This window comes from Gordonia amarae NBRC 15530, assembly GCF_000241345.1.
In the GTDB taxonomy this organism is placed as follows: domain Bacteria; phylum Actinomycetota; class Actinomycetes; order Mycobacteriales; family Mycobacteriaceae; genus Gordonia; species Gordonia amarae.
In genome coordinates this window covers 1-56,180 of the sequence record NZ_BAED01000015.1, presented here as the reverse complement: position 1 = coordinate 56,180, position 56,180 = coordinate 1, and the positions used below count along the sequence as shown (strand labels likewise).

General features: G+C 67.8%; 52 protein-coding genes. 25 read left to right on the top strand and 27 right to left on the bottom strand.

Going from position 1 to position 56,180, the window contains the following annotated elements:
* Positions 1-525: 525 nt before the first annotated feature.
* From dnaB to GOAMR_RS25460, 4 genes are all read right to left on the bottom strand, one after another.
* Entirely contained in the window at positions 526-3,369 is a 2,844-nt protein-coding gene (dnaB, locus tag GOAMR_RS04160) for a replicative DNA helicase (RefSeq protein ID WP_040514332.1), read from the bottom strand.
* Positions 3,370-3,828: 459 nt separating this feature from the next.
* On the bottom strand, positions 3,829-4,452 hold the full coding sequence (locus GOAMR_RS04155) for a GNAT family N-acetyltransferase (RefSeq protein ID WP_005183054.1): 624 nt from the start codon (positions 4,450-4,452) through the stop codon (positions 3,829-3,831).
* A 41-nt stretch (positions 4,453-4,493) separates the two neighbouring features.
* On the bottom strand, positions 4,494-4,964 hold the full coding sequence (locus GOAMR_RS04150; protein WP_005183052.1) for a hypothetical protein: 471 nt from the start codon (positions 4,962-4,964) through the stop codon (positions 4,494-4,496).
* A gap of 68 nt (positions 4,965-5,032) precedes the next feature.
* Positions 5,033-6,700 carry a glycosyltransferase family protein gene (locus GOAMR_RS25460; protein ID WP_005183050.1) on the bottom strand — a complete coding sequence of 556 codons (1,668 nt, stop codon included), beginning with the start codon at positions 6,698-6,700 and terminating at the stop codon, positions 5,033-5,035.
* A 180-nt stretch (positions 6,701-6,880) separates the two neighbouring features.
* Here GOAMR_RS25460 and GOAMR_RS04140 point away from each other — a divergent pair, with 180 nt between their 5' ends.
* From GOAMR_RS04140 to rplI, 5 genes are all read left to right on the top strand, one after another.
* Entirely contained in the window at positions 6,881-7,387 is a 507-nt protein-coding gene (locus tag GOAMR_RS04140) for an SRPBCC family protein (protein WP_040514329.1), read from the top strand.
* A gap of 138 nt (positions 7,388-7,525) precedes the next feature.
* Positions 7,526-7,807, top strand: coding sequence for a 30S ribosomal protein S6 (gene rpsF / locus GOAMR_RS04135; protein ID WP_005183047.1), 282 nt, complete (start codon positions 7,526-7,528; stop codon positions 7,805-7,807).
* A gap of 138 nt (positions 7,808-7,945) precedes the next feature.
* Complete coding sequence (locus tag GOAMR_RS04130; protein WP_005183046.1) at positions 7,946-8,455, top strand: single-stranded DNA-binding protein; 510 nt, start codon at positions 7,946-7,948, stop codon at positions 8,453-8,455.
* A 59-nt stretch (positions 8,456-8,514) separates the two neighbouring features.
* Complete coding sequence (gene rpsR / locus GOAMR_RS04125) at positions 8,515-8,769, top strand: 30S ribosomal protein S18 (RefSeq protein ID WP_005183045.1); 255 nt, start codon at positions 8,515-8,517, stop codon at positions 8,767-8,769.
* 14 nt (positions 8,770-8,783) lie between these two features.
* On the top strand, positions 8,784-9,236 hold the full coding sequence (rplI, locus tag GOAMR_RS04120) for a 50S ribosomal protein L9 (protein WP_005183037.1): 453 nt from the start codon (positions 8,784-8,786) through the stop codon (positions 9,234-9,236).
* Between the two features lie 72 nt (positions 9,237-9,308).
* On the opposite strand, the gene GOAMR_RS04115 is transcribed toward rplI, so the two are convergent.
* The 5 genes from GOAMR_RS04115 to GOAMR_RS04095 all read right to left on the bottom strand — a co-directional run bounded on the left by GOAMR_RS04115 (position 9,309) and on the right by GOAMR_RS04095 (position 15,833).
* Entirely contained in the window at positions 9,309-10,052 is a 744-nt protein-coding gene (locus GOAMR_RS04115; RefSeq protein ID WP_138943586.1) for a hypothetical protein, read from the bottom strand.
* Between the two features lie 121 nt (positions 10,053-10,173).
* Entirely contained in the window at positions 10,174-11,037 is an 864-nt protein-coding gene (locus GOAMR_RS04110; protein WP_005183032.1) for a hypothetical protein, read from the bottom strand.
* Between the two features lie 43 nt (positions 11,038-11,080).
* The gene (locus GOAMR_RS04105; protein ID WP_138943588.1) at positions 11,081-12,802 is read right to left on the bottom strand and encodes a glycosyltransferase family 87 protein; all 1,722 of its coding nucleotides are present in this window, start codon (positions 12,800-12,802) and stop codon (positions 11,081-11,083) included.
* A gap of 182 nt (positions 12,803-12,984) precedes the next feature.
* Positions 12,985-15,288, bottom strand: coding sequence for a transglycosylase domain-containing protein (locus GOAMR_RS04100; protein ID WP_040514325.1), 2,304 nt, complete (start codon positions 15,286-15,288; stop codon positions 12,985-12,987).
* A 155-nt stretch (positions 15,289-15,443) separates the two neighbouring features.
* Positions 15,444-15,833, bottom strand: a complete 390-nt coding sequence (locus GOAMR_RS04095; protein ID WP_005183028.1) for a DUF5318 family protein — start codon at positions 15,831-15,833, stop codon at positions 15,444-15,446.
* Positions 15,834-16,092: 259 nt separating this feature from the next.
* Between GOAMR_RS04095 and GOAMR_RS04090 the strand changes: the two genes are divergently transcribed.
* From GOAMR_RS04090 to GOAMR_RS04080, 3 genes are all read left to right on the top strand, one after another.
* The gene (locus GOAMR_RS04090; RefSeq protein WP_005183027.1) at positions 16,093-16,839 is read left to right on the top strand and encodes a PadR family transcriptional regulator; all 747 of its coding nucleotides are present in this window, start codon (positions 16,093-16,095) and stop codon (positions 16,837-16,839) included.
* A complete protein-coding gene (locus GOAMR_RS04085) occupies positions 16,832-17,926 on the top strand; it encodes an inositol-3-phosphate synthase (RefSeq protein ID WP_040514324.1) in 1,095 nt (364 codons plus the stop codon). Before GOAMR_RS04090 ends, GOAMR_RS04085 begins: the two co-directional genes overlap by 8 nt.
* 229 nt (positions 17,927-18,155) lie before the next feature.
* Positions 18,156-18,713: a Uma2 family endonuclease gene (locus GOAMR_RS04080; protein WP_005183019.1), complete on the top strand. Its 558-nt coding sequence runs from the start codon at positions 18,156-18,158 to the stop codon at positions 18,711-18,713.
* A 1-nt stretch (position 18,714) separates the two neighbouring features.
* On the opposite strand, the gene GOAMR_RS04075 is transcribed toward GOAMR_RS04080, so the two are convergent.
* Positions 18,715-19,554, bottom strand: coding sequence for a hypothetical protein (locus tag GOAMR_RS04075; RefSeq protein WP_005183016.1), 840 nt, complete (start codon positions 19,552-19,554; stop codon positions 18,715-18,717).
* Between the two features lie 81 nt (positions 19,555-19,635).
* Between GOAMR_RS04075 and GOAMR_RS04070 the strand changes: the two genes are divergently transcribed.
* Positions 19,636-20,565, top strand: a complete 930-nt coding sequence (locus GOAMR_RS04070) for an NADP-dependent oxidoreductase (protein ID WP_005183014.1) — start codon at positions 19,636-19,638, stop codon at positions 20,563-20,565.
* 23 nt (positions 20,566-20,588) lie between these two features.
* Here the strand turns inward: GOAMR_RS04070 and GOAMR_RS04065 are convergent, their stop codons facing one another.
* The gene (locus tag GOAMR_RS04065; RefSeq protein WP_005183012.1) at positions 20,589-21,200 is read right to left on the bottom strand and encodes a helix-turn-helix transcriptional regulator; all 612 of its coding nucleotides are present in this window, start codon (positions 21,198-21,200) and stop codon (positions 20,589-20,591) included.
* 182 nt (positions 21,201-21,382) lie between these two features.
* On the opposite strand from GOAMR_RS04065, the gene GOAMR_RS04060 reads away from it, so the two are divergent.
* A complete protein-coding gene (locus GOAMR_RS04060) occupies positions 21,383-22,126 on the top strand; it encodes an MSMEG_1198 family transcriptional regulator (protein WP_005183011.1) in 744 nt (247 codons plus the stop codon).
* A 28-nt stretch (positions 22,127-22,154) separates the two neighbouring features.
* A complete protein-coding gene (locus GOAMR_RS04055) occupies positions 22,155-23,546 on the top strand; it encodes an acyl-CoA synthetase (protein ID WP_005183009.1) in 1,392 nt (463 codons plus the stop codon).
* A 226-nt stretch (positions 23,547-23,772) separates the two neighbouring features.
* Here GOAMR_RS04055 and GOAMR_RS04050 read toward each other — a convergent pair whose 3' ends face one another.
* The 3 genes from GOAMR_RS04050 to GOAMR_RS04040 form a co-directional block, all read right to left on the bottom strand.
* Entirely contained in the window at positions 23,773-25,071 is a 1,299-nt protein-coding gene (locus GOAMR_RS04050) for a TrpB-like pyridoxal phosphate-dependent enzyme (RefSeq protein WP_005183007.1), read from the bottom strand.
* Positions 25,072-25,257: 186 nt separating this feature from the next.
* Entirely contained in the window at positions 25,258-26,469 is a 1,212-nt protein-coding gene (dinB, locus tag GOAMR_RS04045) for a DNA polymerase IV (RefSeq protein WP_005183005.1), read from the bottom strand.
* Between the two features lie 75 nt (positions 26,470-26,544).
* Positions 26,545-27,702 (bottom strand): MalY/PatB family protein, encoded by a 1,158-nt coding sequence (locus tag GOAMR_RS04040; RefSeq protein WP_005183003.1) that lies wholly within the window; start codon positions 27,700-27,702, stop codon positions 26,545-26,547.
* A gap of 240 nt (positions 27,703-27,942) precedes the next feature.
* Here GOAMR_RS04040 and GOAMR_RS04035 point away from each other — a divergent pair, with 240 nt between their 5' ends.
* Both GOAMR_RS04035 and GOAMR_RS04030 read left to right on the top strand, forming a co-directional pair.
* Complete coding sequence (locus GOAMR_RS04035) at positions 27,943-28,740, top strand: LLM class F420-dependent oxidoreductase (protein WP_005183001.1); 798 nt, start codon at positions 27,943-27,945, stop codon at positions 28,738-28,740.
* 60 nt (positions 28,741-28,800) lie between these two features.
* Entirely contained in the window at positions 28,801-30,819 is a 2,019-nt protein-coding gene (locus tag GOAMR_RS04030) for a TPM domain-containing protein (protein WP_005183000.1), read from the top strand.
* Positions 30,820-30,843: 24 nt separating this feature from the next.
* Here GOAMR_RS04030 and ggh read toward each other — a convergent pair whose 3' ends face one another.
* On the bottom strand, positions 30,844-32,187 hold the full coding sequence (gene ggh, locus GOAMR_RS04025) for a glucosylglycerate hydrolase (protein ID WP_005182998.1): 1,344 nt from the start codon (positions 32,185-32,187) through the stop codon (positions 30,844-30,846).
* A gap of 262 nt (positions 32,188-32,449) precedes the next feature.
* Complete coding sequence (locus GOAMR_RS04020; RefSeq protein ID WP_005182997.1) at positions 32,450-32,854, bottom strand: nuclear transport factor 2 family protein; 405 nt, start codon at positions 32,852-32,854, stop codon at positions 32,450-32,452.
* A 184-nt stretch (positions 32,855-33,038) separates the two neighbouring features.
* On the opposite strand from GOAMR_RS04020, the gene GOAMR_RS04015 reads away from it, so the two are divergent.
* From GOAMR_RS04015 to GOAMR_RS03995, 5 genes are read left to right on the top strand one after another with little or no spacing between them, the layout of a single operon-like run.
* Positions 33,039-34,412: a glycerophosphoryl diester phosphodiesterase membrane domain-containing protein gene (locus GOAMR_RS04015; protein WP_138943585.1), complete on the top strand. Its 1,374-nt coding sequence runs from the start codon at positions 33,039-33,041 to the stop codon at positions 34,410-34,412.
* Positions 34,409-35,074, top strand: a complete 666-nt coding sequence (locus tag GOAMR_RS04010; RefSeq protein WP_005182995.1) for a DUF4129 domain-containing protein — start codon at positions 34,409-34,411, stop codon at positions 35,072-35,074. The genes GOAMR_RS04015 and GOAMR_RS04010 overlap by 4 nt, the downstream gene beginning before the upstream one ends.
* Entirely contained in the window at positions 35,071-36,267 is a 1,197-nt protein-coding gene (locus tag GOAMR_RS04005) for a DUF4350 domain-containing protein (protein ID WP_005182994.1), read from the top strand. The genes GOAMR_RS04010 and GOAMR_RS04005 overlap by 4 nt, the downstream gene beginning before the upstream one ends.
* On the top strand, positions 36,264-37,241 hold the full coding sequence (locus GOAMR_RS04000; RefSeq protein ID WP_005182993.1) for an AAA family ATPase: 978 nt from the start codon (positions 36,264-36,266) through the stop codon (positions 37,239-37,241). The genes GOAMR_RS04005 and GOAMR_RS04000 overlap by 4 nt, the downstream gene beginning before the upstream one ends.
* On the top strand, positions 37,241-38,533 hold the full coding sequence (locus GOAMR_RS03995) for a DUF58 domain-containing protein (protein ID WP_005182992.1): 1,293 nt from the start codon (positions 37,241-37,243) through the stop codon (positions 38,531-38,533). The genes GOAMR_RS04000 and GOAMR_RS03995 overlap by 1 nt, the downstream gene beginning before the upstream one ends.
* Positions 38,534-38,581: 48 nt before the next feature.
* On the opposite strand, the gene GOAMR_RS03990 is transcribed toward GOAMR_RS03995, so the two are convergent.
* Both GOAMR_RS03990 and GOAMR_RS03985 read right to left on the bottom strand, forming a co-directional pair.
* A complete protein-coding gene (locus GOAMR_RS03990; protein WP_005182991.1) occupies positions 38,582-39,346 on the bottom strand; it encodes a LamB/YcsF family protein in 765 nt (254 codons plus the stop codon).
* Between the two features lie 29 nt (positions 39,347-39,375).
* Complete coding sequence (locus tag GOAMR_RS03985; RefSeq protein WP_005182989.1) at positions 39,376-40,368, bottom strand: stage II sporulation protein M; 993 nt, start codon at positions 40,366-40,368, stop codon at positions 39,376-39,378.
* Positions 40,369-40,447: 79 nt separating this feature from the next.
* On the opposite strand from GOAMR_RS03985, the gene GOAMR_RS03980 reads away from it, so the two are divergent.
* Both GOAMR_RS03980 and GOAMR_RS03975 read left to right on the top strand, forming a co-directional pair.
* Positions 40,448-41,278, top strand: coding sequence for an RDD family protein (locus tag GOAMR_RS03980; protein ID WP_005182982.1), 831 nt, complete (start codon positions 40,448-40,450; stop codon positions 41,276-41,278).
* A 118-nt stretch (positions 41,279-41,396) separates the two neighbouring features.
* Positions 41,397-42,452, top strand: coding sequence for an isopenicillin N synthase family dioxygenase (locus tag GOAMR_RS03975; RefSeq protein WP_005182981.1), 1,056 nt, complete (start codon positions 41,397-41,399; stop codon positions 42,450-42,452).
* A 139-nt stretch (positions 42,453-42,591) separates the two neighbouring features.
* Here GOAMR_RS03975 and GOAMR_RS03970 read toward each other — a convergent pair whose 3' ends face one another.
* Positions 42,592-43,779, bottom strand: a complete 1,188-nt coding sequence (locus tag GOAMR_RS03970) for an acyl-CoA dehydrogenase family protein (protein ID WP_005182980.1) — start codon at positions 43,777-43,779, stop codon at positions 42,592-42,594.
* 24 nt (positions 43,780-43,803) lie between these two features.
* Positions 43,804-44,883: a PQQ-dependent sugar dehydrogenase gene (locus tag GOAMR_RS03965; protein ID WP_373278762.1), complete on the bottom strand. Its 1,080-nt coding sequence runs from the start codon at positions 44,881-44,883 to the stop codon at positions 43,804-43,806.
* Positions 44,884-44,947: 64 nt separating this feature from the next.
* Between GOAMR_RS03965 and GOAMR_RS03960 the strand changes: the two genes are divergently transcribed.
* Both GOAMR_RS03960 and GOAMR_RS03955 read left to right on the top strand, forming a co-directional pair.
* Entirely contained in the window at positions 44,948-45,280 is a 333-nt protein-coding gene (locus tag GOAMR_RS03960; protein ID WP_040514318.1) for a TfoX/Sxy family protein, read from the top strand.
* 104 nt (positions 45,281-45,384) lie between these two features.
* Complete coding sequence (locus GOAMR_RS03955; protein WP_005182977.1) at positions 45,385-45,786, top strand: VOC family protein; 402 nt, start codon at positions 45,385-45,387, stop codon at positions 45,784-45,786.
* Positions 45,787-45,792: 6 nt separating this feature from the next.
* On the opposite strand, the gene GOAMR_RS03950 is transcribed toward GOAMR_RS03955, so the two are convergent.
* Both GOAMR_RS03950 and leuS read right to left on the bottom strand, forming a co-directional pair.
* A complete protein-coding gene (locus GOAMR_RS03950) occupies positions 45,793-46,218 on the bottom strand; it encodes an HIT family protein (RefSeq protein WP_005182976.1) in 426 nt (141 codons plus the stop codon).
* 14 nt (positions 46,219-46,232) lie between these two features.
* Positions 46,233-49,106 (bottom strand): leucine--tRNA ligase, encoded by a 2,874-nt coding sequence (gene leuS, locus GOAMR_RS03945; protein ID WP_040514316.1) that lies wholly within the window; start codon positions 49,104-49,106, stop codon positions 46,233-46,235.
* 101 nt (positions 49,107-49,207) lie between these two features.
* Here leuS and GOAMR_RS03940 point away from each other — a divergent pair, with 101 nt between their 5' ends.
* Entirely contained in the window at positions 49,208-49,726 is a 519-nt protein-coding gene (locus GOAMR_RS03940) for an SdpI family protein (protein ID WP_005182973.1), read from the top strand.
* Between the two features lie 68 nt (positions 49,727-49,794).
* Here the strand turns inward: GOAMR_RS03940 and GOAMR_RS03935 are convergent, their stop codons facing one another.
* Positions 49,795-50,433 carry a YqgE/AlgH family protein gene (locus GOAMR_RS03935; protein ID WP_005182971.1) on the bottom strand — a complete coding sequence of 213 codons (639 nt, stop codon included), beginning with the start codon at positions 50,431-50,433 and terminating at the stop codon, positions 49,795-49,797.
* 49 nt (positions 50,434-50,482) lie between these two features.
* Between GOAMR_RS03935 and GOAMR_RS03930 the strand changes: the two genes are divergently transcribed.
* Entirely contained in the window at positions 50,483-51,799 is a 1,317-nt protein-coding gene (locus tag GOAMR_RS03930; protein WP_083836837.1) for an MFS transporter, read from the top strand.
* A gap of 6 nt (positions 51,800-51,805) precedes the next feature.
* Here the strand turns inward: GOAMR_RS03930 and GOAMR_RS03925 are convergent, their stop codons facing one another.
* A complete protein-coding gene (locus GOAMR_RS03925; RefSeq protein WP_040514315.1) occupies positions 51,806-52,456 on the bottom strand; it encodes a hypothetical protein in 651 nt (216 codons plus the stop codon).
* Positions 52,457-52,579: 123 nt separating this feature from the next.
* On the opposite strand from GOAMR_RS03925, the gene GOAMR_RS03920 reads away from it, so the two are divergent.
* On the top strand, positions 52,580-53,671 hold the full coding sequence (locus GOAMR_RS03920; RefSeq protein WP_005182961.1) for an aminotransferase class V-fold PLP-dependent enzyme: 1,092 nt from the start codon (positions 52,580-52,582) through the stop codon (positions 53,669-53,671).
* A 326-nt stretch (positions 53,672-53,997) separates the two neighbouring features.
* Here the strand turns inward: GOAMR_RS03920 and GOAMR_RS03915 are convergent, their stop codons facing one another.
* From GOAMR_RS03915 to GOAMR_RS03905, 3 genes are all read right to left on the bottom strand, one after another.
* Positions 53,998-54,936: a DUF6924 domain-containing protein gene (locus tag GOAMR_RS03915; RefSeq protein WP_373278761.1), complete on the bottom strand. Its 939-nt coding sequence runs from the start codon at positions 54,934-54,936 to the stop codon at positions 53,998-54,000.
* 9 nt (positions 54,937-54,945) lie between these two features.
* On the bottom strand, positions 54,946-55,356 hold the full coding sequence (locus GOAMR_RS03910) for a GtrA family protein (protein WP_005182959.1): 411 nt from the start codon (positions 55,354-55,356) through the stop codon (positions 54,946-54,948).
* Between the two features lie 11 nt (positions 55,357-55,367).
* Positions 55,368-56,180 (bottom strand): glycerol-3-phosphate dehydrogenase C-terminal domain-containing protein (locus GOAMR_RS03905; protein ID WP_005182957.1); only part of this gene is annotated, 813 nt, incomplete at its 5' end.

Genomic DNA, 56,180 nt, shown 5'->3' with positions numbered 1-56,180 from the left:
CCCCCGGGGCGGTTCAAACCGTGAGTAAGTCCGGCACGTTCCGTACTCTCGCCGCACCTTCCCCTACAAGCACACAGGGCTGGGGCACGAGCGCTTGAATATGCGGAAGCCGATCAAGACGACGAAGAAGATCGTGCTCCAGACCAGACTCGAGCTCAAGATGATCACCCATCGTCACCGAGTAGGCGGTTACAGGGATGTGCTTTTGCCTTGCCGAGGAGCGTGGCCGTCGTACAGGAAAGATGAGTCCAAGGTCTGGTGGACCATCCTTCTGCCAACTCCAGACACGAATCCTCTCGGATCCGGCGAGCCGAAACTTCCAGGTCGCCTCAGGATCGCTGTCCTCAGTCATATGGCTACCACCACTCCATGCGGAATTAGCAGCAAATCTAGCAGGAATCCGTCCCTGAAGACACGAGAACAGAACAATACGTAGTGGTCAGCCCAGTTTTTCCCCGGTCGGGAGCTTGTTAAACAAGCAGGGCACTCTTGCTAATCTTCGCTGCATCTCGACAGCAGCAGCAGCTAGCCGCGGGCCATGTCGACGAAGCGGCTCAGGTGGAGTTGGTGGGCGACGGTGATGGTGGCGGTGGGGCCGTTGCGGTGTTTGCCGACGATGATGTCGGCTTCGCCTGCGCGGGGGTCGTCGCGTTCGATGGAGTCGGGGCGGTGGAGCAGGATGACCATGTCGGCGTCCTGCTCCAGGGAGTTGTGGACGGCTACGCCGTTAGCGATGAAGTTGTGTGTGCCGGGGACGGTGCCGTCGTAAACATCTTGTACACCAAGGGATTCGAGCGACACGATCTCATCCCAGTGGACGTTGTTGCTGATGTCGAGGTCGATGTCGATGCCGTCTAGGAGGTGCGCGGCCTGGGCGAGGACCGAGCGTGCGCGCTGCGCACGGGACTCGGCAGCGGCGTCGAGGCCGGCCGGGATGAGTTCGGGTGCTTCCAGGAGCGCATGAAGCTCGCGGGAGACGGTGCGGGCGTCGGCGCCTTCCACCTTCGCGGGTGAAGTGCCTGCCGGTCGCGGTGATCGGTCCTCGGTGTGAGGTACGCCGATACGCTCGCCGATCCCGATCTCGGCCAACGGAATCCAGCCGTCGACAGTCAGGAATGGATGGTTGCCGGTCGCCTCCACGGTGCGACCCGAAGCGGTGCGGACTCGCAGCACTTCCTTTCGGCCGCTGGGGAATACCTTGACCATCGGCCGGGTGACCAGACGCAGGCGTTCGTCCAACGACCAGACGAGCGGCTGCTCCCCCGTTTCCAGAAGCTCGCCGAGAGTGACCTCGGTTCCGGTGTCGGCGCGCCAGATACGTGCCGACGCCGGGAGACAACCCGATTCGCGCAGGTCAGAGACCTGGGGGCGTTTGTCGGTGCGCTGTTCGGGACCACGGTTGAGCTGGGAGATGGCGACGACCGGGACCTCGAGTTCCTTGGCGAGAAGCTTGAGGGAGCGGGAGAACTCGGAGACCTCCTGCTGGCGGGATTCGACCTTCTTGCCCGAGGTCATCAGCTGCATGTAGTCCACGACAACGAGTTTCAGGTCATGGCGCTGTTTGAGGCGGCGGGCCTTGGCGCGGATCTCCATCATCGTCAGGTTGGGTGAGTCGTCGATGAACAGCGGGGCCTCGGAGATCTCACCCATGCGGCGGGCCAGGCGGCTCCAGTCATCGTCGCTCATCGAACCCGAACGCATGTCGGCGAGTTTGATTTTCGCCTCCGCCGACAGCAGGCGCATCACGATCTCGATCTTCGACATCTCCAGCGAGAACATCGCCGACGTCAGGTGATGGCCGATCGACGCCGAACGCAGGAAATCCATTGCGAGCGTGGAGTTGTGGGTGGGGACCATCGCCTCACCGGCGAGATACATCGCGTCGTCGTTGTCGACCTGCACGCAGCGCACCGGCACGCTCGGCACCGGACGCACCGACACGACGCGCCGCACACCAGCCTTGCGGCGCAGCTCCTTGTGACGGATCGCCTTGTGGTGCAACGTGAACACATCATCGTCGGCGTCGACGCGGAGCCAGCCGGTGGCCGAACGCTTGTAGTTGTACCCCAGTCCCGCAACGAGGTCGGCGACCACCGCGGTCATGTGGCGGGTGGCGGCGGGCACGATGATCCAGCCGTCCTCGTCGACGGTGGCGCGGGCGTCGAGCAGACCGGCGAGGAGAGCGCGGCGCTGGGCGATCGAACCGCGCAGGTACTCCAGCGGGATCAGGCCACCGAGATCGGCCATCAGTGTCATCACGTCGACCGGGCCCTCTGCGTCGATACGCATGGCGATCTCGGGATCATCGAACGCCATACCGGCAAGGGCGGCAACTGTATACGGGCCGTACGCGACATGCTTGCGAGGCAGTTCGAGCGGTTTGGTGTTGCGGACGATGGCGCAACCGACGTGCCCACGCAGCGCCTCGGTGGTCATGGTGACGCGTTCACCGTCGACCTCGGCGACCCACTGGTGCTGTTCGTCGGCGACGAGCACCGCACCGTCGTTGAACTCGACCTCGAAGCAGGGCCGGTCGGTCATCACGTCGGTGGCGGCGACCACGCGGGTGGGGCGGCCGTCGGCGTCGAGCAGGTAATCCCCCACCGCGACCCGGCCCATCGTCGTCCAGCCATTGGGGGTGGGCAGCGGGGTGTCGAGAGCCAGCGCCTTACCCACACCCGGCCGGGCGGCGACGATGATCATCTGGCCCGGATGCAGGCCGTTGGTGAGCTTGTCGAGGTCGGCGAAACCGGTGGGCACGCCGAGTGACAATCCTCCGCGGGAGGCGATCGAGTCGATCTCGTCCATCGTCGGCTGGAGCAGCTCTTCGAGCGGCACATAGTCCTCGGCGGTGCGCCGCTCGGTGACCTCGTACACCTCGGCCTGCGCCCGGTCGACGACCTCGGCGACGTCCTGGCCGTCGGCGCCGGCGTAGCCGTACTGGACGATCCTGGTGCCGGCCTCGACGAGCCTGCGCAGGATCGCCTTCTCGGCGACGATCTCGGCGTAGTAACCGGCGTTGGCGGCGGTGGGGACCGTCGAGATCAGGGTATGCAGGTACGGGGCGCCGCCGATCTTGCGCAACTCGCCACGGCGCTCGAGCTCGGCCGACACGGTGACCGCGTCCGCGGGCTCGCCCTTGCCGTAGAGCTCCATGATGGCCTCGTACACGGACTGGTGGGCGGGGCGGTAGAAATCGCCCGAACGCACCCGCTCGATGACATCGGCGATGGCGTCCTTGGACAGCATCATGCCGCCGAGCACCGACTGTTCGGCAGTCAGATCCTGCGGGGGCTGCCTACCGAAGTCCTGCTCCGGTGGTCCCTCGTCGGACCCGGGTGCCGCCCCGCGATCATCGACAACTGCCACGTGTCAACCCCTCAGTACTGCCTGCCGAACTCGCATCCGACCTGTCCCGACCGTACCGGCATGCACCGGAAGGTTCGTGTCGCGACGTACCGCGCGGCTCTCCCGATCCTCCCCTGATCGATCGCACCCCGGTCCGCCGAAACACTGCGGGAGACATTAGGCCCTATGGCGCAGCGCTCTCAACCGGGCCTGTGGACAGAGTTGTTGACTGCTTGTGGAGTTTCTGTGTAGACGACCGGGATCGTTGTGCACACAATGGGGAAAGCCTGGGGAATTTGGCGGTGGATACCGCTGTAACAGCAGGTCAGAGCACTGGCAAGTTTCCACAACAGAAAATTCTCGATCGTGCGGCGTGTCGGGATAGTCACGTCGGGCGTGTCATCCACCGGTCTGGACAACCACACGAGAGCGACCGGCAGGTGAACATACGACGGAGACCATGCACAGGTGCCCGGACGGCTACGACGAACCGTTGATCCGGCCCAGCAGCACCGCACGGGCCGCCGGCCAGTCGTCGTCGGTCATCGCGTACTGGGCAGTCGTCCGCCAGCCCGTCGTGGCCCCCGTCGCTGCGCTCGCCCCTGCCCCGGTTCCGTGTCTTCTGTGCTTGCGCAGCAGCCCCTCGAACGTCGCACCGAGTTTGGCGATCGCCGCCCGCGACTGCGCGTTCGACTCGTGGGTGTGCCACACCACGCGCACCGCACCGCACTCCTCGAACGCGTGCCTGAGAAGGAGATATTTGGCGGTCGGGTTGACCGTCGTACCCTGCGCGTCGGTGGCGTAGTAGGTGTAGCCGATCGACGTCGACAGGTTGGCCTGGTCGATCTCGTAGAAACTGGTGGTGCCGAGGAGCCGGCCGGTGGCGTTGTCGACGACCGCATACGCGACCCGGCGTTCCGGATCGGCGAGCGCCTTCTCGATCCACTGCCGGGCCGATTCGACGTCGGCGGGGACGCCGCTGGTCCAGCGGTAGGGCTCCGGGTCGTCGACGACATCGGCGAGTTGCCGGGTGTCATCCAATCGCAGTGGGCGCAAGGTTATTTGCCCCGCTGTCAGATCCACGACACCCAACCAACTGCTCATCGACGTCCTTCCGGCCCACCGCCCACTTCGTTCTCTGTTGGTTACACGACCTTACAGGTCTGATAAGCGATACCCTGCGTGAGGTTCTTCTTCAGAACAGCGATACCGGCCGCTTGCAGTGCGGGAGAGATATCGTTGCACCGGAACTTCTTTCCCGATCCGGACACCCACCCGGATTTGGCACTGACCTTCCACGATTTCGAAGTACCACCGCATCCGACGTGGACCTGGTAATTACCGCCCTTGTTGAGGGTGTAACTGAAATTCGCCTTCGAATGGCCCCCGAGCACGATCGGGACACTCCACTTCGCCCAACCTGATGTGCTCGACGCCCCTTGCACCCAGACACCGGTCACGGTGCTGTTGATACAGCCGACCTCTCCCGTGATGGACTCGGCCGCTGCAGCCTCACCGGCCCCGATCACCATTCCACCGGCCAGGGCGATCGTCGATACAGCAACCGCACCATATGCACGCCAATGGGATGTCCGCAATTTCCGATATTCAGTCATGCGTGCGAATCTATCAACGCCGCATACATTTCGGGATCGCCCCTTTGGGCGACAACGAATCGGGCCGGTCAGCCCGGAACTCCCGACCGGCCCTGCGACAGCACGCCGACGGAGCTGTCAGCAGATTTCGGAGTGAGCATTGAGCGTAGGGGTTCGCGGGGCGGGGATTTGACGAAAGCAAAGATCAGGTACGAGAGCACCACCGCGTGCACCCACACACCGAAGTTGACGCCGCCGACCACCCACCACTTCATATCCGAACCCGACGTGTAGATGCCGAACAGCCGGAAGATGGTGGTATCCAAGACGAAGTCGGCGACCAGATACGCGACGATGACAGGCCACCGGATCTGCAATAGCACGAAGAATGGCAGGATCCACAGCGTGTACTGCGGTGAATGCACCTTGTGGAACAGCATGAAACCGGCCAGCATCGACGCCGCGACACCGATCCAGGGGAAGGTTCCGAGGCGCTCGTAATAGCGGCGGCCCAGGTGGATCGAGAGGGCGAACGCGGCCAGGATCAGCAGCGGTGACAGGACGCCGACCAGGCTGTTGTAGGTGCTGTTCTGGCCGTCCGTGAAATGCCGCAGACCCCAGTACCAGATCGAGTTGGTGTCGACGTCGGCCTTGCGTTGGCCCTGAAACGACAGGGCGGCCTTCCAGCCGTCGAAGCCCAGGATCATGAACGGAAGTTGGACGACGATCACCGTGATGCCCGCGGCGGCGGCGACCCAGGCGGCACCGAACCAGTCCAGCGGATCGGTGTTCGGGGTGGCCTGGTTCGATGTCGTCTCACCGGGTTTCGAGGCTCGTCGCTTGCGCTCCTCGCACCTCAACCGGCGAGGGGTGACACCCTCGCCCGAAGACGCCGCGCGAGGGGTGACACCCTCAACCGAAGAAGCCGCGCGAGGTTCGGCACCCTCGCCGGTGGAAGCGGCACGGGGTGGGACACCGTCGACAGTGGGAGTGTCGCGGAGGTGGGCGTCGTCGGCTTCGGCCTCGCCACGGGTGAGGACGTAGAGGGCGAGCGGGAGGACGAACAGGCCGGGGTAGATCTTGAGGCAGAAGCCGAGGGCCAACAGGATCGAGGCGAGGATTGCGCTGGTGCGCAACGACAATCGTCGTCGCCCGGTTTTCGGGCTGACGCCGGCGCCCCAGGCCATCACGGCGACTGCCGCGACAGCCGTTGCGGTGACCGGCAATTCCCAGTTGTGGAACGAGTACAGCACCAAAGGCGGTGTGGCGGCCCAGAACAGGACCCACCAGCGGACCAGGAGGGCCAGGAGCACGGTGATGGCGAAACTGAACGGGATCAGCAGCCACACCGAATGCTGGAAGAATTCGGTGTCGGTGTGGGCGCCGATCGCGCCGAGCCACATCATCATCCCCGACAGCACCGGATACTCGACGACACCGCCGAACAGCTTGCCGTCGGCGTTGATGCCGCCGTGGATGTACGGGAAGATGTGCTCATCGATCCCGCGTCCCTTCCACAGGAACATCAGGTCCGAGTAGCACGGGATGACGGCGTCGGGGTCGCCGACCGGCCAGTGCGAACTGCGGCCGCCCTCCAGGAACGGCGGACCGCCGCATTTGATCTTGACCAGGTACGACCAATACATCAGCAGCGAGGTCAGCAGCAGCGACACCACCACGATGACGGCGGTGTCGCCGCGACGCGACAACGAAGTGCGCCCGACTCGCAGAACAGGTTGGAAGCTCACGTCGAGCATGCGCTACAGGGTAAGTGGTGGCCCGCCGGCGCGGGCAGTCCGCCCACGCTGTGGTGGCGGCGACGCGCCGTGGCGCGGGGCGTCGACACGGCCCGGACCTGCGGGTATGTCCGAGAGCGACGCGCCACCCGCGCTCCGGAATCAGCTCCGAATCCCCCGTACCGGGCTAGGGTGTCGGATATGGCTCAACCCTTGGTCCTGAGCAGTTCCCGCGCGGTACCCGTCGACATCGTGACCGCGTTTCAGCACACACTGCCCGCACCGCAGCCGTCGATCTTCCGCCGCTGGTACGGGCCCATCGCCCCGGTGAAATCCACCTCCAACACGGAACCCTGGGGACATATCGGGCAGACCCGGACCATCACCCAGGTGGGCGGCGGCACAATGCGCGAGGAACTCGTCGACGTCGACGCGCCGTACTCCTTCTCGTATCAGCTCACCGACATCACCGGGCCGCTGTCGGCGCTGATCTCCCACATCGGCGGGCGGTGGTCGTTCAAGAGCGTCGGCACCGGTACCGAGATCACCTGGCAGTGGCGGCTCCATCCCCGCTCCAAGGCGGCGGCGTACGCGTTCCCGATGGTCGCCCGGTTCTGGCACGGCTATGCGCGACAGGCACTCGAGGAACTGTCGGCGGTGTTGCTGGCCGACCCGGGATACGGGGAACCGGTCCCCCACGACGACTAGCTCTGTCGCAGGTCAGGGATCGCATGATTTCGCCGGTCAGGGGGCGAACGTGTATCTTGGAGCGGTTGCCGACGCAGGCGACCCTCCTGCCACGGACAGTCCGTGGCCGACCTAGCCCATAGGAGGTGATGTGGTCATATGCGTCACTACGAATTGATGGTCATCCTCGATCCCAGTCTGGACGAGCGCACCGTCGCCCCTTCACTCGATACCTTCCTCAACGTTGTTCGCAACGACGGCGGAAAGGTTGACAACGTCGACATCTGGGGCAAGCGCCGTCTTGCCTACGAGATCGCCAAGCACAGCGAGGGCATCTACGCCGTCATCGATCTCAACGCCGAACCCGCCACCGTCAACGAGCTCGATCGTCAGCTCAAGCTGAACGACTCGGTGCTGCGGACCAAGGTTCTGCGCAAGTAATCCGGCTCGGGCGGTTGTGGACAACCGCCCGATAAAACCCGGATTGTCGTCACCCGGCTCTAGGGTGGAGAGCAACTTCACACAGAACCAGGTGCGGCTCGACCTTCGAGTGCACACTCACGACACGAGGGGACTCCCATGGCAGGCGACACGGTCATCACCGTCATCGGCAACCTGACCGCCGACCCGGAACTGCGGTTCACACCGTCCGGCGCGGCAGTTGCCAACTTCACGGTGGCATCCACACCGCGCACCTTCGACCGTCAGACGAACGAGTGGAAGGACGGCGAAGCGCTGTTCCTCCGCTGCAACATCTGGCGCGAGGCGGCGGAGAACGTCACCGAAAGCCTGGTCAAGGGCACCCGAGTCATCGTGCAGGGACGGCTCAAGCAGCGCTCCTACGAAACCCGCGAGGGTGAGAAGCGCACAGTCGTCGAACTCGAGGTCGATGAGATCGGTCCCTCGTTGCGGTACGCCACCGCGAAGGTCAACAGGGCCTCGCGCGGCAGCGGCGGCGGCGGTGGTTTCGGATCCCCGTCCGGCGGAAGCCGCGGCGGATCCAGCCAGCCGGTGGCCGACGATCCGTGGGGCTCGGCCCCTGCGAGCGGATCGTCGTTCGGCGGCGGGGACGACGAACCCCCCTTCTGATATTCGGCGGGCGCCGGCGCACTGCCCGGCTCACCCGCAATGCATAACTGGAGCATCCATTGGCTAAGCAAAAAGGCCGGAAGGTCCGCGTCGAAAAGGTCACCAAGACCAAGGCGTGCACCTTCTGCAAGGACAAGAAGACTGCCATCGACTACAAGGACACCGCGCTGCTGCGTCGTTTCCTGTCCGACCGCGGCAAGATCCGTTCGCGGCGGGTGACCGGCAACTGCGTGCAGCACCAGCGCGACGTCGCCGTGGCAGTGAAGAACTCGCGTGAGGTGGCCCTGCTGCCCTTCACCTCGACCAGCCGATAAGCGGGAGGACTGACATGAAACTCATCCTCACCGCCGCCGTGGAGAACCTCGGCGAAGCAGGCGACACCGTTGAGGTCAAGGACGGCTACGGCCGCAACTACCTGCTGCCCCGCGGCCTGGCCATCAAGGCCACCCGTGGCGCCCAGAAGCAGGTCGACGACATCCGTCGCGTCCAGTCCGCCCGCGAGGTCCGCGGCGTGGAGCACGCCAACGAGATCAAGCAGGCCCTCGAAGGCCTCGAGAACGTCTCGCTGACCGTGAAGACCCACGACTCGGGCAAGCTGTTCGGCTCGGTCACCGCGGCCGACGTCGCCGGCGCCATCAAGTCGGCCGGCGGCCCCGCCGTCGACAAGCGCAACCTGGAGCTTCCGAAGGCCCACATCAAGGCCACCGGAAACTACCCGATCGCCGTCAAGCTGCACCCGACCGTCACCGCGAAGGTTCAGCTCACCGTCGTCGCTGCCTGAGACAGGCGGTATCTGACACACAACTCCGCCGGTCGCCCTTTCCGAGGGTGACCGGCGGAGTTGTTTTGTCCCTCAGTTCGGGGGAAGCGGGATCGGTGCCTTCTCGTTACGGTCGTTCTTGGCGATGCACAGTGGGTTGCCCTGGCGCACCCACGCCGTGCCGGTGACCGGCATCGTCCCGTCCACAAAGCCGGTGGTCTTGACCTGCATCGAATAGGTCACGGGGACAAGGCCTTCCACGATTCCCGCGGTGTTCGCCTCGAAGGTCGGTGTGCCCACCACCTCCGCGGTGATCCCGCCGTTGGGGATCGCGGTGATCCCGATCTCGGCGAACGACTTGCTGGGCGAATCGGAGCAGTGGGTGGCCACGGCCGTGCGGTACGGCCCCATGTTCTCGGGGGTGTACGTCCACAGGTTGTGCAGGAACTTCGAGACGAACGCCGCGTAGTCGACCTCGTCCGACCCACCCTGATCCGACGACCCCGATGACGAGCCTGTGGTGGAACCGGCGGCGACAGTGGTGCCCGGTCCCTCGTCGTCATCGCCGACGAAGAACACGACCACCGCGACCGCCACCATGACCGCCGCCACCGCCACGGCGCCGATCGTCAGCCACAGCATCGTCCGGTTCTTGCCGTCCGGGGCGTTCGGTGGCCCGCCCGGTCCCCCGAACTGCTGCCCGCCCGGGTTCGGGTATTGCGGATGCGGTTGACCCCACTGTTGAGGCTGCGGCGGAAGCTGCCCACCCCCGAACTGGTGGTTTCCCGGATTGCTCTGGGATCCAGGATTGCCAGGTGGCCACGAGCCATCGGTCACGATGTTCTCCACTCTTCACCGGGACCGGGCGCGGCAGCTACGTCGAGGCCGCCCCCGAGCGACTTGGGATTGTCACCTACTCAAGCACACTCGGAAGTTCGTTTTGCGTACTTCCGCTGCCTCAGAACGTCTGCGTCGGGCCGGACCCGGACTCGTCCTCGACGACCTCGATCACGCACCTGTCGGCGCCGGGCCGCACATAGACCGTGCCGGTGAGCGTTCCCGACTTCGAGTTGGTGGTCACGTTCACCGAGTACTCGACGGGGATCCGATCGCTGGTCGCCTCCGCGGACTTGACCTCCACCGACGGTGTGCCGACGGTCTGCGACGACACCCGCCCCTGCTCGAGAGCCGTGATCCCCTTCTCGGCGTTGGCCTTGTCGGGCGAATCGTCGCAGTAGGAGTCGACCGCCTGCTGGTATCGGGTCATGTTGCCAGGCGAGAACGTGGTGCTGTTGACCACGAACTCCTGGACGAACGCCTCTTGGTAGCTGGCGTCATCCTTCTGGGCCGCACTGTCCTGGGCCGCACTGTCCTGGGCTGTGCTGTTCTGGGCCGTGCTGTCCTGGGCTGTGCCGTCCTGGGCTGCGGTCCGCTGCGGCGGTGACGAATCGTCGTCACCGCCGACGAAGACGAGCACAAGCGTCACGGCCATCACGATCAGACCCGCGCCGATGCCCAAGGCCACCCAGAGCCCGCCGCGACCGCGCTTCGGGGGTGGTCCGGGAGGATACTGCCCGGGGCCGGAGCCGTAGGGCACCTGCTGAGCCGGGCCGAAGGGCTGCGCCGCACCGTACGGCCGGGGCGCACCCGGGTAAGGCTGCTGCCCGGGTCCGGGTTGCTGGGGTGGTCCGTAGGCGCCCGGCGATCGATACTGCCCGGGTGCACCGCTCTGCTGGGGGCCACCCACGTAGGGCCCATATCCGGGCCTGGGCCGACCGGGCGGTCCGCCGCCGTATGGTCCCGGTCCGGAGAAGCCAGTCATAGAGACCACCCTAACCCCGCCGAACCGGCGAGACGGGCCGTGACTACTCCGGTTGAATGGTTCCTGTCGACCGCGACGACGCACCGCCAGACAGTTCCTCAACCGACAGTTCGTCAACCGACAGCGCCTCAACCGACAACGCTGGGGCCGGAGACAACGACCACGGGTACACCACCGGAGCCTTACGCCGCTTGGTCCACCTGCCCAGCCGGTCCGGCGCACCGTCGAGAACTCCGCCCGCCGGATCGTCGTATCGCACCCGACCGTCGCTGTGCGAACCCGGCCCGCTCGCCACACGCCCGGCGCCGGTTCTCACCAGGTCCTCGGCCGGATGCCAGATCTGCCAGAGGACCACCACGCACAGCGCGACGACCATCAGCGCCCGGACCATCACCGTCGCGGTGAACCATTCGTCGGGAAGCCAGCGACGCTCAGCGTCGAGAAACAGCGACATCCGGGGAATCCAGACGAGAGCGTCGATGATCATCCACGCGAACAGCAACCGGGTGTGCGGGATCGCCAGCACCGCCAGCGGGACCAGCCACAGCGAGTATTGCGGACTCCACACCTTGTTGATCAGCAGGAAACCCGCGACCGCGAGGAAGAGGACCTGGGCGACGCGCGGTCGTAGCGGTGCCCGCAGGACGACGACGGCCAGCGCGATCGCCAGCGCGACCATCCCCAGCAACGACACCGCGTTGAGGAGGTCGATGTTCCACGTGAAACCAATCGAATCCGACAGGATGCGATAGACCGAATCGGGGTCGGCCCCCCGGTCGGAGTTGAAGCGGAAGAACTCCAGCCAGCCCGACGGGTAGAGGATCGCGATCGGCAGGTTCACGACGACCCACGTGGCCACCGCCGCCGCGGCGGTCCGGGAGAACTCCCGCACCGCACCCGCACGCCAGCACAGCAGCAGCAAGGCCACCAGCAGGAGCAGCGGATACAGTTTGGCGGCCGTCCCCAGACCGATAAAGACACCCGCGAGCCACGGCCGCCGCCGGGACCAGGACAGCAGCGCGAGCGCGAGGAAGCCGGTCGCGATGGCGTCGAAATTGGTGAACGCGTGCACCAGGACGAGCGGTGACAGCGCCGCGATCCACGCCGCCCAGATCCGGGCGCGGGCGGTGAGCGCGGTGGCCCAGATGGTGATCAGCCAGAACGCGAGCAGGCCCAGCGCGGCGATGTCGAAGTAGCCGACGGACACGTACGGCGCCGGGATCCCCCAGTTCTCGTGTGCGGCGTCCCACCACTGGGCGAGCTTGGCGGCGCCGTACATGTACAGCCCGGTGAGCACCGGATACTCCATGTACCGCTTGACCTGCTCCCCCTCACCGGGCTTGGCTGCGGGGTCGGCATTCTCGTGCCAGAACGTCTTGTACGGGAAGGTGTTGCCCCGGTTCAGCTTCTCGGCCCGGTAGAGGGCGAGGACGTCGGAGTAACAGAGGTTGGTGAACTGACGCTGGTTGTCGTTGGTGAGCCGCGTCTCGGTGCCGGCGGGTGTGGTCGTGGTCGTGGTCTGCAGGCACGCCGCTTTGCCGAACCAGCTCAGGGCGGTCACGCACAGCGCCAGGGCCAGGAGCACCCGCAGCGGGGTCACCCAGCGGCTGCGTCCGACCGCCGCGTGCCGTCCGAGCCCGCCGCCGATCGGCGTGGCTGCGCCGGCCGCCACGTCGTCGTTCCAGCTCGGCACCACCCTGTCGACGAGTGTCCTGTCGTCGACGGCGTAGCGCCGCGGCGACACATAGCCGCCGCCCGCGTCCACCTCGGCGAAACCCGCACCGACCGTGCCCGTTGAGTCGGAGCCCGATGTGTCCGTGCCTGATGTGTCCGTGCCTGATGTGTCCGGGCCTGCTGTGTGCGGACCACCGTCCACCGCCGGGGCGGTGGTGCCACCGTGATCGGCCGCGTCCGTCACCACGCGACTGTCCGTGCCATCACCATCGATCAGCCGAAGGGCGGATTGTTGGCTTCGCCACCGTCGTCGCCACCGGTGTTGTTGCCTCCGGTGCCAGAGTCGTCGCCACCCGTATTACCCGTGTTGTTGTCGGCGCCGGTGCCGGAATCATCCCCACCAGCGCCTCCCCCGTTTCCCGAATCACCGGCCCCGGGAACTGTCAGGGTCACGCCCGGTGCGAGGGTGATGCCGCCGTCCTCATCGATCGTCGGGATCTGCGGTCTGTTGCGGGTCGGCCCGCGTGGACTGGTCGTCCGCGGCGAGTTGTCGTTGCCGGTGTCGGCCGGCGGTGTGTACGTGGTCGGCGGCGGCTCGTACGGGACACCCGCCTGGCCACCGACCGCGTCGGGTTCGGGGAAGTCCTCTAGCGGCTCTCCGTCGAGAGCCGCGTCCATCGCGGCCTTCCAGATCTGGGCCGGCAGACCGCTGCCGTAGACATTGGCGCCGCCGTAATTCAGCAGCGCGGTGCCCTTGTCGGTGCCCACCCAGACCGCGGTCGAGAGCTGCGGCGTGTAGCCGACCATCCAGGCGTCCTTGTTGTTGCCGGTGTCGCCGAGTTGCGCGGTGCCGGTCTTGGCCGCGGACTTGCGCGCACCGAGGTTCGGATCGTAGAGCGAGTTGCCGTTGGAGTAGCCGGCGATCGGCTCCAGTGCGGCCGTCACGTTGTCGGCGACCTTGGCCGGGAACACCCGCTTGCCCTTGTCCTGCTTGTGCTCGTACAGCACCACACCGTCGGAGGTCTCGACCTTCTGCACGAAATACGGCTCGTGGTAGACACCGGACGCGGCGAGCGTGGCGTACGCCGAGGCCATGTCGATGACCCGCGACGGGTACTGGCCGAGGACCACACCGCCCTCGGGCTTGCCGTTCTTCTCCTGCAGGGTGTGCTCGATGGTGCCGAAGCTCTCGACGACGCCGGCCTTGTGAGCGGCGTCGGCCACGTCCTCGGCGCCGTTCTTGAGGTCCATCATCAGCCGGTAGTAGACGGTGTTGAGCGACATCTTCATGGCCGTGGCCAGGTTGCAGGTGCCGCAGCTCTCGCCATCGGAGTTGTTGACGGTGAGTCCGCCGGGCGCGTTATAGGGCGACGAGTCGTAGGTCTGCGACAACGGGATGCCCTGTTCGAGGGCGGCGACGAGCGCGAACACCTTGAACGACGATCCGGTCTGCAGTCCGGCCTGCGAGTAGTCCCAGCCCTGGCCGTCGTTGCCGCCGAAGTAGCCGCGCACCGCGCCGGTCTTGGGGTCGATGGAGACCGCGGCGTCGCGCAGGTTCTTGGGCTCACCCTCGAGCTTGCCGTTGGCGGCCTTGACCAAGGCGGTCTGCACCTGCGGGTCGATGGTGGTGGTGATCTTGAGGCCCTCGGTGCGGAGGTCGTCTTCGGTGACGACGCCGAGCCGTGTCAGCTCATCCATCACCTGCCGTTTGACCAGGCCGCTGGGGCCGGAGGTGGTGTCGCCGTTGTTCTTGGGCTGCGTCTTGGTCTTGGGGAATTTCTGCGCCGCACGGTCCGACGGCGACATCGCGCCGTTGCTGACCATGCCGTCGAGCACGTAGTTCCAGCGGATCTTCGCCGACTCCTCGTTGACGGCCGGGTCAAGGAGGGACGGTGACCGGATGATGCCGGCGATCAGCGCACCCTCCGACGGGGTCAGTTTCTGGACGGGCTTGCGGAAGTACGCCTGCGAGGCGGCGGAGATGCCGTAGGCGCCGCGGCCGAAGTAGATGGTGTTCAGGTAGGCGGCCAGGATGTCGTCCTTGGACCACTCATTCGACATCTTGGTCGCGATCGCGATCTCTTTGAACTTGCGCTTGTACGAGACCTCGTCGCCGACGAGCGCATTCTTGACGTACTGCTGGGTGATGGTCGAGCCACCACCGGCCGAGTCGTTGTTGGTCAGCTTGCCCCGGACCGCACGGGTCAGACCGCGGATGGAGAAGCCCGAGTTGGTGCGGAACTCCCGGTCCTCGGCGGCGATCACGGCATCCTGCACCCAGACGGGGACGTCCGAGATCTTGACGTCGGTGCGGTTGCCCTCCTCGGGCACGATCCGCGCGATGGTCCGGCCCTTGCTGTTGACGATCGTCGACACCTGTGCCTGCTTGATGTCGCCCGGGGCCGGGACGTCGGTGCCGACGTACACGCCGAGGAACGCCACCACGCCGATGATCAGGGCGACGGGGATCATCGCGCCAACGAGCCCCACGCCCCACGCCAGGTATCGGTAACCCGCCCGACGGCTGTCGCCGCCACCGGAAGCCGATGGACGCAAGGGACCATTCGTGCTGCTCATGTCAACCTTCCCGACCGGCCGGCATCTGCGCCGTGACCATCTTTCACCGTAGCCGTCTATCGCCCGGCCACCACCGATCAGTTACCACTGTGACGCACTTGACCGGCACAGGGCAAAGCCCTGTGGACCCGGTCACGGCCGGGACCGCTATTTGACTATTTGGCGACCCGTCGCCTGCGGGTCGAACGCGGCGGCAAACCCGCAACGTACGACTGCACCAGATGGTTCCAGCTACAGGTACGGCAGACCTCGACGACGTGAACGGAGAACTCCTCGGCGGAGGTGGCCAGGCGGGTGATCTCCTCGGAGCTGCGGGCCGAGCCGGACACCTGGCCGAGCTTATCGCCGAACACCCAGGACACCAGCGTGACCTGCTCTTTCCGGCAGATCGGGCACAGCGTCGGCGACGGGCGCCCGTGGAATTTCGCGGCACGCAGCAGATAGGGACTCGCGTCGCAGACGTCGGCGACGGCGCGCCGGCCCGAGTGGACCTCCGCGAGCCGGGCCTTGCGCTGCAGGGCGTAGTCGATGATCTGGCGTTGCACGTGTTTCAGCGTACGTGGTCGGCCGGTGCGACGCCCCTGTACGGGCCTGGTCGCCGGGTCCGCCCCGATGCCGTTGTCTCGGTCACATCGGCCCGGCGGGCGCCTAGTGCGACACAACCGATCGCACCGATGTGGACGCCGAACATATCGGTGCGATACATTAGCGATCACATCGGCGCGAGGTGTTGTGCCGAGCTGTTTGACCGACGTGTTCCGTCTACCTGTTCTGACTGACGAACGTGACGAGAGGGGTGAGGAAGTGCTCGAACTCGCCATTCTCGGGTTGCTCATCGAATCCCCGATGCATGGTTACGAGCTGCGCAAGCGGCTGACCGGCCTGCTCGGCGCCTTCCGCGCCTTCTCGTACGGATCGCTGTACCCCACGCTCAAACGGATGCAGGCCGACGGAATCATCGACGAGGCCACGGGCCCCCTCGGGCCCAAGGTCCGCCGCGCACGCCGCGTCTACCAGCTCACCGACGCAGGCCGCGAACGCTTCGCCGAACTCGTCGCCGATACGGGTCCGCAGAACTACACCGACGACGGTTTCGGCGTCCACCTGGCGTTTTTCAGCCGGACGCCGGCCGTGGCCCGGATGCGGATCCTTGAGGGCAGGCGACGTCAGGTCGAGGAACGCCGTGAAGGGCTCCGCGAGCTCATCGGACGTTCCAACCGATCCGGCGACCGCTATACCCGCCAGTTGCACGAACTGAGTCTCGAGTCGAGCGAACGCGAAGTGCGCTGGCTCAACGAGCTCATCGCGGCAGAGGCATCGGACATGAACAATGCCGACGCCCAGCACACCGCGACGCAAGACCGGAGGCCTGCCGACCTTCCCGAGGGACGCCCCCCAGGCGTCGACCCGGGACTGGTCACCGCGGACCTCCACGAAACGGACTCACAGGAGAGCCGTGTCCGGGGCATAAGCGCCCCACCCCAGAAGGAGCCGGTTCCGCAGCAGTCCGCTGTGGCGCCGCGAGAAGAAGGAGAACCCGACCGTGGGTGAGCCCAATAAGGTGCGCGTAGCCATTGTGGGCGTAGGAAACTGCGCTTCATCCTTGGTTCAGGGCGTGCAGTACTACAAGGATGCCGACGAGAACTCGACCGTTCCCGGTCTGATGCACGTCAAGTTCGGCCAGTACCACGTGCGCGACGTCGAGTTCGTCGCCGCGTTCGACGTCGACGCCAAGAAGGTCGGCTTCGACCTGTCCGACGCGATCTTCGCCAGCGAGAACAACACCATCAAGATCGCCGACGTGCCGCCGACCGGCGTCACCGTCTCGCGCGGCCACACCCTCGACGGCCTGGGCAAGTACTACCGCCAGACCATCACCGAGGCCGACGGCGAAGGTGTCGACGTGGTGCAGGCGCTCAAGGACGCGCAGGTCGACGTCCTGGTCAGCTACCTGCCGGTCGGCTCGGATCAGGCCGACAAGTTCTACGCACAGTGTTGCATCGACGCGAACGTCGCGTTCGTCAACGCGCTGCCCGTCTTCATCGCCTCCGACCCGGAGTGGGCGCAGAAGTTCATCGACGCCGGTGTGCCGATCGTCGGCGACGACATCAAGAGCCAGGTGGGCGCCACCATCACCCACCGCGTGATGGCGAAGCTGTTCGAGGACCGCGGCGTGGCCCTCGACCGCACGTACCAGCTGAACGTCGGCGGCAACATGGACTTCAAGAACATGCTCGAGCGTGAGCGTCTGGAGTCCAAGAAGGTCTCCAAGACCCAGGCCGTCACCTCCAACCTGACCGGTTCGCTCGCGGGCAAGGTGCACGACAAGAACGTGCACATCGGCCCGTCGGACCACGTCGAGTGGCTCGATGACCGCAAGTGGGCCTACGTCCGCCTCGAAGGCCGCGCCTTCGGTGACGCCCCGCTGAACCTGGAGTACAAGCTCGAGGTGTGGGACTCCCCCAACTCGGCCGGCATCATCATCGACGCCGTCCGCGCCGCCAAGATCGCCAAGGACCGCGGCCTCGGTGGCCCGATCCTCCCGGCCTCGGCCTACCTGATGAAGAGCCCGCCGGAGCAGATCGCCGACGACGTCGCGCGTGCGCAGCTCGAAGCGTTCATCATCGGCGCCGAGTAAGTCACTCGCCGAGTAGATCTCCGCTGACGACAGCCGCGTGAGTGCCCTTCGGGGCCTCGCGCGGCTGTTGTCGTCTGCGCATGTCGCCATCTGGCACGGACAGGGGCGTGCGGCAAGTTCACCATCCACAGGTGACGCCGGGTGCGGAAGTTGTCCACATTCTTCGTTCGGCGGATCATCAAGGCTCTGACGTGCGGTTACATGGTCCAGGTGGGAGGGAGAAACTACGATGACGGTCATGACCACGTTCAGCCTGCCGCACCGGCGCGCGTTGACCCGCGCCGATCTCGCGGTGGTGCCCGATGACGGTCACCGGTACGAGCTCATCGACGGGTCACTGATCGTGAGTCCCGCACCGCAGATCCGTCATCAGGACGCCGTGATGCGGCTCGGTGTGCTGCTGTTCGAGGCGTGTCCACCGGAGTTGAAGGTGCTGTCGGCACCGGTCGACGTGGTGCTGGCCGACGACTCCGTGATTCAGCCCGATCTGCTGGTGGCCCGCCGCGATCAATTCACCGACAACGACCTGCCCGGACCGCCGCTGCTGGCCATCGAGGTGCTGTCGCCGTCGACGCGGGGTATCGATCTGTTGCTCAAGAAGGACCGGTTGGAGCGGGCCGGTTGCCCGCACTACTGGGTTGTCGATCCGGAGGGCCCGACGATCAGCGCGTGGACGCTGCGGGACGGCCGTCTCGTCAACATCCAGACAGCGACCGAGGATGAATTGTTCTCTGTCACGGAACCTTTCATCGTCAGCTTCGCGCCGTCGTCGCTGTTCGACCGGTAGTTCAGCGAATCTCGGGGATGCACCAGCCGCCCTGTTGGCGGCCGACGAGGAAGGACCGCTGCCGGCCGTCGACGGTGCCGGTGACGCGAATGAGTTCTGAGCCCTCGCGGAAGAACGTGAAGCCCGACGCGTCGAAGCTGCCGACCTTGCCGAGGGTCTGCGCCACTGACGCGACCACCGGGTGGCCCATCTGGGTTTCCCAGTTGCGGTTGACCTGCGGCAGGCAGGTCAGCGGGTAGACGGCCTCGGTGTCGGCGGGGTTGACCGGGTTGCCCTGGGCACGCCGCAGGGCGCGTTGCACGATCCAGCCCGCCTGCGGGACCTTCTCCTCGAAGCCTTCGGCGACGTCGGCGACCGGGCACGGGTAGTCCGATTTCAGTTCGTTGTACGCAAAGCTGAGCTGCCCGGCACCGGATTTCCACGACATCCCGAACTGGGTTTGGCTGCCAGGGGTTTCCAGGATGTTCTTGATAGCGGTGACCTGCGAATACTCAGTGGCAACGACCTTCGGGCTGATGGTCCAGCATTTGCGTGTGAGGACATCGATGCGACCGGCGGCCACGTCGTCGGCCCACTTCTGGACGCGTTCGGCGCCGTTGGCCGGGCGGTCACCGACGTTCACGCGGATCGTCACCGGCGAGCCCGACGAGTCAGGCGAGTCAGGCGGGCCGGCTGCCGACGGCGGCAGGCTGTTCTCCCCGGTCAGGGTGCCCGCGGCGTCGTCGCCGATCGTGGCCTCGGCGGTCGGGGGTGCCGACGACGATGTGCCGCCGTCATCGCAGGCCACCACCGACAGCAGGGTGGCCACGACCAGGATCGTGCCGCTCGCGAACCGTTTCATAACCCTCCACACTCCGCCCGTCCGCACATCGTGACAAGGGAACGTCGTTCGGGGAACGTACCCTCCGGTTACGGTAGGAGGGTGGGCGACAAACGCTGGACAGCCACCGGACCTGCCGGGCTCACCGACTTCGCGTTCGTCGATGTCGACGTGCCGGCCCCGGGACCGGGTGAGGTCACCATCGAGGTGCGTGCGGCCGGGGTGAATCCGGCCGACCTCAAGCATGTTTCGCGGGCCACCGAGTTCCCGCTGCCCATTGGATACGAGGTGTCGGGCGTGCTCTCGGCGATCGGCCCGGGCACCGAGATCGCCTCCGGCGGTGGTGCGGTGGGCGACGAGGTGCTGGCCTTCCGCGTCAGCGGCGGCTACGCGACGGCGCTGACCGTGCCCGCCGAGAAGGTGTTCGCCAAACCCCCGGCGCTCGGATTCGCCGAAGCGGCAAACCTGCTGCTCGCCGGGGCGACCGCCGCCGACCTGCTCCGGGTCGCGCGGGTCACCAACGGCGACACGATCCTGCTGCACGCGGCGTCGGGAGCGGTGGGGGTGGCGGTGCTGCAGTTGGCGCGCAGGGTCGGTGCGACGGTCATCGGGACCGCCGGGCCCACCGGCCTCGCACGCGTCGAACGCTTCGGCGGCGTCGCGGTCCCCTACGGCGAAGGACTGCTCGGCCGCATCGAAGATGCTGCACCGCAAGGTATTTCCGTCGCCCTCGACGCCGCCGGCACCGACGAGGCAATCGACGCATCGCTGTCCCTGGTCTTCGACCGGTCCCGCATCGTCACCATCGCCGCGCAACACCGGGCCACGGCCGACGGGTTGGTCGCGATCGGCGGCAATCAGCCCGAGTCCCTGGCCTTCCGCGACGAGATCCGTGGCGAACTCGTCCAGCTTGCCGCACGCGGCGAACTGGCAGTGCCTGTCGCACAGACCTTTCCACTCAGCGACGCCGTCAACGCGCTGGCGCTGGTCGCTTCGGGCAGGGCCGGCGGCAAGGTCGCGCTGCTCACCTGAGTGCCGGGGCTCGGAGCTCTGGGTCAGCGGGCGATGCGCTCGTCGTCGAGCCAGCCGTCGGCGATCAGTTCCATGAGGAGCTGGGACTTGTTGTTCACCGGACGGCCCTCGTTTGTGTAGCGGCTGACCACGCGGCGGAAGTGCGAACGGACCGTGCTCTCGGAGATGAAGTGGTGTTTGGCGGTCTCGTACACGGTGGAGCCCAGCACATAGGTGCCCAGAACCTCGCGTTCGCGTGGCGTCAGATGCACCCGGTTCGGGTTGTGCCGTACGCGGGCGGCGAGACCCGTGTCGAGCAGAGCACGCAGTCTCGGCGCGGAGTCGGCGGTGTCAGGCAGGACGACCATGTCGGGGGCACCCGTGACACCGATTCCGACAAGCAACGCGGAAGGTGCCCACTTCCGGGCGCGTTCGGTCGCCGCCGGACTGCGCACGATCACCGCCTTGACCGTCGGCGCCGCGGGCGCGATTCCCGGGTCGTCGAGGTCGACGATCGCGCACCGCAACCGGAAACTCTCGATCAACGCGACCAGACCCGCGTCCGCGAGACCCTGGCCGGCGACCACCGCCACGTCGGTACCCACCGGCAGCGGGTGAACCGGAATCCCGAGTTCACCATTGATGTCCGCGGTCATCGTCACTCTCCTTCATCGCCGGCCTGACACGACCAGATTCATCGGATTGGGCGACGAATTCAGCCATCTATCCGACAGATTTCCGACGACTCGGCATGTAGAGTTCGCGAGCCCGCCGCAAATCCACCCGATCACGCACACTTCCCGGGGTGTCAGGCATGATTACGCATGTGCCAACGGACATGCGGATCCTCATCGCCTCACCCCTCGGGGACGTCATCGCGGCCCCCATGAACGCGGCATTCCCGGACGCGACCATCACCGTCGCCCGGGACGAGACCGAGTTCCGCAGCAGCATCGCCGCGCGGGTGCGGTTCGACGTGGTGACCGCAGACCTCGTGTTCAACCGTCCCGACCTCGAATGGAAGTTCGATGGGCTCGACGTGATCGACGGCCTCAATCAGGCCGACCGGCGCGCCCCCGTGCTGATCGCGACGCAGGGGCATTCGATGGAGAATGATCACCTCGCCGAGGCCCGCCTGCGGCCCGATGTGTCGGGGGTGATCGCCAAGGCGGTCGGATTCGCCGCACTCGCCGACGCCATGGGCAAACTCGCACTCGGCCAGACCCTGCCGATGCACCCGCCGGTCAGCAACAAGCCGTCGCTGTTCGAACTGTTCGACGGTCGTCGCGGCATCACGGCAGGGCGCCTGGCGGGCGCCATCGCATCCGGCAATGCCGCCGACAACGCAACCCTCGCGGCAGCGGCCAAGGTGTCACCGAACACTGCCAACAAGGTGGCCACCAACTATCTCGGCCCGATCATCAGGGCCCGCGGCGAACACGACGACCGCCTGCCACTGACCCAGCCGTCGGTGTACCGCTGGTGCGGACTGCACGCCCGGTACATCGTGAGCTGGTGCCGGCGCAACGGGCACTCCGACGTGCTCGCGGCGCAAAGTGCGACGCGCCCGGACGACCTCTAGCGGTGTGCACCGTGGCAGCATGAAAGCCATGCTGCTGCCGTATCTCAACCCGTCCGCTCCCGACGCCCCCGACGCCCTGCGCATCGGCGACGACAAGCTGTCGCGGGAGGACCTGGCCGGGGTGGCGACGGCAGTCGCCGAACGGATCGCCGGGGCGCGGGTGGTGGCCGTACTGGCCCGGCCGACCACCGAGACCGTGCTCGCCGTGCTCGGCGGGCTGATCGCCGGGGTCACCGTGGTGCCGGTGCCGCCGGATTCGGGGCCGCGGGAGATCGCGCACATCCTCGGCGACTCGGGGGCACAGGGCTGGCTCGGTGCCGCCCCCGACGACCCGACGCTGCCGGTGGTGCCGGTGCGCCGGTACGCCAAGTCGTGGCACCGGCATCCCGAGCCGCCCGCCGACTCGGTCGCGATGATCCTGTACACCTCGGGCACAACGGGATTGCCGAAGGGTGTACCCATCACCCGCCGCGCCATCGCCGCCGGTCTCGACGCCCTCGCCGACGCCTGGCAGTGGACCGGCGATGACGTTCTGGCGCACGGTCTTCCGCTGTTCCACGTGCACGGGCTGATCCTCGGGATCCTGGGTCCGCTGCGCCGGGGCGGTTCGGTGATCCACACCGGGTCGCCCACACCGTCGCTGTACGCAGCCGCCGCCGAGGCGGGGGCGTCGATCTTCTTCGGGGTGCCGACGGTGTGGTCGCGGGTGGCCGGGGATACCGCTGCGGCACAGGCATTATCATCGGCGCGTCTGTTGATCTCCGGCAGTGCTCCGCTGCCGGTACCCACGTTCGACGCCATCCGGTCGCTGACCGGGCACGAGATCGTCGAGCGCTACGGGATGACCGAAACCCTCATCACCGTCAGCACCCGCGCCGACGGCGAACGCCGTCCCGGCTGGGTGGGGTTGCCGCTCGCCGGTGTCGAGACCCGTTTGCGCGAAGGCGATTCCGAGCTTCCGCACGACGGTGAGTCCGTCGGCGATCTACTCGTCCGGGGGCCGATGGTGGGCACCGAGTACCTGAACCGGCCCGAGGCCACCGCCGAATCGTGGATCGGGGACGGCTGGTTCGTCACCGGCGACGTCGCCGTCATCGACCCGTCCGGGATGCACCGGATCGTCGGACGCCGGTCCACCGACCTCATCAAGTCCGGCGGTTTCCGCATCGGGGCCGGGGAGATCGAAACCGTTCTCCTGGGCCATGATTCGGTGCGGGAGGTCGCGGTGATCGGGGTTCCCGACGACGACCTCGGCCAGCGGATCGTCGCGTACGTCGTCGGGGAGCCGGTCGAGGAGGCCGTTCTCATCGACCTGGTCGCGTCGCAGCTGTCACATCATAAGCGGCCCAGGGAGATCCGGTACATCGACGCGCTCCCCCGCAACGCGATGGGCAAGGTCCAGAAGAAGCTGCTGGAGTAGCCCCGTCGCCGGTGTCACCCCCATCGCCGGTTGAGGTGCGAGGTCGCCCAGCGACCGAGCCTCGAAACCTCGTGAGATGACAATGTCGTGTCGTCGTGCGAGGTTTCGAGGCTCGTCGCTTGCGCTCCTCACACCTCAACCAGCAAGAGGTGCACCAGGTTTCGAGGCTCCTCGCATCTCAACCGGCGAAAGGTTTCGAGGCTCGACCGGCGGAAGGGGGCGGCGGTCAGAACTTGCCGTCGAGGAACTCGGCGTAGGCGGGCAGGTCGAGCTGGCCGTGGCCCGACAGGCCGATCACCACGACCTGCTCCTTGTCGCTGTTGGCGACGTGCTTGGCGCAGGCGGCGATGGCGTGCGTCGACTCGGGGGCCGGGACGATGCCCTGGGTGCGGGCGAACTGCACACCGGCGCTGAACGCGTCGTGCTGGCTGATGGCCACACCCTGCACCAGACCGAGTTCGACCGTGTGGCTGAGCGCCGGCGCCATGCCGTGGTAGCGCAGGCCGCCCGCGTGGATCGGGTCGGGCACGAAATCCATTCCGAGCGTGTGCATCTTGAGCAGCGGCGTGAGTCCTGCGACGTCGCCGTGGTCGTAACGGTACTCGCCCTCGGTGATCGACGGGCAGGCGGCGGGTTCGGCGGCCACGATCTTCGCGTTGCCGCGGCCGTGGAGCTTCTCCCGCAGGAACGGGAACGACAACCCGGCCAGGTTGGAACCACCACCGGCACAACCGAACACGACGTCGGCACCGGCCTCCACCTCGCCGAGCTGCACGACAGCCTCCTGGCCGATGACACTCTGATGCAGCACGACGTGATTGAGCACCGAACCGAGCGCGTAGCGGGTGTCGGGGTTCTGCGCTGCCACCTCGACGGCCTCACTGACCGCCATGCCGAGGCTGCCGGTGGTGTTCGGGTCCTTGGCGAGCATCGCCCGGCCCGACTCGGTCAGGTCCGACGGGCTCGGGTGCAGGGTGCCGCCGTAGGTGCGGATCAGGAAGCCGCGGTAGGGCTTCGAGTCGAACGATGCGCGCACCTGCCACACCTCGACGTCGATCCCGAACTGCGCACCCGCGAACGCCAGGGCACTCCCCCATTGCCCGGCGCCGGTCTCGGTGGTGAGGCGTTTGACGCCGTCGATGCTGTTGTAGTAAGCCTGCGCCACAGCCGAATTGGTCTTGTGGCTGCCGACCGGGCTGACGCCCTCGTACTTGACGTAGATGCGCGCCTTGGTATTGAGCGACTCCTCGAACCGGCGCGCCCGGATCAGCGGCGAGGGCCGCCACATCTTGTAGATCTCCCGCACCGGCTCGGGGATCTCGATGTACGGATCGGCCGACACCTCCTGCGCGATCAGCCCGGCCGGGAACAGCGCGGCGAGGTCGTCGGGACCGACCGGTTCCTTGGTGCCCGGGTGCAGGTGCGGCGGGATCGGCTCGTCGAGTTCGGCGGCCAGGTTGTACCAGTGCGTCGGCACCTGGGAGGGGATCAGATCGGGGGTGAAGGCGTGGTCTTGCACAGTCATGCGATCACTGTAATGTGACGCGCGTCTCCTGGGATTGTCGTGGGTGCGGACATTGTCGACTCGCGGGGTTTCGAGGCTCGTACCTTGCGCTCCTCGCACCTCAACCGGCGGAGTGGTCACACAACCAGCGAAACGGATCAGACAGGGACAACGGCCGGCGGAGAGCTGTGCCACATCGGAGATCGGTCAGTCTGGCAGCATCGGGACGTCGTCGCCGTGCCGGCGGTTGACCAGGACCGCGCGGGTGACGGCGTCGCGGCCGAAGCGTTCGCGGAGGCCGTCCATCGTCGCGTCGAGTTCGGCGCCGTGGTCGGCCTCGAACGGCAGGGTGAGCTGGACGGCGTCGGCGTCGGCGAGATTGGTGAGCGAGATCCCGACGAGGGTGCAGCCGCGGTCGGTGAGCAGCGGGATCGCATCGTCGAGCAGGGTGCGGGCGGTGGTCATGAGGACGTCGGTGCGATCGGTGGGTTCCCACAGGGTGCGCGAGCGGGTGGCGCGGCTGAAATCGTCGAACCGCAGCCGCAGGACGACGGTGCGGCACAGCCTGTCGGCCTTGCGGAGGCGTTTGCCGAGGCGTTCGACGATGGCGATGACCGTGGCGTCGAGGTCGGCGGGGGTTTTCGGCCGGCGGCCCAGGGCGCGTTGCGAACCGATCGACCCACGGCGCTTGCCCGACTCCACCCGGCGCGGATCGACCCCCATCGAGAGGGCGAACAGGTGCCGGCCCGCTCCCCGGCCCAGCAGCGACGACAGCCGTGCCTCGCCCAGCGCGGCCAGATCGCCGACCGTCGAGATGCCCGCGTCGGCGAGTCTGCGTTCGGTGACCGCGCCGACACCCCACAGCCGGCGCACCGGCAGCGGATGCAGGAACGCCAGTTCGGTGCCGGGAGCGACGATCAGCAGGCCGTCGGGTTTGCAGTGCGCGCTGGCCACCTTCGCCAGGAACTTGGAACGCGCCCCGCCGACGGAGATCGGCAGGCCAACCTCGTCGCGGACCCGCGCCCGCAGTATGCGGCCGATGTCCTCGGGTTCGCCGGCGATCTTGCGCAGACCGCCGACGTCGAGAAAGGCCTCGTCGACGGAGATGCCCTCGACGATCGGGGTGGTGTCACGGAAGATCTCGAACACCGCCTTGCTGGCCTCCGAGTACGCCTCGAACCGCGGCCGCACCACGACGGCCCGCGGACACAGCGCCCGCGCCTCATGCCCGGGCATGGGTGTGCGCACCCCGAACGCCTTGGCCTCGTAGCTGGCCGCCAGCACCACCCCACCGCCGACGATGACCGGCCTGCCCCGCAGGCTCGGGTTATCGCGCTGCTCCACCGATGCGTAGAACGAGTCGAGATCGGCATGCAGGATCGACGCCGCGGGGCGATCGTCGGTCCGGATGCGCGTCATAGAACATATGTTCGCATATGGTTATGACATGTGGCCAGGTCACCGGACGAGCGCATGACGCCACCACCCGATAACTCAGTCGCCGGCGACCACCCGCGCGATGCGGTCGACGGCCTCGGTGAGGACCTCCGGCGAACATGCGGTGTTGAGTCGGGCGAAACCCGTTCCCTGCGTACCGAATGCGGGTCCGTAATGGAGGGCGACGCGGCCACGATCGAGGATCGGCAGGCCCGGGTTGTCGCCGAGGCCGGTGGCACGGAAGTCGAGCCAGGCCAGATACGAGGCCGCGGGTCGGCGCATCGTAACCGTCGGAATCTTCTGGGCCAGTTGGGTTTCCAGGAGATTGAGGTTGTCGGTGATGAGTCCGACGGCGGCGTCGAGCCAGGGTTCGCCGTGTTCGAAGGCGGCCTCGGTGGCTGCTCTGCCGAGGATGCTGGTGCGGAAACCCACCTCCTCGGGCTGCCGGTCGAGGAGGCTCCCGATGCGCTCGCTCGCCGACACCGTGAGCGCACATTTTGCGCCCGCGATGTTGAAACCCTTACTCGCCGAATGCGCGGCCACCCCGACCTCACGCGCGGCGTCGCTCACCGACAGGAACGGGACGAACTCAGAGGGCCGATGCACGAGCGGCGCGTGGATCTCGTCGCTGATCACGAACGCCCCGTGGGCGGCGGCCAGTTCGGCGATCCAGGACAGTTCTTCGGCGTTGTGCACCTTCCCGACGGGGTTGTGCGGGCTGCACAGCAGCAACGCCTTCGCCCCGTCGGCGAACGCCTGACCGATGCCGTCGACGTCGAGCCGGTACCCGGCGTCATCGCTGATCAGCGGCACCTCGACGACCCGGCCACCGGCCTCGGGAACCATGTCGAAGAACGGCGGATAGACGGGCGGGTTGATGATCACGGCGTCGCCCGGGCAGATCAGCACCCGTAGCGCCTCCACGATGACGACGCTGACATCGGTGGTGAGCCGGACACCCGCGGGATCGGGCTGCCAGCCCCAGCGTCGTTGCGCGAACCCGGAGAACACCTCGCCGACCCGGCCGGGGCTGCCCGCGTACCCGATGTCGGAGGCCCGCACCCGCGCGGTGATGGCGTCGGCGACGACGTCGGCGATGGTGAAGTCCATCTCGGCGACGAACAGCGGGAGGACGTCGTCGGGATAGGTGCGCCACTTTTCGCTGGTGCGGCGGCGGAGTTCGTCGAGGGACGGCGCGGTGGGTGTCGGGGTCACCTTCTCTTGATACCCCGGGGTAGACCGGACGGGGTGGTTCCGCCAGGTGCCTCGGGTCGCCGGACCCTTCGAGACGCTCGCTCGTTCCTCGCATCGCCCTCAGGGATCAAGTGCCGGGTTCCTCGCATCGCCCTCAGGGATCAAGTGCCGGGTTCCTCGCATCGCCCTCCGGGATCAAGTAGCGACACCTGGTCACACCTCAAGCAACGAAGAGGTCCGGTTGGTGCTAGGACTGGACGCATGGCACTTGAGTCTCGTGGGTTCCCCGTCCGGATCGGCGTGCAGCTGCAGCCGCAGCACGCACCCGACTACGCACTGATCCGGGACGCGGTGCGCCGCGCCGAGGATCTCGGCGTCGACATCGCGTTCAACTGGGACCACTTCTACCCGCTGTACGGCGACCGCGACGGCGCCCACTTCGAATGCTGGACGATGCTCGGTGCGTGGGCGGAGCAGACCTCGCGCATCGAGATCGGTGCGCTGGTGACCTGCAACTCGTACCGGAATCCGGAGCTGGTGGCCGACATGGCCCGCACCGTCGACCACATCAGCGGCGGCCGACTCATCCTGGGTATCGGGTCGGGCTGGTTCCGCAGGGACTACGACGAATACGGCTACGAGTTCGGCACCGCCGGATCACGGCTCGACGACCTGGGGGCGGCACTGCCCCGCATCGACGCGCGGCTGGCCACACTCAATCCGGCACCCACCCGCGACATCCCGATCCTCATCGGCGGCGGCGGGGAGAAGAAGACGCTGCGGCATGTGGCCGGGCACGCCGACCTGTGGCACAGCTTCGCCGACCGCGACACCTACCCGCGTAAGGCACAGATCCTCGCCGCGCACTGCGCCGACGTGGGCCGCGACCCGGCGACCATCGAACATTCGGCGGCCATCAAGCACGGCGCCTCCCCCGACGAGTCGGCGCGACAGGCCGCGGAACTCACCGAACTGGGGTTGTCGGTGATCACCGTCGGCGTCTGCGGACCCGACTACGACCTGTCCGCAGTCGAAGCACTGTGCAAGTGGCGGGGCTGACCCGGGCCAGAGCCTATTGCCTGTCGTGAGTTCGGGTGAACGACCACTAGTGTCTAGGGCATGCGTCCTCCCGTCCTCCGCGTCACCGCTCTGGGCCTGACCACACTCGCGTTCCTGGTCACCGTCGTCTCGGCGCTCGCCGTGCTGCTGGCCGGGCCCGCGCACGCCGAACCGCCGTCGCGTCTGCCCAACCAGGTGTACGACCCGGCGGACGTGCTCGACACCGCGCAGGCCGAGCGGCTGCAGAACGCGATCGACAAGCTGCAGGAGAACCACGACATCACGCTGTGGGTGGCGTACGTCAACACCTTCGACGATCTGTCCGCGCAGCAGTGGGCGCAGCAGACCATCACGCGCAGCGACCTCGGGTTCCGGGACGTGCTGCTGGCGGTGGCCACCGGGTCACGCTCGTACTACTTCGACTCGCCGGAAGGCATCGACGACATCTCCCGCGACGACCTCAAGTCCATCGCGAACGACAAGATCGTGCCGACGCTGCGCAAGAACGAATGGATGAATGCCGGTCTGGGTGCGGTCGACGGCCTGGCCGGAACCGGCGACAGTTCCGGTGCCGGCATGCTCGTCGGCGTCGTCGGCGGGGTGGCCGTGCTGGGCGGCGGCGGTGCGCTGCTGTATTCGCGCAGGCGGCGCCGCAAGCGGATCGACGACGGCCTCGACGCCGTCCGCGAGCAGGAACTCACCGGCGACCAGTTGATCTCGCAGCCGCTCGACGTGCTCGACCCGTGGTCGCGGGAGGTCCTCACCGACACCGACAACGCGATCCGCACCAGCGAGGAGGAGTTGCGACTGGCCGTCGGCGAGTTCGGGGCGGTGGAGACCGAACCGTTCACCCGCGCGCTCGATGCCGCGAAGAAGGGCGTGGCGGCGTCGTTCGCGCTGCGCCAGCGCCTCGACGACGACATTCCGGAAACCGACGACCAACGCCGCTCGATGCTGGTGCAGATCATCACCACCTGCACCGATGTCGACAACGATCTCGACGAGCAGGTCGAGCAGTTCGACACCATGCGCAACCTGCTGATCAACGCCGACACCCGATTCTCCGAGCTCACCCAGGAACTGGTGGGCCTGCGGACGCGGCTGTCGGGGGCGCGCACGAAGCTCGACGAGCTGATCGGCAAGCACGGCGCGGCCACGCTCACCTCGATCGCCGACAACCCGGCGCTGGCCGAACAGCAGATCGCGTTCGCCGAGTCGAGCACCGATCAGGGCCGCGAGGCACTCGAGCTGCCCGTCGGCGAGCAGGGGCAGGCTGTGGCGGCGATCCGCTCCGCCGAGGGTGCGATCGCACAGGCGTCGACGCTGCTCGACGCCATCGACCGCGCCGAGGAGAACCTGCGGGTCGCGCATGTGCGGATGCCGGCGCTCATCGAGGAGGTGCGCGGTGAACTCGCCGAGGCCGACGGGCTGACCGCCGACGGCGGACCCGACCTGGCCGCCGCCGCGTCGATCGCCCGCGACGCCCTCGGCCGCGCCGAGAACGACTTCGCCACCGACCCGCTCGGCACCTTCACCGCCCTCGTCGACGCCGACGCCGACCTCGACGACGCGCTGGCCACGGCCCGGTCCACGGCCGCCGAACGCACCCGGCGCACCGAACTCCTCAACGCCGCCCTCGCGTCGGCAACCGCCAAGGTGGATGCGGCGGCCGACTTCATCGGCACCCGGCGCGGGGCCGTACAGGCCACCGCCCGCACCCGGCTGTCGGAGGCGCAGCGGCTGCTGGCCGTCGCGAACGCCGACGCCGGAGGCGACCCGGTCACCGCGATCGACACCGCCCGGCGCGCGGGCAGCCTCGCCGACGAGGCGCTGATGGCCGCGCAGGGCGACGTGGTGCAGTGGGAGGACAGCCAGGCGCCCCGGCAGTCGTCGGGCGGGTCAGCGGCCGGCGCGGTACTCGCCGGCGTTCTCGTCGACAGCTTCCTGCGCGGGTCGATGCGCGGCGGCGGTTTCGGAGGGGGCTTCGGCGGTGGCGGTTTCAGCAGCGGCGGCCGCAGCCCGGGGTCGTTCGGCGGCTCCCAGAGCAGCGGCCGCATCGGCGTGGGTGGCAGGTTCTAGCAACGGACCGACCGCGACCGCGATTCAGTCCAGCCAGTCCAGAACGCTTGCGGCGGTCCAGCTTTGCTGCATGCTGCCGAGGGGTTCGCCGGTGAACGGTTCGTAGTATTCGGCGAAGTTGCCGTCGGTGACCTGGCGCAGGCCCTCGGTGCGCAGGCGGGCGGACTTCTCCGGCCAGCCGCGATGGGCGAACGCCCAGCTGAACAGCCAGGTCATCACCGGCCAGACGGGGCCGCGCCAGTATTCGCGGGCACGGAAGTCCGGCGAGATGGGCGATGTGGACGGCGGGACCGCGAATCGCAGGTCGGGGTGGCCGCAGAAGTGCGGCCCCTCGAACAGCCGCAGGAGGGCACGCTCGCGCTCCCGGGGCAGGCCGCCGCACAGCAGCGGGGCGAAGCAGGCGATGGTCTCGGTGTTGATCCAGGACTTCGCCCGGACATCGAAATCCCTTGCCGCACCGTTACGTTCATTGGTTGCCGCAACAACGCCGGACCGGAAACGCTCGGCCCAGCCGCGGAGTTCACGAACATCGGACAGCGGTTTGGCGTGGTCCTCGCCGATCGAGGCCAGCACCTCGCAGGCCACGGCGAGGATGGCGCTGACGAACACATCTTCGACAGCGAAATCCATCGTGCCGGAGAGGGTTTCGTCGTCATAGTTCGCGCGTTTCATCTGTTCTACGAGCCAGATGTAGCGGTCGTACTCCAGGTTGGACGGGCGCATCGACACGTCGCCGCCGACGTGGTCGAGGTCGGCGCGGATATACGGCGGAAGATCCGCTCCGGGAACCACATTGGCGTACGCCGAATCCCAGCGGGGCGAGTTGTCCATCCCCGATTCCCAACCGTGGTAGATGGTGACTCGGCCCCGGCCGTGCGGATCGCGGGCGGTGGCGAGCCAGCGATGCCAGCGCACCAGATCCCCCCAGCGGCGGTCGATGAACTCGTTGGCGACGCCGCGGGTGGTGCGGCCGTGGCGACGGGCGTGGTCCAGGATGCGGGCGACGGCGATCGCATGCACCGGTGGCTGGGTGATGCCGGAGGTGTCCCGATCCTGTGGCGCACACCTGGCCAGCTGCCTGCACTCCCAGCGGGCGGGTCCGGGAAAGTAGCCGTCGCGGCCGTTGGCGAACACGATGTGCGGGATCATCCCGTTGGACCACTGCGCCGACAGCAGGGTGTCCATCTCGGTGACGGCTCGCTCGACCGACAGCGGGGCGAGGCCGACGGTGACGAACGCGGCGTCCCAGCTCCACATGTGCGGGTACAGCTTGGGGGCCGCGCTGGTCATCGTGCCCAGGTCGTTGCCCCGGAGCAGGTAGGCAGCCCGAGCCGAGAGTTGCGTCGGGGTGAATCCGTAGCGTGCCACAGATGGATTCTGCCTTGCGTCGGGCCCCTTCGCCGGTTGAGGCGCGAGGAGCGCAAGCGACGAAGCCTCGAAACCTGGTGAGCGGACACTGTCGTCTCACTGGGTTTCGAGGCTCATCGCCTAGCGGCTCTTCGCACCTCAACCGGCGGACGGATGGTCAACCGGCGGACGGATGGTCGACCGGCGGACGGGTGGTCAACCGGCGGACGGGTGATCAGCCGGCGGACGGATGGTCAACCGGCGGGGCGGGAGGCTCGGGGGATCAGACCTGCTTGAGGTCCGAGGGCTGCCAGACGGCGCGCATCGAGGTGATCTTGCCCTCGTCGTCGAACACCATGATGTCGACAGGGGTGATCTCGAAGTTCATGCCGCCGGTGCCGGTGGTGAGCACGAACTCGAAGACGGCGGTGTCGCCGGCCACCTTCTCCCAGTTGAGGACGGTGGTGCGGGTGTCCATGTTCGCGATGACGTTGTAGAACTCGACGATCTCGTCGCGAGTGGTGCGCACCGGCGTCCCGATGGGGTCCTCGACGGTGCCGCCTGCGGCGAACAGGTCGGCGATCTGCTCACCGGTGCCCGACGCGACCAGGTCGACATACGCCGCGACGGTGGTGGCGATCTTGTCCTGCAGCGATTCCTGCGTGGTGGCTTCTTGTTCGACGCTCATTCTCGATCCTCCAAAACTAGAACGTGTTCTACCCGGAGAAGCTACCACGGCAACCACCGCTCCGGGAACGGCTGCCCCACCGAATCCGCAGGTCCACGCTATCGGTGTCCACCGATCCGCCGACAGGAGCAGCGGCCGGGATGCCCGGATTTGGTACCGTCGCCGGACAGGAGGGACAACACACGTGACCAGCAGCAACCCGCCCGGACAGGGCGACAGGGCCGGCCAGGGCCCACCGGCCTGGGTGGCGCCCGGGTCGACGTCAGCCGCGGGCCCCGCAGTCCCCGAAGGCTGGTCCCCCGCCGCCGTCCCGCAGACAGGCCCACCCACCGCGACCCCGTACCCGACGCCGGCCCCAGCACCGGCCCCGATCGGATTCGGTGGATACCCCGGCTGGGGATATCTCAATCCGATGCTGATGCACAAGCCCGGCATCCTGCCGTTGCGCCCGCTCAAGGTCGGCGACATCCTGTCGGCGACATTCGCCGCGGTCCGCGCCGCGCCCCGCGTGTACTTCGGGCTCGTGCTGCTGCTGCAGTTGTTCACCATGCTCACCTGCGGTGCCGTCGCCGTGGTCATCGCGGCCGCGGCCTCCGGCGGCGACATCGAGAACAATGTCGCCGAGGGTGTGCTGGTGGTCGGCGTGGGCGGTCTCCTCCTGGCCGCCGGCGCGGTGTCCGGGATGTGCTCGGGCCTGCTGGCGTATCCACTGAACCAGCAGGCCGTCGGCCGTCGGCCCAGGCTCGGCGAGACCTGGCGGATGACCCGGCGCCGGATTCCCGCGTTCCTGGGCGTGTTCGTCCTGTTCCTGGTGGGTGGGGCCGCCGTCATGGCGGCGGCGGTCGCGGTGCTGATCGCCGGCGCGGCCGACGACAGCGGGCTGCTGACCTTCGCCGGGATAGCGCTGCTCCTGGGAACAATGGTGCTGCTGGCATGGCTCGGCGTGCGGATATCCCTGACGCTGCCGGCGCTGTTCACCGAGAACCTCGGCCCCATCGCCGCGATCCGGCGCTCGTGGACCCTGACCGACGGACTGTTCTGGCGCACCCTCGGCAACTTCCTGCTCATGTATGTGATCGTCAGCGTGATCCAGTGGGTCATCCAGATGGGTTTCCAGATCCTCGCGATCATCGTGATGGCCATCGACGACGGCGCCGAATCGACCGGTGCCATAGTGGCCATGATCTCCCTTTACCTGATCGGCGCCGTCGTGGCCGTCGTGCTCACCCAGCCGTTCATGGCCGTCACCACCGCTGTGCTGCACCTAGATTCCCGTATCCGCAAGGACGGTTTCGATCTGGACCTCGGGCAGGTCGCGGCCGAGGTGGCCGCCGGGCAGCACACTGAGGGCTGGCAACCGTTGTCCCGGTACACCGGCCAGGCGTCGGCGTACGGTCAACCCCCACACCCATTCGCCCAAATCCCGTACACCCAGAACCCGTACACCCAGGCCCCGTATTCCCCTTACGGACAACCGATGTCCCCCTACGGGCAACAGGTGCCCCCCACCGGAGCGCCGGCGCCGTACCCCGGCCAGTACCCGCCGTACCAGCCATGAGCCTGCGCGCCGTCATCCTGGCAGCCGGGCCGAACCCGGACAATGACGAGGCGCGGCAATGGCTGCGCGACGAACTCGACAAGGCCCGCTATCAGGAGTCCAAACCTGGCCTGGTGGAGCGGATCTCGGACTGGATCTCCGACCGGATCAACTCCTTCACCGACGCGATCAGCGGCTCCTCCCCGCACCTGCCGAACTTCGTGGTGGTGCTGGTGATCCTGGCGATCATCGGCGGCATCGCGTACGCGATGCGGTTCGTCCGGCGCACCCGACGGGTGCGCACCGCACCGGATCCGGGGGCGCTCGGGCCGAGCACGCGCAGCGCCGCCGAACTGCGGTCGATGGCCGAGCACGCACTGTCCGACGGCAACCACGACGAGGTCGTGCACCTGATCATGCGCGCCATCGCCGCGCGTGCCCGCGAACGCACCCTGCTGCCCGGCGAGGCAACGATGACCGCGCACGAGGTGAGCACCGCACTCGCCCGCCACTTCCCCGCCCAGGCCGCGGAAACATCGTGGTTGGCAGGTGTTTTCGATGGCGTCGTGTACGGGTCGGCGCACGCCGGTCCCGACGACGCCCGGCGCGCCGTCGACCTGGAGAGGACCCTCGACCGCACCACACCGCACACCCGCACCACACTCGCGGAGCCCGTGTCATGACCGCGACAACCCTGCCCACATCCGCTCCGGCACCGGCCGCACCCGCGAAACGGGGCCGCTGGTGGTGGTACCTCGGCATCGCCCTGCTGGTGGCGACGGTGGTGGCGGTGGTCGTGCTGATCGCGGGTGCGCAGACCTCTCGCGGCGGCTGGCTCGATCCCGAGAACCCCAGGCCCGTCGGGGCCGAGGCCCTGGCCAGGGTGATCGATTCGCACGACGCCGACGTGAGGATCGTGCGCACCGGCCGCGCGCTGACGGAGGCGGATATCGACGCGAACACCACGGTGGTGGTGGGCAGCGTGTTCAGAACGCGCAGAGGGTGGGGGTCGGAGCTGCTGTCCGCGGTCCGGGACGCGCGGCGGCTGGTCCTGATCGCACCGTCGAGCATGCAGCTGGGTACGCTGGAGCTACCCGTGGGCACCGCGGCCGGGACCGGCACCCGCGAGACCATCCCGGCCCGCTGCTCGACGCCGTCCCTCTCCCCCGACGACACCGTCAGCGTCAGTGAGGAGGGCTTCCATCCGTTCGAATCAGGATCCGCAACAGAATGTTTCGTCGACGGAGACGCGGCTCAGCTGATGGTGTTGCCCCCGGCGCCGGACCGACCGGAAACGGTGGTGATGACCGGAACCATGTTGCGCAACGACGAGATCACCCGCGTCGACAACGCCGGCGTCGCGATCCGGACCCTGGCGCCCACCGACAAGGTGGTCTGGTTCCAGCCCACCTCGGTCGACGACGCATACGGCGGAGACGATACGACCGACGACATCCCCGACGCGATCGCGCCGCTGGTGCTGCTCGCCGGATTCGGTCTGCTGGCGGCGATGCTGTGGCGGGGCAGGCGATTCGGCGCGCTGGTGACCGAACCGCTGCCGGTGGTGGTCAAGTCCGACGAGACCACCCGGTCCCGGGGCCGGTTGTACCACCGGTCCCGGGCCATCGACCGGTCCGCCGCCGCCCTGCGCGCCCACGCCCTCCAGAAGATCAGCGTCACCGTCGGATTGCCGTACGATCCGCGATCCGGCGGTCCCGTCGACGCCCTCGTCGACGCCGCCGCTGCCGCCTCCGGATGGGATCCGGCCCAGATCTATCCGCTGCTGGCCGGTCCGCTGCCCGTCGATGACGACGGCCTCGTCCTGTTCGCCCGCGCCCTGTCCGACCTCGAGAAGGAAGTCCGTTTCACGCCATGACATCTGCAACACACCACCCCGGTGAACAGACGGCCCGCGCGGCTCTCGGCGCGGTCCGCAACGAGGTCGCCAAAGCCGTTGTCGGACAGGACGCCGCCGTCGCCGGGATCCTGATCGCACTGCTGTGCCGCGGCCACATCCTGCTCGAAGGCGTTCCGGGCGTGGCCAAGACGCTGCTGGTGCGCACGCTCGCGAACACCCTGGCCGTCGACACCAAGCGGGTGCAGTTCACCCCCGACCTGATGCCCGGCGACATCACCGGGTCCCTCGTCTTCGACAGCGCCACCTCGGAGTTCACCTTCCGCGAGGGTCCGGTGTTCACCAACCTGATGCTGGCCGACGAGATCAACCGCACCCCGCCGAAAACGCAGGCGGCGCTGCTGGAGGCGATGGAGGAACGGCAGGTGTCGATCGACGGCCGCCCCCGCCCGCTGCCCACGCCGTTCCTGGTGGCCGCCACCCAGAACCCCGTCGAATACGAGGGCACCTACCCGCTGCCGGAGGCGCAGCTCGACCGGTTCCTGCTCAAGGTGGTGCTGCCGGTGCCGCCGCGTGACGACGAGATCAACATCCTGGCCCGGCACGCCGCCGGGTTCGATCCCCGGAACCTCGGTGCGGCGGGTATTTCCGCGGTCGCGTCGGGCGCCGACATCGAGGTGGGTGCCGACGCCGTCCGGCGGGTGGCGGTGGCCCCGGCGGTGCTGTCGTACATCGTCGACATCGCCCGCGCCACCAGGATTTCCCCCTCCCTCTCGCTGGGCGTGAGTCCGCGTGGCGCGACGGCGCTGCTGTCGACCAGCCGGGCGTGGGCATGGCTCAACGGCCGCGACTACGTCACCCCCGACGATGTGAAGGCGCTGGCACAATCGACACTGGCGCACCGACTTTCGCTGCGGGCCGAGGCGGAGCTGGAAGGTGTGTCGGTGGCGGCGGTGCTCGAGTCCGCCATCGGTTCCGTTCCCGTGCCACGCTGATGTTCATCACCGGACGGTTCTTCGGCCTGGTCCTGCTCGGGGCCGTGCCGATCCTCTTCACGCCGTCGTATTCGACGGTGCTGTGGTGGATGCTCGCGGTGCTGGTGCTGCTGACCGTCGACGTCGTGACCGCCGGTAAGCCGCTGGCACTGGAGGTGACGCGGCTGCCCGTCGCCCCGATCCGGCTCGGCGAGTCCACCACCTCGACACTGCTGGTGACCAATCCCGGCACCCGCAGATTCCGTGGCTCGCTGAAGGATTCGTGGCAGCCGTCGGCGGGAGCCGGGTCCACGACCCACCGCGTCGACGTGCCCGCGGGCGAACGCCGCGCCCTCACCACCACGCTGCGCCCGACGCGGCGCGGCGATCGGCTCGCCGTCCGGCTCACCATCCGCAGGCCCGGGCTGCTGGGGCTCGGCGGCAGGCAGCGCTCGGTGTCCGTCGGCGGCAGCGTCCGCGCCCTGCCGCCGTTCAACTCGCGCAAACATCTGCCGTCCCGGCTGGCGCGGCTGCGGCAACTCGACGGCCGGTCGGCGGTCCGGATCCGCGGCCAGGGCACCGAATTCGACTCGCTGCGTGACTATGTGGAGGGCGACGACGTCCGCAGCATCGACTGGCGGGCCACCGCCCGGCGCCGCTCGGTGGTGGTGCGGACCTGGCAGCCCGAACGCGACCGGCACATCGTGCTCGTCCTGGACACCTCCCGCACCAGCGCGGCCCGCGTCGGCGACGCCCCGCGCCTGGACGCGTCGATGGACGCCGCGCTGCTGCTGGCCGCGCTCGCCTCCCACGCCGGTGACCGGGTGGATCTGATCGCCGGTGACCGGCGGGTACGCCAGCGGGTGGTCAACGCGTCGCGCTCGACGTTGCTCAATGATCTCGTCAACGGCATGGCACCATTGGAACCTGCTCTGCTGGAAGCAGATTGGCCATTGCTGAGCGCCGAGGTGACCAAGATCAGCCGGCACCGCGCGCTACTGGTGCTGCTGACGGCGCTGGAACCGGCCGCCATCGAGGAGTCGCTGCTGGCGCCGCTGTCGGTGCTCGCCCAGCGCTACCGGGTGGTGATCGCCTCGGTCGCCGACCCCGGGATCACCGCGATGATCGACGAGCGGGAGGACCTGCGGCAGGTATACGACGCCGCGGCCGCCGTCCGCACCGGACTGCTGCGCGACCGCACCACCGCGGCCCTCGGCCGGCTCGGCGTCGACGTGGTGACCGCCGATCCCGACTCGTTGCCCGCGGCACTGGCCGACCACTACCTGATGCTCAAATCGCGCGGCCTGCTCTGAATGTCCCTGCCCTGCGCTGAATTTCCCTGCTCTGTATATCACCGCCGGTCACAGTTCCGCGGTGAACGGGCGCAGCGTCACACCGGCCGCCACCAGCCGGTCCCGGACCACCGTCGCGACCCGCACGGCGCCGGGGGTGTCGCCGTGGACGCAGATCGAATCGGCCTCGATGGCCACCTCGCTGCCGTCGCGGGCGACCACCACACCGTCCTGGACGAGGGTGAGCATGCGGTCGGCGATGACGTCCGGGTCGTCGAGCACCGCTCCCACCTCGCGCCGGGAGACCAGGGCGCCATTCGGTTCGTAGGCCCGGTCGGCGAACGCCTCCGGAATGGCCCGCAGGCCCGCGGCGCGGACCTGATCGACCAGCGGTGAGGACGCCAGGCACACCAGCGCGAGATCGGGGTCGACGGCCTTGACCGCGCCGATCACCGCGGCCGCCTGAGCCTCGTCGAAGGCGATCGTGTTGTACAGCGCGCCGTGCGGCTTGACGTACCGCACCCCGGTCCCGGCCACCTTGGCCAGCGCCTGCAGCGCCCCGATCTGATAGATGACGTCCGCTTCGAGCTCTGCCGCCGACGGTGTCATCGGGCGGCGCCCGAATCCGACGAGATCCGGGTAGGCGATGTGCGCTCCGACGGCGACGCCCAGGTCGGCGGCGGCACGCACCGTCGACAGCACCGACACCGGGTCACCGGCGTGAAAACCGCAGGCGACGTTCGCGCTGGTCACGATCTCGAGCATCGCGGCGTCGTCGCCCATCCGCCACGCGCCGTAGTGCTCGCCGAGATCGCTGTTGAGATCGATCCGCATACCCACCAGTGTCCTCCCGGAAGGCGCGCCTAGGCCACCGGCACCGAGTAGCCGCGGTCGAACTCCGCCACATCGCCGGTGTCGTCGGCGTTGTGCGCCCAGCGTCCGGCGGTGAACACGTACACCCAGAAACCCACCCACACGGTCACGCCGATCCCGATGCGCGCCCAGGTCGGCAGCCCGGACGGGGTGACGAATGCTTCGATGATGCCGCAGATCAGCAGCAGCACGACCAGGCCGAGGGATACCCCGATCGCGGCGCGCCCCTCCTCGCCGAGCGCCTGCACGCGGGTCCGGTCCCCCGGCGACACCCACGACCAGAACAGCCGCAGCCCCACCCCGCCCGCGACGAACAGGCAGGTCAGTTCCAGGAGGCCGTGCGGGGTGATCAGGCCGAAGAACAGTTCGCCCCGACCGTGGTGGATCATGATCGCGGCGACCACCACCGTGTTGAGCACATTCAGGTACAGCACGTAGATGACGGGCAGACCGAACACACCGAGCGCAATACACGTCGCGGCGAGCCAGAAGTTGTTGGTCCACACCCGGAACGCGAACGACTGGGCGGCGTACTCGGAGTAGTAGCTCTCGAAGTCGTTGTTGACCAGTTCCTCGATCTGCCGGGGCGAGGCGAGCGACGATTCGATGCGCGGATGTTCCAGCATCCACCACGTCATCACCACCGCCGCGACGACGGACACCACCATCGCCCCGATCCACCACCAGCGCATCCGGTACAGCGCCGCCGGGAACGACCGGGCGAAGAACCGGCCGAAGTCCGACCAGGACGCCGACCGCGATCCGGCCGCCCGGGAGCGCGCCCGCGCCAGCAGCGCCGACAGGTAGCCGACGAGTTCGGCGTCGGGGGTGGCCGAACGGATCACCGACAGGTGGGTGGCGACGCGCTGGTACAGGTCGATGAGCTCGTCGGCCTCCTCACCGCTGAGCCGGCGGGTGCGCGAGAGGGCGTCGAGCCGCTGCCAGGAGGGCGAGTGCTCGCCGACGTACGCATCGAGGTCCACCTGGCCAGCTTATGCGGACCGATGGGGTGGTCGGTCGTTCGAGCGACCGCCATCGGGGCACACACTAGGCTCGGCTGTTATGTACGGATCCGGGGTCCCGGCGGGCGGGGCGGGCAGCGGGACCATCGGCGTCGGCGCCGACGACCTGGTGTCCGGGGAGGCCGTCGCCCTGGATCTGCCGGCGGCCAACGTCGCGCTGCGGGTGCTGTCGGGACTGATCGACATCATCGCCGGGATCGCCCTGTGGTTCGGGCTGCGCTACCTGGGCAAGGCGCTGGTCGGGGACACCGACGACGCGATGCTGATCGCGACGCTGACGGTGGCGACGATCCTGGCGCTCGTGGCATTCCCGACGACGATGGAAACGGTGACGCGCGGCAAGACGCTCGGCCATCTGGCGCTCGGGTTGCGCACCGTCCGCGACGACGCCGGACCGATCAGTTTCCGGCACGCGCTCACCCGGGCGCTCGTCGGCAGCGTCGAACTGTACAGCTGCATGGGCTTTCCGGCGCTGGTCGCCGCCGTGGTGAACAGCAAGGGCAAGCGGCTCGGGGATCTGCTGGCCGGGACGTACGTGATCCGTGATCGCTACACGCTGAAGATGCCGCAGCCGCTGCCGATGCCGCCGTACCTGGAGCAGTGGGCACGCACCGCCGACATCGCGACGCTGCCGCCGCAGCTGACATTGGCGATCCGGCAGTATTTCGCGCGCCGGTTCGGCCTCGCCCCGCAGTCGCGGGCGATGGTGTTGCAGCGGCTGGTCGGCGACGCCGGGCGGTATGTGGCGCCCGCGCCGCCCCCGGGCACGCCGGGCGAGGATCTGCTGGCGGCGGTCCTCGCCGAGCGCCGGCGCCGCGACACCGAGCGGATCGGGCGGGAGAACCGGCTGCGGGCGCGTCTGCTGGGCTGACAGACCGGGACCGAAACACGGGTGTCACATGGTTGACGCGGATGATCAATCATCGCGGCGAACAATGAGGCCCGTTGGTCCCCGCAGCCCCGCGCGGAACAGAGAGTGGAGGTTCCCCATGCCGCAACCCGATTCGCCGGCGCCGGAGTTCGCCGTTCCCGTCGTCGATATCTCCGCCTACGTCGGCGACGGCACGGACGAAGAACGCGCCGCCGTCGCCGAAGCATTGGATACCGCCTGTGCCACAGTTGGTTTCGTCCAGATCATCGGCCATGGGATTCCCGACGACATCTGGAACGGCCTCGGCGAGGCCTCCGACGCATTCTTCAACAAAACCCTCGACGAGAAGAAGGAATACCTCGCCCCCGGCAACCGCGGCTACTCCCCGCCGAAGAGCGAATCCCTGTCACTGAGCCTGGGCGTCGAATCGTCCTCCCGCATGAACGACTTCTTCGAGGCGTTCAACGTCGGCGTCGAAGCCCGGTCCTTTCCCGGTCTGGGCCTGTCCGAGGACGATTACGGCCTCAACGTCTGGCCCGACATCGATGCCTTCCGCGCCAAGGTCGAGGCCTACTACGGCGAAGCCTCCCGCGTCGCCCGCACCCTCACCGGCGTCTTCGCCGACGCCCTCGGCCTTGAGCACGACTTCTTCGCCGCCCTCACCGACCACTCGATCGACGTGCTGCGCATGAACAACTACGCCCTCCCCGAGGGCACCGTCACCCTCGACGGCGATCTCACCGGCATGGGCGAACACACCGACTACGGCCTGGTCACCGTCCTGTGGGCCGACCAGGTCGCCGGCCTGCAGGTCCTGGGCACCGACGGCATCTGGCACGACGTGTCCCCCATCGACGGCGCCCTGCTCATCAACCTCGGCGACCTCACCGCCCGGCTGACCAACGATCGCTGGATGTCGACGCTGCACCGGGTGAAGCCGCCGATCGTCGACGGCACCATCAAGCGACGCCGCTCGGTCGCGTTCTTCCACGACGGCAACCTCGACGCCGTCATCGAGACCCTCCCCAGTCATCTCGATGCCGACGACGGCCTCGCCTACGAACCGATCCTGGTCCGCGACCACATCAAGGCCAAGCTCGCCGGATCACGCCAGGGCAAAGCCAATACCGCCGCCGTCCGCGAGGCGGCGCGCGTCCTGGCCGCCAAGGGCTGAACCCCTGCTGTCGGTTGAGGTGTGACGAGCCGCTAGGCGATGAGGCCGGAGGCCCCGAAACCCGGTGAGCGGCAATGTCATCTCACCGGGTTTCGAGGCTCGTCGCTTGGGCTCCTCACACCTCAACCAGCGAAAGGGACTACTTGAGGTCGGTGCTGGACTTGCCGAGCAGCCGGCGGGCGATGATCAGATTCTGGATCTGCTGGGTGCCCTCGAAGATGTCGAGGATCTTGGCGTCGCGGGCCCACTTCTCCAGCAGGCTGGTCTCCGAGAAGCCCGCTGTGGCAGCGATTTCCACGGCCTTATTGGTGAGGTCGTTGACCGAACGGCCCGCCTTGGCCTTGGACATCGACGCCTCGGTGGAGTTGGGCTGGCGGTTATCGGCCATCCACGCGGCGCGGATGGTGAGCAACCACGAAGCCTCCCAATCGGATTCGAGGCGGATGAACTCGCTGACCGCGGCGTGCTGGGCGGCGGCGGGCTTGTCGTAGTCGATGGTGTGGCCGGCGGCTTCGAGGATGGCGCGCAGCTCTTCGAGGGCGGCGCGGCCCAGGCCCACGGCCATCGCGGCGACCACCGGGCGGGTGTTGTCGAAGGTCTGCATGACCCCGCCGAAACCCTTCTTGGTGTCGATCTCCGGCGAGCCGAGCAGGTTCTCCTTGGGGACGCGGGCGTTCTCGAACCGCAGCACCGCGGTGTCGGAGGCCTTGATGCCGAGCTTGTGCTCGAGGCGGGCGACGGTGACACCCTCAGTGTCCATCGGCACGACGAAGCTCTTGATGGCGGCGCGGCCGACGCTGCGGTCGAGGGTGGCCCACACGACGACGTGGTCGGCGCGCGACCCGGCGGTCACGAAGATCTTCTCGCCGTTGATGACGTAGTCGTCGCCGTCGAGAACGGCGGTCGTGGAGACGGCGGCAGAGTCGGAGCCGAAGCTGGGTTCGGTGATGGCCATCGACGCCCACACGTCGGCGAAGCGTTCGAGCTGCTCGTCGTCGGCGACGGCGGCGATCGCGGCATTGCCCAGGCCGTTGTAGGGAATCGACAGGGTCAGGCCCACGTCGCCCCAGCTGGTTTCCAGGGTGTTGAGCACCGAGATCATGTTGATCCCGTTTTTCGACGGCCCCTCGTCGGGCTTGCTCGCGGTCTCGGCGCGCTTGCGCTTGGACTCCTTGATCAGTTTGCCCAGGTCGTCGAGCTCGGTGGGGGTTTCGTGCTCGGCCTTGTCGTACTTGCGGGAGACGGGCCGGAAGATGTGCTCGCCCACCGCGTGGGCCTGCTCCACGGCCGCATCCAGCTTCGACGGGAGCTCAAGGTTGATCGCCATGCGGACATCTTACTGCCGGGTAAGTTAGTTGCCAACCCTCAGCCGGAGAATCCTGTCGTCGCCGTCGGCGGGGCGGCCGCGGCCGTCGGTGTTGTTGGTGAGAATCCACAGCGATCCGTCGGGGGCGCGGGCGACGTCGCGAAGCCGGCCGAACTCGCGGGTGAACCGTTCTTCGGCCGTATCCGGATGCGCCGTCGACACCACCCGCAGGCGCTCGCCGCGCAGATTGGCGATGAAGAGAGTGTCGCCGACGATCGCGATGCCGCTCGGGCTGGCGTCGTCGGGATCCCACTGCTGCACCGGGTCGACGAAGCCGCTCCTGCCGGCGATCCCCTCGACCTGCGGCCAGCCGTAATTCTTGCCGGGCTCGATGATGTTGAGCTCGTCCCAGGTGTCCTGACCGAACTCGGCGGCGTACATGGTGCCGTCACCGGCCCAGGCCAGGCCCTGCGGATTGCGGTGCCCGTACGAGTAGACCAACGACCCCGGGAACGGATTATCCTGGGGTGCTTTGCCTTCGGGAGTCATGCGCAGGATCTTGCCGGCGACGGAGTTGCGATCCTGGGCGTCGTCGCGCCGCCCGGCGTCGCCGGTGGTCACATACAGCATCCCGTCGGGACCGAAGGCGATCCGGCCACCGTTGTGGTTCCAGGCCGACGGGATCCCGGCGAGGATCGCCTCGACCCTCGCGAGCGTAAATCCGCCTGGTGCGCCGCCGATTCGGAATCGCTCGACACGATTCTCGTCGGCGGCCGTGTAATACGCGTACAGATACCCGTCGTGGACGGCGATACCCAGCAGGCCGCCCTCTCCCGACGCCTCCACACCGGCCACGGTCGTCACCTCGCGGGTCCGGCCATCGGCCCCGAGTTCGAGGATGCGGCCGGTGTCCCGCTCACTGATCAGCGCGACGCCCTCGTGGAAGGCCACCGACCAGGGTGCGTCCAGTCCGTCGACGACCGTCCGGGGCGCGTCACCGACCGGGGTGGATACGGCGGTCGTCGACGTGCTCGCGGGCCCGTCGCTCGTGCCGCACGCGGTCAGGAGGGCAAGCGCGAGCAGCACCCCCGGCATCCGGGCTCGGCGAGCGGTCGGCATCTGCATACCGTCCAGCGTAGATCCGGACGTTTCGGACAGGGCGGTGTTGACCGGCGCGCTAGCGTTGAGCATGGCCTACGACGAGGAACTCGCCGACCGCATTCGCGAAGTACTGTCCGGCGAAACCGGTGTCACCGAGAAGGCGATGTTCGGCGGACTCGCCTTCCTGCGCAACGGCAACATGGCCGTCGCCGCCAACCGCGAGGGCCACATCATGGTGCGGGTGCCGCGGGAGGAGACCGAGGAGATCCTGGGCCGCGACCACGTCGAGCCGATGGTCATGTCGGGCCGCGAGATCAAGGGCTGGGTGCACGTCGACAAGGCAGGCGTCGCCGCCGATGACCAGCTCCGCGACTGGGTGCGTCTGGGCTGGGACCTGGTGGCGACCCTCCCGCCCAAGTAGCCGCTTCCGGCAAGATCGCGTCGTCGAGTGGCGGCTGCGGTCAGTGGCGCTCACCATTGATGGACGTTCCCCAGCCCCCGTCCGCAAGCCCTGGGAAGGACGCCATGGACAAGCCCACCGTTTCGATGTCGTACATCACTGTGATCTGCCGCGATTTCGTCGCACTCGCCACGTTCTACCGGGACCTGCTGGGATACGACGAGATCCCCGAACTCGAGTCGGACATCTTCCGGGCACTCCGCAGCGACGGCCCGATCATCGGCTTTCACTCGCCGGGGGCGTTCGACCTGCTCAACCTGCCCGAAGCCGACCTCGCCGCGCCGGGCAACTCGATCTGGACGTTCGGGACCGAGTCGGACGAGGCCGTCGACACCATGACCGCCCGCGCCGTCGAGTTGGGCGCCGTCGTCGTCAAGGAACCGTTCCGGACCTACTACGGGGCCTGGCAGTCCGTGCTGCACGACCCGGAAGGCAATATCTTCCGGTTCAGCAAGAACGCCAACTGAAGTCGGTCAGCTCAGACCTGAGCGCAGGCGGGCGCCGAGCTCTTCGAGGACGGCGGGGCGTTCACCGATGCCGGGGCGCCACGGAAGGGTGAGGCGGTCCTTGGTCTTGTCGGTGTAGCGCGGGATCACGTGCAGGTGGAAGTGGAACACCGTCTGCCAGGCCGGAGCCTTGCAGCAGTTCAGGAGGTTGACGCCGTCGGCGCCGAGTTCGCTCATCGCGGCCTTCGCGGCGCGCTGGGCGGACAGGGTGACCGCGGTGAGGTCCTCGGCGTCGATCTCCAGCAGGTCCTCGGAGTGGAACTTGGGGATCACCAGCATGTGGCCGTCGGCGGCCGGGTTGATGTCCATGAACGTCAGCGTCAGATCGTCCTCGGCCACCTTGGTGCCGGGCACATGCCCGCTGATGATGCCGCAGAACACACAGTTTTCCATGGGGTTTTCCGCTCCTAGGGGACGATGTTGACCATGCGGCCGGGGACGACGATCACCTTGCGGGGTTCACCGTCGAGCAGGGCGACGATCTTCTCGTCGGCCAGGGCGGCGGTGCGCAGGGTGGATTCGTCGGCGTCGGCGGCGACCTGGATGCGGCTGCGGACCTTACCCTTCACCTGCACCGGGATCTCGATGGTGTCCTCGACCAACAGAGCCGGGTCGGCCTCGGGGAAGGGGCCGCGCACCAGCAGGGTGTCGTGACCCAGGCGCTGCCACAGTTCCTCGGCGATGTGCGGGGCCAGCGGGGCCAGCATCGTCACCAGGGCCTCGACAACGCTGCGCGGGGCACCGTCGCCGTAGAACTTGGTCAGGTGCCCGGTCAGCTCCATCAGCTTGGCGACGGCGGTGTTGTCGCGCAGCTCCGTGAAGTCTTCGCGCACACCGGCGATCGTCTTGTGCAGCAGCTTGAGGGTATCCTCGGAGGGCTCGGCGTCGGTGACACGCACCGCGCCGGACTCCTCGTCGACGACCAGACGCCACACGCGCTGCAGGAAACGCTGCGAGCCGACGACGTCCTTGGTGGCCCACGGCCGGGACTGATCGAGCGGTCCCATGAACATCTCGTACACCCGCAGCGTGTCGGCACCGTAGTCACGGCAGATGTCATCGGGGGCAACGGAATTCTTGAGCGACTTGCCCATCTTTCCGTATTCCTGGTTGACCTGCTCGCCGTTGTAGAAGAACGTGCCACCGGACTCGGTGACCTCCTCGGCCGGCACGTAGATGCCGCGCGAGTCGGTGTACGCGTACGCCTGAATCATGCCCTGGTTGAACAGCTTCCGGTACGGCTCGGCGCTGGTGACATAGCCCAGGTCGAACAGCACCTTGTGCCAGAACCGCGAATACAGCAGATGCAGCACCGCGTGCTCCACCCCGCCGATGTACAGATCCAGACCGCCCGGATCGTTGGCCCCGTGCAGCGCGGGGCGCGGACCCATCCAGTACGCCTCGTTCTCCTTGGCGCACAACGTGTCCTCGTTGGTGGGGTCGATGTAGCGGAGCTGATACCAGGAGCTGCCCGCCCACTGCGGCATCACATTGGTGTCGCGGCGGTACTTACGCGGGCCGTCGCCCAGATCCAGTTCCACCTCAACCCAATCGGTGGCCTTCGCCAGCGGCGGCGACGGCTCCGAATCGGCGTCGTCGGGGTCGAACGAGACGGGCGCGTAGTCCTCGACCTCCGGCAGTTCCACCGGCAGCATCGATTCGGGCAGTGCGTGGGCGCGGCCGTCCTCGTCGTAGACGATCGGGAACGGCTCGCCCCAGTACCGCTGGCGGGCGAACAGCCAGTCGCGCAGCTTGTATTGCACTGTGCCGGTGGCGACCCCGTCGGCCTCCAGCTTCTCCACAACCTTCGCCTTGGCCTCATCGACGCGCAGACCGTCGAGGAAACCGGAGTTGATCAGCGGGCCGTCGCCGGTGAACGCCTCGGTCTCGACCCCCTGCTCGGAGCCGATGACCTCGATGATCGGCAGGCCGAACGCACTTGCGAACTCGTAGTCGCGGGTGTCGTGGGCGGGTACCGCCATGATGGCGCCGGTGCCGTAGCCCATCAGCACATAGTCGGCGATGAACACCGGAATCTGGCGTTCATCAACAGGATTGGTGGCGTAAGTGCCGGTGAAGACGCCGGTCTTCTCCTTGTTCTCCTGCCGCTCCAGATCCGACTTGGCGGCGATCGACGCCCGGTAGGCCGCGATCGCGTCGGCCGGGGTGGCGGCGCCACCGGTCCAGCGGGCGTCGACGCCGGCCGGATAGGCGGCGGCGGTCAGCGTCGCGACCAGCGGATGTTCGGGCGAGAGCACCATGTAGGTGGCGCCGAACAGGGTGTCGGGACGGGTGGTGAACACCTCGATGCTCTCACCGGTGCCGGGCACCGCGAAGGTGACCCGCGCACCGCGCGAACGGCCGATCCAGTTGCGCTGCATCGTCTTGACCTTGTCCGGCCAGTCCAGCAGGTCCAGATCGTCGAGCAGCCGGTCGGAGTAGGCGGTGATGCGCATCATCCACTGCCGCAACTGCTTACGGAACACCGGGAAGTTGCCGCGGTCGCTGCGGCCGTCGGCGGTGACCTCCTCGTTGGCCAGCACCGTACCCAGACCGGGGCACCAGTTGACCAGCGAATCGCTCAGGTACACCAGGCGGTGGTCGTCGATGATGTCGGCGCGCTGCTGCGCGGACAACTCCGCCCACGCGCCGCCGCCGGGCACCTCGCGGGTGCCGTTCTCGAATTCGGCGACCAGCTCGTCGACCCGGCGGGCCTTACCCTGGTCCGCGTCGTACCAGGCGTTGTAGATCTGCAGGAAGATCCACTGCGTCCACCGGTAGAAGTCGACGTCGGTGGTGGCGACACGGCGACGCTCGTCGTGACCCAGACCCAGGCGGCGGATCTGTCCCAGGTAGCGCTCGATATTGGCTTCGGTGGTGGTGCGCGGATGGGTACCGGTCTGCACCGCGTACTGCTCGGCGGGCAGACCGAACGAGTCGAAGCCCATCGTGTGCAGCACGTTGCGGCCGACCATCCGCTGGAAGCGGGCGAACACATCCGAACTGATGAAGCCCAGCGGATGCCCGACATGCAGACCGGCACCCGACGGGTACGGGAACATGTCCTGCACGAACAGTTTGTCGGGGGCGTCGGCCGACGCGCCCCCGAACGGGGTCAAGTCACCCGCGAGCGGGCCCACCGGGTTGGGGGCCTCGAAGGCGTGGCGGTCCTGCCAGGCCTGCTGCCAGTGCGCCTCGATCCGGCCGGCGAGCTCCGCGGTGTAACGGTGCTCGGGCACGCTCTGGTCGGGCGCGGGGGATGACGTGTCTGCAGAAGTCACCCGACCAGCGTAAATCGTGGGCCGTCGTGATCCGAATCGCCTCCTGTCGTTGCCGATGGTGACTGGCCCGTCGACGACCGTGCGTCGTAGACTGGCTGACCGTGAGTGTCCTGACTGTCGTCGCAGCCGTGCTGGTGTTCGTGTGTGCCGCGGTGTGGGGCACCGTCGGCGTCCTCGGTGTCACCGGCACACTCCCCGGCAACCGCTGGTTCGGTGTCCGCTCCCCCGAGACCGGCAAGTCCGAGGCCGCGTTCGTGCTGGCCAACAAGGTCGCCGGGCCCGGATTCATCGGGGCGGCCGTCATCCTCGTGATGGGCGGCGTCCTCACCCTCGGCGTCGACAGCGGCTGGTCGGTGTTGTTCGCGCTCGCCGCGCTGGTCGTGGCCGTGGTGACGGTCGGCGTGGTCAGCGGGCTCGGTATCCGGGCCGCGCAGGCGCTGCCCGACGAGTCGGGCAGTGGTTGTGACTGCTGCTCCGGGGGCGACGATCACGGCGCGACCGCGTCTGCCTGCGGTGACGAGAAGGCCGGATCACCTGCCGACGACTGCGGCCAGTCGAGCTGCGGGTCGTGCGCGTTGCAGGGGATGTGCGAGACGGACTCCGCGGCCGGCAAGCGTTAGCTGTACTTCTGCGTTCCGCTCGAGGTGGTCCGGTCATGCGGTCGTCTCGGCTCCCAACCCGGCACAGGTCAGTTGCGCAGGACGTCGATGGGGTGGGTGGCCAGGAGCGGGAGCGGCCAGGGCTGGCGGCGCAGGACCGAGAACCACAGGTCGGCGGCCGGGGGTGCCAGGATGTCGCCGGGCAGGGCCGAGGCGACCAGCCAGCTGCCGTCGGCGAGTTCGCTCTCGAGTTGACCGGGACCCCAGCCCGCGTAGCCGGCGAAGATCCGCACACCCTCGACCTGGTCGGCCAGAAGTTCGGGGTCGGCGTCGAGGTCGATGAGCACGACACGCCCGTCGACCGGCCGCATCCCCAGCTCCTCGTCGTCGGACATCCCCGGTTTGAGGATGCCCAGGCAGAGTGCGGCGTCGGGTTTGACCGGGCCACCGACGAACAGGGCGCGCGGTGAACCGGCGAGGTCGGTCCACTGCGGGAGGAGATTGTGGACGGCCGCCTGGCTCATCTGGTTGATGATGACCCCGAGGCTGCCCGCGCCGTTGTGCTCCATCATGTAGATCACCGAGCGGCGGAACGTCGGCTCGATCAGATCCGTGGACGCGATGAGCAGCGACCCCGGCCGGATCCGCGGCGGCATCTGCCGGGCGCCCGATCCCGCGTCGGGCGAGAAGTCGGGAGTCGGATCTTGCGCATCGTCACCGCCGGTCACCCGACCATCATCGCACGCGGTTCACAGCTCCGGTCGGTACTCTGAGGCGATGGTCTCTGGTCCGGCGAGCGATACGAAACACGGAACGGCCCGGGTGTTTCTGCGCGCCATGCGTCTGCCCGGTCTGCGCCGTCTGCTCGCCGTGCGGCTGGCCAGCCAGCTCACCGACGGGGTGTTCCAGGCCGGCCTGTTCGGCGCGATCCTGTTCAATCCCGAGCGGCACGCCGACCCGCTGGCCATCGCCGGTGGCCTCGCCGTGCTGCTCCTGCCGTATTCGGTGATCGGCCCGTTCGCGGGGGCTCTTCTCGATCACTGGGACCGCCGGGCGGTGCTGGTCGTCGCCAACACCCTGCGGGCGCTCCTCGTCGGACTCGTCTCCGTTGTGATCGCGACCGGGGCTCCCGACACCGCCGTACTCATCTCCGCGCTCATAGTCACCGGCGCGAGCCGGTTCGTGGCGTCCGGCATGTCGGCGGGTCTGCCGCACGTGGCGCCGCGCGAGGTGATCGTCGCGATCAACGCCGTGTTCGTGACCCTCGGCGCCGGCATGCTGGCCGTCGGCGCGGGTATCGCCGCAGGTCTGCGCCTCATCTTCGGTTCGGACAACACCGGCAGCGCCACGACCGAACTGGGCGCGGTGGTCCTCGCGTTGCTCGCGGCGGCCATCGCCCGAGGTTTCCATCCCCGTCAGCTCGGCCCCGATCACGCCGACGATCCCGGCAGTTCGGTGACGCACGCCGTGGTGGTGGGTCTGTGGCACGGTCTGCGCGAGGTCATCCACACCCCGACGGTGGCGGCCGCACTGTCGGCGATCGGCATGCACCGGCTGGTGTTCGGGATCAACACCCTCACCCTGCTCGTGTTCAGCCGGGCCATCAGCAAAGGCGACGGCCTCGAGATCATCGCGGCGGTCGGCAGCGCCACCGCCGCCGGGGCGTTGCTCGCGGCCATCACCACGCCACTGGCCGTCGAACGGGTGGGCCGCCGCACCACCCTGATGATCTCCCTCATCCTGGGCGCGCTCATCGAACTGTGCCTGCTCACCTACTCGTTGCCCGTCATCTACATCGCGGCCGTCGCGCTCGGGCTGGTGGGACAGACCGTCAAGCTGTGCGGCGACGTCGCGATGCAATGCGACATCCGTGACTGGGTGCGCGGGCAGGTGTTCTCCGTCCAGGACGCCACCTTCAACGTGGCCTATGTCTGCGCCATCACCGTGGCCGCACTCACGGTTCCCGGCGACGGCCGCACCGTCCTGCTGCCGCTGGTGGGCACCGTGCTGTACCTGCTGGGCATCGTTTCGGTCCGGATGCTGCACCCGGCGGCGGTCCCGGTCCCGCCGCAACTGCCGGCCACCACCGGGTAACCGGTCTCACCTGTCGAAACCCGGCTCCCCGCGGCGTCGCATGCTGTCGGCGCGTCCGTCGCCGTCGGAATCGATGAGCACCTGATCGAAGACTCCGTCGCCGTCGGTGTCGAGGTACAACCGACCACCGCCGCCGCGCGTGGCGAGCAGTTCGATGTCGCGGTGGCCGTCACCGTCGAGGTCGTGCGACGCGCCCCTGGACGGGCCGCTGCCCGGCTGGGTGCCTTCCGGTCTATCGCTCCCGGTCGCGGGGTCCGGCTTCGGCGGGTGTCCGTCAGACCTGGCGCTCCCCGGGTTCCTGTCGTCGGGTCCGGTGCTCTCCGGTTTTGTCGTCTCCGAGGGGGTCCGGTCCCCGGCCTTGGGCGGGTCTGTCTCGCGCACATCCCAGAGCCCCTTGCCCGAGTCCGAGTAGAAGCGTTCCGCGGGCGGACCCTGCGTGCCGGGATCGGGCTGGTCGGCGATATCGATCGCGACCAGGTCGGCGACGCCGTCGCCGTCGGTGTCCCACATCGCGTCGTCGCGCCGGCCGTCGCCGTCGAAATCGAGCCGCACCGCGTCGGCCACCCCGTCGCCGCTGAGGTCGAGGTCGGCGCGGCTCGTCCACGTAGTGACGCTGCCGTCGCCCGGGCCGAAGATGTAGTCGATAAGCGAGTCCATGAGGATGTGACGCAGCCGAACCCCGTTTGGTTCCAAATTCGCTGAAATTAATCTGCTTTCGGATACTGCCACGGCCCTTATGCGCCTGAACTCCCGAGCGCACGACTGAAGTAGGTTAGGCCCATGTACGTGAGCGAACTCGGAGAGGAGTGGCACCGCGCACGCGTCGAACCCGACATCATCCATCTCGACTCGGCGGCCGCGGGACGCTCCTCCGACAGCACGATCAACGCCGTCACCGATCATCTGTGGCGCGAGTCCCGGTCTGGCTCGTACGTCGCGGCAGCCGCCTGCGCGGAACAGATGCAGCACGACCTGCGCGGCCTGTCGTCCCTGATCGGGCACACCCCCGACGAACTCACCTTCCGGGAAAGCGCCCGCGCCTGCCTGCGGGCGCTGCTCTCACATTGGTCGCTGCCGGTGGCGTCCACCGTGTGGGTGGCCAAGAACGAGTTCGGCCCCAACCTCGACGAGTTCGAGCGCCGCGGTTACGCCGTGCGGCCCCTCCCCGACGGCGACGTATACGGCCACGTCGACACCGACGCCCTGGAGAACATGCTGCAGTTCGAGCAGCCCGCGTTCATCCACCTGTGCCACATCGGCTCGATGTCGGGGGCGGTGCAGCCGGCGGTCCGGATCGTGGAGGTCGCGCACGCGGCGGGCGTGCCGGTGGTCATCGACATGTCGCAGTCCGTCGGCCACGTCCCCACCGTCACCGGCGCCGATATCGTGTACGGCACCAGCCGCAAATGGCTCACCGGCCCGCGCGGCATCGGGTTCATCGCGGTCCGCCGCGACTCGCTGCGCGAAGTGGAGATCCCCGACTCCGACGCCTTCATCGCCGGCCGCGTCGGCCTGCACAACGCCGTCCACGAACTCCTCGCCGTCGGCCAGCAGCGCGTGTTCCGCGAACTGGCGACAGTCGGCCGCGTCACCCGTGAACGCCTCAACGGCATCGGCAGCTGGGAGGTTCTCGAAGCGGGCGACGAACCGTCGGCCCTGGTGACCCTCGCCCCACCCCCCGGCTGGCAGACCGCCGACGTCCGCGCAGCCGCCGACAAGCTCAGAGCCACAGGCATTCTCGTCACCGCAGCCGACTCCTGGCGCGCACCACTGGCCACCGAGCAGTCGGTGCTGCGCGTCAGCCCCCACCTCGACGTCCGCCGTGAGGACCTCGATCTCCTCGCCGTCAACCTCCGCACGATGGGCTACTGACGCCGGCGCACCTTCGAATACTACTGCCGCTGAACAATTCTCGATGCCCAGCTAGCGGGAATGGTCGCCCAGTTCGTCCGGGCGGACCGAGAACACGAAAGGTTCACTGAACTCGAACAATTCGGCACCGACAGCCCGCACCGGCGCACCGTACCGTTCATCCGCCAGTGACCACCGTACGGCAACCCGAGCGCACCGGTCTCCATGACGGTCATGGTAGTTTCCCCTCCCCCGCATGGCCACCCATTCAAGCGCGCCTCAGCCCTTACCGCCAGGGTGTCGGGGCCGGCCTGTGGATAGCGGGTATTCATCGCCGCAGATGCTGTTCAGTGCATCAGTGTGCTCGTCCAGCAGATGGAGCGGGGGCTTCCGATCTTCTCGTCCCTATCCGGGGTGACAGCACGCGACACCGCTTTCTCCGTCAGCCGACGCAGCGTTTCTGGCAGGTTGTGGGTACCGGGTGTCACAGCCAGACGGAACTCGATCTCGAAGAGCGCGAAACCTTCTGGGAGTGCGGGTACTTCCCCGTGGTCGTCTATGTTGAGCTGCTCCCAGCGGTCCACGAGGTCGAAGGGGTTGCGTAGGTCCGGTTTCGCACCGCAAGAGACCACGTCCAGGCCGTCTGCCTTCGTGAGCTCAATGCTGAGTTGGCTGATGATCGCCGCCAGGTCATCCAACGAAGCAAGAAGGTTCAGTGCCAACTGAGTTGCTTCTTCGCCCGAGACAGATACTTCCGGATACAGGGTGAACGAATGAGAAAGGCACTCAAAAGGCAACACCCCGTTCACCGCCGAGTCGGCCATCTCAAAGAAGTCGGCGTTTCCGGTAGGCAGGCTTGCCTCAATCAACCAGACGTCCTGAACTCGTGCCCGAAAACTGTCACCCGGCGTATCCATGGTATCGACTACCGCCACGGTCACCGGCTCTGCTCCTGAGAAGGTGATCGCGTCTGCGAGAAGCACATAGGTACGCGACGGTCCATCCCAGGCGATGTCACCGAGGTCCTCGGCAGTCAGGTCCCCAAACCGCTCCCGGTCGCTGATACAGCTCAGTACCGTGCCCAGCACACCACTCCCTGGTATCTCTACGTCGGCCTGAGCGGCGAGACAAACCCGGTCCCACAATGTATCCGGTGTCGAGAAGTCTGTCCGGATGAAGAGCGTTCCGGCGTAGTGCCCCGGCAAATGAATCGGCAAAACAATCACCCCCTGTCGGAGTGGATTGTACGTAGTTCGTGTCGTGACGGGTAGTCGGGCCGAGGTCATAAACCGTCTCTAAGACGTATCACCGTCCGCTGCCCGGGATTTGAAGACCCAGAGGTTCTGGAGCGTGAAGTTCAGGACTGTGGCGACGGCCTGGGAGGTGACCCAGGAGATCAGCAGCACGTGGGGGAGAACTGAAAATAGGTGGCGCACAAGGGAGTCGACGAGGACAGCGACGGCGAAGCAGAATGCGTAGACGACGGCGGCGCGGGCTTTCTCGGCGCGGGATCGTGTGCCGGCGAAGGTGACGTAGCTGTTGAGGTAGTAGGCGACGGTACTGCCGGCGAGGTAGCTGGCGGCGCGGGCTACCGTGGGGTCGGCGCCCACCGACAGGACGAGCTGGCGGGTACCGAAATCTGTTGTGGCGCCGAGCAGGCCGACGAGACCGAACGCGACCAGTCGGCGGGGGACGATGGGGTTCACCCGCTATCCGACTACAGCGCGGCGAGGGTTTCGGTGACGATGTCGGTGACCGCGTGGCGGGCGGCATCGGCGTCGGCGGCGACGAGGCCGATGCGGGTGCGGCGGTCGAGGACGTCGTCGACGCACAGGGCGCCCTCGTGGCGGACGGCGAACTCGATCTCGGCGCGGGTGACGTCGATGCCGGGGGCGATCTGGTCGTGGGGGGCGGCGACGGTGGCGCGTTCGAAAACGGCGGCCGTTTCCGAACCGTAGCGGGCGAACGCGGAGGCCGGCAGGGAGTTGTGGGGGGCGAAGCCGGAGGCACCGATCAGCGGGGTGGTCTCGGTGATGCACGGACCCGCGGCCAGGTCGCCGACGGTGATCGCGGCGTCGACCGTCTCCTGGGCGCGGCGCCGGTAGGTGGTGAGGGTGCCGCCGACGACGCTGACCATGGTGCCCGACAACCGAATCCGGTGCCGCCGGGTGGGATCGGCGAGATCGCTGCCGCCGGGAAAGGTCCCGAGGATGTCGGCGGGGGTGAGGGGCACCTGCAGCGCGGTGTTGACCACCGACAGCAGCACGTCGATGTCCGACGAACTGCGCTGCGACTCAACCGAACCCACCGCCGGGAAGTCGCCGCGGGTGAAACCGATGTATGCGCGGCCCAGTTGGGCGGGCAGGATCGACACCAGATCCGACGCCGTCTCCCCCAGCGGCACAGATAATCCCGCCACCGGATTGCCGAGCCGGGCGGCGTCGACGACCAGGTGGGTGCCGCCACCCTGCTCCAGTACGGCTTCGCGGTCGATGCCCTCGGCCCAGCGGCCGGCCGCGTTGACCACGGT

What these genes read in the sequence shown, in the direction of transcription:
- GOAMR_RS04110 (WP_005183032.1), bottom strand. Translation starts at nt 11,037, where the DNA reads ATGACTGGCTTCTCCGGACCGGGACCATACGGCGGCGGACCGCCCGGT.
- GOAMR_RS04130 (WP_005183046.1), top strand. Translation starts at nt 7,946, where the DNA reads ATGGCAGGCGACACGGTCATCACCGTCATCGGCAACCTGACCGCCGAC.
- GOAMR_RS03965 (WP_373278762.1), bottom strand. Translation starts at nt 44,883, where the DNA reads ATGCAGATGCCGACCGCTCGCCGAGCCCGGATGCCGGGGGTGCTGCTC.
- GOAMR_RS03980 (WP_005182982.1), top strand. Translation starts at nt 40,448, where the DNA reads ATGTACGGATCCGGGGTCCCGGCGGGCGGGGCGGGCAGCGGGACCATC.
- GOAMR_RS04140 (WP_040514329.1), top strand. Translation starts at nt 6,881, where the DNA reads ATGGCTCAACCCTTGGTCCTGAGCAGTTCCCGCGCGGTACCCGTCGAC.
- GOAMR_RS03920 (WP_005182961.1), top strand. Translation starts at nt 52,580, where the DNA reads ATGTACGTGAGCGAACTCGGAGAGGAGTGGCACCGCGCACGCGTCGAA.
- GOAMR_RS04000 (WP_005182993.1), top strand. Translation starts at nt 36,264, where the DNA reads ATGACATCTGCAACACACCACCCCGGTGAACAGACGGCCCGCGCGGCT.
- rpsF (WP_005183047.1), top strand. Translation starts at nt 7,526, where the DNA reads ATGCGTCACTACGAATTGATGGTCATCCTCGATCCCAGTCTGGACGAG.
- dinB (WP_005183005.1), bottom strand. Translation starts at nt 26,469, where the DNA reads ATGACGCGCATCCGGACCGACGATCGCCCCGCGGCGTCGATCCTGCAT.
- GOAMR_RS04035 (WP_005183001.1), top strand. Translation starts at nt 27,943, where the DNA reads ATGGCACTTGAGTCTCGTGGGTTCCCCGTCCGGATCGGCGTGCAGCTG.
- GOAMR_RS04050 (WP_005183007.1), bottom strand. Translation starts at nt 25,071, where the DNA reads ATGACTGTGCAAGACCACGCCTTCACCCCCGATCTGATCCCCTCCCAG.
- GOAMR_RS04010 (WP_005182995.1), top strand. Translation starts at nt 34,409, where the DNA reads ATGAGCCTGCGCGCCGTCATCCTGGCAGCCGGGCCGAACCCGGACAAT.
- GOAMR_RS04060 (WP_005183011.1), top strand. Translation starts at nt 21,383, where the DNA reads ATGCGGATCCTCATCGCCTCACCCCTCGGGGACGTCATCGCGGCCCCC.
- rplI (WP_005183037.1), top strand. Translation starts at nt 8,784, where the DNA reads ATGAAACTCATCCTCACCGCCGCCGTGGAGAACCTCGGCGAAGCAGGC.
- GOAMR_RS03995 (WP_005182992.1), top strand. Translation starts at nt 37,241, where the DNA reads ATGTTCATCACCGGACGGTTCTTCGGCCTGGTCCTGCTCGGGGCCGTG.
- GOAMR_RS04075 (WP_005183016.1), bottom strand. Translation starts at nt 19,554, where the DNA reads ATGAAACGGTTCGCGAGCGGCACGATCCTGGTCGTGGCCACCCTGCTG.
- GOAMR_RS03930 (WP_083836837.1), top strand. Translation starts at nt 50,483, where the DNA reads ATGGTCTCTGGTCCGGCGAGCGATACGAAACACGGAACGGCCCGGGTG.
- GOAMR_RS04155 (WP_005183054.1), bottom strand. Translation starts at nt 4,452, where the DNA reads ATGAGCAGTTGGTTGGGTGTCGTGGATCTGACAGCGGGGCAAATAACC.
- GOAMR_RS03915 (WP_373278761.1), bottom strand. Translation starts at nt 54,936, where the DNA reads ATGACCTCGGCCCGACTACCCGTCACGACACGAACTACGTACAATCCA.
- GOAMR_RS03970 (WP_005182980.1), bottom strand. Translation starts at nt 43,779, where the DNA reads ATGGCGATCAACCTTGAGCTCCCGTCGAAGCTGGATGCGGCCGTGGAG.
- GOAMR_RS25460 (WP_005183050.1), bottom strand. Translation starts at nt 6,700, where the DNA reads ATGCTCGACGTGAGCTTCCAACCTGTTCTGCGAGTCGGGCGCACTTCG.
- GOAMR_RS03955 (WP_005182977.1), top strand. Translation starts at nt 45,385, where the DNA reads ATGGACAAGCCCACCGTTTCGATGTCGTACATCACTGTGATCTGCCGC.
- GOAMR_RS04020 (WP_005182997.1), bottom strand. Translation starts at nt 32,854, where the DNA reads ATGAGCGTCGAACAAGAAGCCACCACGCAGGAATCGCTGCAGGACAAG.
- GOAMR_RS04065 (WP_005183012.1), bottom strand. Translation starts at nt 21,200, where the DNA reads ATGACCGCGGACATCAATGGTGAACTCGGGATTCCGGTTCACCCGCTG.
- GOAMR_RS03950 (WP_005182976.1), bottom strand. Translation starts at nt 46,218, where the DNA reads ATGGAAAACTGTGTGTTCTGCGGCATCATCAGCGGGCATGTGCCCGGC.
- GOAMR_RS04005 (WP_005182994.1), top strand. Translation starts at nt 35,071, where the DNA reads ATGACCGCGACAACCCTGCCCACATCCGCTCCGGCACCGGCCGCACCC.
- GOAMR_RS04150 (WP_005183052.1), bottom strand. Translation starts at nt 4,964, where the DNA reads ATGACTGAATATCGGAAATTGCGGACATCCCATTGGCGTGCATATGGT.
- GOAMR_RS04030 (WP_005183000.1), top strand. Translation starts at nt 28,801, where the DNA reads ATGCGTCCTCCCGTCCTCCGCGTCACCGCTCTGGGCCTGACCACACTC.
- GOAMR_RS04080 (WP_005183019.1), top strand. Translation starts at nt 18,156, where the DNA reads ATGACGGTCATGACCACGTTCAGCCTGCCGCACCGGCGCGCGTTGACC.
- GOAMR_RS03990 (WP_005182991.1), bottom strand. Translation starts at nt 39,346, where the DNA reads ATGCGGATCGATCTCAACAGCGATCTCGGCGAGCACTACGGCGCGTGG.
- GOAMR_RS03960 (WP_040514318.1), top strand. Translation starts at nt 44,948, where the DNA reads ATGGCCTACGACGAGGAACTCGCCGACCGCATTCGCGAAGTACTGTCC.
- GOAMR_RS03925 (WP_040514315.1), bottom strand. Translation starts at nt 52,456, where the DNA reads ATGGACTCGCTTATCGACTACATCTTCGGCCCGGGCGACGGCAGCGTC.
- GOAMR_RS04100 (WP_040514325.1), bottom strand. Translation starts at nt 15,288, where the DNA reads ATGAGCAGCACGAATGGTCCCTTGCGTCCATCGGCTTCCGGTGGCGGC.
- GOAMR_RS03975 (WP_005182981.1), top strand. Translation starts at nt 41,397, where the DNA reads ATGCCGCAACCCGATTCGCCGGCGCCGGAGTTCGCCGTTCCCGTCGTC.
- GOAMR_RS04055 (WP_005183009.1), top strand. Translation starts at nt 22,155, where the DNA reads ATGCTGCTGCCGTATCTCAACCCGTCCGCTCCCGACGCCCCCGACGCC.